At 73.6% G+C, this 55,405-nt stretch carries 55 protein-coding genes and 2 pseudogenes (2 of these 57 cut by a window edge); 37 read left to right on the top strand and 20 right to left on the bottom strand.

What is annotated here, in order from left to right; translation table 11 throughout:
• From ACWD3O_RS12395 to ACWD3O_RS12380, 4 genes are all read left to right on the top strand, one after another.
• On the top strand, positions 1–1,339 hold the 3' portion of the coding sequence (locus tag ACWD3O_RS12395; RefSeq protein ID WP_451415796.1) for a glycoside hydrolase family 15 protein. The gene continues 521 nt to the left of window position 1, outside the view; 1,339 of the gene's 1,860 nt are visible here — the last part of the coding sequence; its start codon lies beyond the left edge, outside the window; it ends in the stop codon at positions 1,337–1,339.
• On the top strand, positions 1,336–2,754 hold the full coding sequence (locus ACWD3O_RS12390) for a glucose-6-phosphate dehydrogenase (protein ID WP_451415795.1): 1,419 nt from the start codon (positions 1,336–1,338) through the stop codon (positions 2,752–2,754). The genes ACWD3O_RS12395 and ACWD3O_RS12390 overlap by 4 nt, the downstream gene beginning before the upstream one ends.
• A 62-nt stretch (positions 2,755–2,816) precedes the next feature.
• On the top strand, positions 2,817–3,317 hold the full coding sequence (locus tag ACWD3O_RS12385; RefSeq protein WP_451415794.1) for a gluconokinase: 501 nt from the start codon (positions 2,817–2,819) through the stop codon (positions 3,315–3,317).
• A 154-nt stretch (positions 3,318–3,471) separates the two neighbouring features.
• On the top strand, positions 3,472–3,885 hold the full coding sequence (locus ACWD3O_RS12380) for a DUF7144 family membrane protein (RefSeq protein WP_451411040.1): 414 nt from the start codon (positions 3,472–3,474) through the stop codon (positions 3,883–3,885).
• Positions 3,886–3,961: 76 nt separating this feature from the next.
• Here the strand turns inward: ACWD3O_RS12380 and ACWD3O_RS12375 are convergent, their stop codons facing one another.
• The gene (locus ACWD3O_RS12375) at positions 3,962–5,392 is read right to left on the bottom strand and encodes a DHA2 family efflux MFS transporter permease subunit (protein WP_451415793.1); all 1,431 of its coding nucleotides are present in this window, start codon (positions 5,390–5,392) and stop codon (positions 3,962–3,964) included.
• A gap of 166 nt (positions 5,393–5,558) precedes the next feature.
• On the opposite strand from ACWD3O_RS12375, the gene ACWD3O_RS12370 reads away from it, so the two are divergent.
• Positions 5,559–6,194 (top strand): MarR family winged helix-turn-helix transcriptional regulator, encoded by a 636-nt coding sequence (locus tag ACWD3O_RS12370; RefSeq protein WP_451415792.1) that lies wholly within the window; start codon positions 5,559–5,561, stop codon positions 6,192–6,194.
• A gap of 23 nt (positions 6,195–6,217) precedes the next feature.
• A complete protein-coding gene (locus ACWD3O_RS12365) occupies positions 6,218–6,577 on the top strand; it encodes a DoxX family protein (protein ID WP_451411037.1) in 360 nt (119 codons plus the stop codon).
• 30 nt (positions 6,578–6,607) lie between these two features.
• Here ACWD3O_RS12365 and ACWD3O_RS12360 read toward each other — a convergent pair whose 3' ends face one another.
• The gene (locus ACWD3O_RS12360) at positions 6,608–8,146 is read right to left on the bottom strand and encodes an MFS transporter (RefSeq protein ID WP_451411036.1); all 1,539 of its coding nucleotides are present in this window, start codon (positions 8,144–8,146) and stop codon (positions 6,608–6,610) included.
• Positions 8,143–8,697, bottom strand: coding sequence for a TetR/AcrR family transcriptional regulator (locus ACWD3O_RS12355; protein WP_451415791.1), 555 nt, complete (start codon positions 8,695–8,697; stop codon positions 8,143–8,145). The genes ACWD3O_RS12360 and ACWD3O_RS12355 overlap by 4 nt, the downstream gene beginning before the upstream one ends.
• Positions 8,698–8,811: 114 nt before the next feature.
• Here ACWD3O_RS12355 and ACWD3O_RS12350 point away from each other — a divergent pair, with 114 nt between their 5' ends.
• A complete protein-coding gene (locus ACWD3O_RS12350) occupies positions 8,812–9,465 on the top strand; it encodes a TetR/AcrR family transcriptional regulator (RefSeq protein ID WP_451415790.1) in 654 nt (217 codons plus the stop codon).
• The gene (locus ACWD3O_RS12345) at positions 9,462–10,448 is read left to right on the top strand and encodes a DMT family transporter (protein ID WP_451411034.1); all 987 of its coding nucleotides are present in this window, start codon (positions 9,462–9,464) and stop codon (positions 10,446–10,448) included. The genes ACWD3O_RS12350 and ACWD3O_RS12345 overlap by 4 nt, the downstream gene beginning before the upstream one ends.
• Positions 10,449–10,830: 382 nt before the next feature.
• On the opposite strand, the gene ACWD3O_RS12340 is transcribed toward ACWD3O_RS12345, so the two are convergent.
• Positions 10,831–11,244 carry an arsenate reductase ArsC gene (locus ACWD3O_RS12340; protein ID WP_451415789.1) on the bottom strand — a complete coding sequence of 138 codons (414 nt, stop codon included), beginning with the start codon at positions 11,242–11,244 and terminating at the stop codon, positions 10,831–10,833.
• A 95-nt stretch (positions 11,245–11,339) separates the two neighbouring features.
• Here ACWD3O_RS12340 and ACWD3O_RS12335 point away from each other — a divergent pair, with 95 nt between their 5' ends.
• From ACWD3O_RS12335 to ACWD3O_RS12315, 5 genes are all read left to right on the top strand, one after another.
• Entirely contained in the window at positions 11,340–11,648 is a 309-nt protein-coding gene (locus tag ACWD3O_RS12335; protein ID WP_451415788.1) for an ArsR/SmtB family transcription factor, read from the top strand.
• Positions 11,645–12,757: an ACR3 family arsenite efflux transporter gene (arsB, locus tag ACWD3O_RS12330; RefSeq protein WP_451415787.1), complete on the top strand. Its 1,113-nt coding sequence runs from the start codon at positions 11,645–11,647 to the stop codon at positions 12,755–12,757. Before ACWD3O_RS12335 ends, arsB begins: the two co-directional genes overlap by 4 nt.
• On the top strand, positions 12,754–13,821 hold the full coding sequence (locus tag ACWD3O_RS12325; protein WP_451415786.1) for an ArsO family NAD(P)H-dependent flavin-containing monooxygenase: 1,068 nt from the start codon (positions 12,754–12,756) through the stop codon (positions 13,819–13,821). The genes arsB and ACWD3O_RS12325 overlap by 4 nt, the downstream gene beginning before the upstream one ends.
• Positions 13,822–13,962: 141 nt before the next feature.
• The gene (locus ACWD3O_RS12320; protein ID WP_451415785.1) at positions 13,963–14,274 is read left to right on the top strand and encodes a trypco2 family protein; all 312 of its coding nucleotides are present in this window, start codon (positions 13,963–13,965) and stop codon (positions 14,272–14,274) included.
• Between the two features lie 46 nt (positions 14,275–14,320).
• Entirely contained in the window at positions 14,321–17,311 is a 2,991-nt protein-coding gene (locus ACWD3O_RS12315; RefSeq protein WP_451415784.1) for a trypsin-like peptidase domain-containing protein, read from the top strand.
• 26 nt (positions 17,312–17,337) lie between these two features.
• Here ACWD3O_RS12315 and ACWD3O_RS12310 read toward each other — a convergent pair whose 3' ends face one another.
• The 7 genes from ACWD3O_RS12310 to ACWD3O_RS12280 form a co-directional block, all read right to left on the bottom strand.
• Positions 17,338–18,354, bottom strand: coding sequence for a zinc-dependent alcohol dehydrogenase family protein (locus tag ACWD3O_RS12310; RefSeq protein ID WP_451415783.1), 1,017 nt, complete (start codon positions 18,352–18,354; stop codon positions 17,338–17,340).
• A 410-nt stretch (positions 18,355–18,764) separates the two neighbouring features.
• Entirely contained in the window at positions 18,765–21,308 is a 2,544-nt protein-coding gene (locus ACWD3O_RS12305) for a DUF4118 domain-containing protein (protein WP_451415782.1), read from the bottom strand.
• Positions 21,309–21,622: 314 nt separating this feature from the next.
• Positions 21,623–22,330 carry a potassium-transporting ATPase subunit C gene (locus tag ACWD3O_RS12300; protein WP_451411028.1) on the bottom strand — a complete coding sequence of 236 codons (708 nt, stop codon included), beginning with the start codon at positions 22,328–22,330 and terminating at the stop codon, positions 21,623–21,625.
• 17 nt (positions 22,331–22,347) lie between these two features.
• Positions 22,348–24,450, bottom strand: coding sequence for a potassium-transporting ATPase subunit KdpB (gene kdpB / locus ACWD3O_RS12295; protein WP_451415781.1), 2,103 nt, complete (start codon positions 24,448–24,450; stop codon positions 22,348–22,350).
• 77 nt (positions 24,451–24,527) lie between these two features.
• The gene (kdpA, locus tag ACWD3O_RS12290) at positions 24,528–26,189 is read right to left on the bottom strand and encodes a potassium-transporting ATPase subunit KdpA (protein WP_451415780.1); all 1,662 of its coding nucleotides are present in this window, start codon (positions 26,187–26,189) and stop codon (positions 24,528–24,530) included.
• Between the two features lie 8 nt (positions 26,190–26,197).
• Positions 26,198–26,287, bottom strand: coding sequence for a K(+)-transporting ATPase subunit F (gene kdpF, locus ACWD3O_RS12285; RefSeq protein ID WP_451411025.1), 90 nt, complete (start codon positions 26,285–26,287; stop codon positions 26,198–26,200).
• Positions 26,284–26,850, bottom strand: a complete 567-nt coding sequence (locus tag ACWD3O_RS12280; RefSeq protein WP_451415831.1) for an alpha/beta fold hydrolase — start codon at positions 26,848–26,850, stop codon at positions 26,284–26,286. The genes kdpF and ACWD3O_RS12280 overlap by 4 nt, the downstream gene beginning before the upstream one ends.
• Before the next feature lie 42 nt (positions 26,851–26,892).
• On the opposite strand from ACWD3O_RS12280, the pseudogene ACWD3O_RS12275 reads away from it, so the two are divergent.
• A pseudogene (locus tag ACWD3O_RS12275) lies at positions 26,893–27,079 on the top strand (alpha/beta hydrolase); the annotation flags it as partial.
• A 147-nt stretch (positions 27,080–27,226) separates the two neighbouring features.
• A complete protein-coding gene (locus tag ACWD3O_RS12270; protein ID WP_451415779.1) occupies positions 27,227–29,485 on the top strand; it encodes an ATP-binding protein in 2,259 nt (752 codons plus the stop codon).
• A gap of 479 nt (positions 29,486–29,964) precedes the next feature.
• Here the strand turns inward: ACWD3O_RS12270 and ACWD3O_RS12265 are convergent, their stop codons facing one another.
• The gene (locus ACWD3O_RS12265) at positions 29,965–30,825 is read right to left on the bottom strand and encodes a 3-hydroxybutyryl-CoA dehydrogenase (RefSeq protein WP_451411023.1); all 861 of its coding nucleotides are present in this window, start codon (positions 30,823–30,825) and stop codon (positions 29,965–29,967) included.
• Positions 30,826–31,171: 346 nt separating this feature from the next.
• Between ACWD3O_RS12265 and ACWD3O_RS12260 the strand changes: the two genes are divergently transcribed.
• Positions 31,172–32,416 carry a glycoside hydrolase family 10 protein gene (locus tag ACWD3O_RS12260; protein WP_451411022.1) on the top strand — a complete coding sequence of 415 codons (1,245 nt, stop codon included), beginning with the start codon at positions 31,172–31,174 and terminating at the stop codon, positions 32,414–32,416.
• Positions 32,417–32,513: 97 nt separating this feature from the next.
• Here ACWD3O_RS12260 and ACWD3O_RS12255 read toward each other — a convergent pair whose 3' ends face one another.
• Positions 32,514–32,738 (bottom strand): DUF1918 domain-containing protein, encoded by a 225-nt coding sequence (locus ACWD3O_RS12255; protein ID WP_451411021.1) that lies wholly within the window; start codon positions 32,736–32,738, stop codon positions 32,514–32,516.
• Between the two features lie 184 nt (positions 32,739–32,922).
• Between ACWD3O_RS12255 and ACWD3O_RS12250 the strand changes: the two genes are divergently transcribed.
• Together ACWD3O_RS12250 and ACWD3O_RS12245 are read left to right on the top strand one after the other, a co-directional pair.
• Entirely contained in the window at positions 32,923–33,375 is a 453-nt protein-coding gene (locus ACWD3O_RS12250) for a GNAT family N-acetyltransferase (protein ID WP_451415778.1), read from the top strand.
• 97 nt (positions 33,376–33,472) lie between these two features.
• Positions 33,473–34,066, top strand: coding sequence for a histidine phosphatase family protein (locus ACWD3O_RS12245; protein WP_451411019.1), 594 nt, complete (start codon positions 33,473–33,475; stop codon positions 34,064–34,066).
• On the opposite strand, the gene ACWD3O_RS12240 is transcribed toward ACWD3O_RS12245, so the two are convergent.
• Both ACWD3O_RS12240 and ACWD3O_RS12235 read right to left on the bottom strand, forming a co-directional pair.
• A complete protein-coding gene (locus tag ACWD3O_RS12240; protein WP_451411018.1) occupies positions 34,042–34,500 on the bottom strand; it encodes a DUF6314 family protein in 459 nt (152 codons plus the stop codon). The two genes, ACWD3O_RS12245 and ACWD3O_RS12240, sit on opposite strands and share 25 nt — an antisense overlap.
• A gap of 122 nt (positions 34,501–34,622) precedes the next feature.
• Positions 34,623–35,165 carry a sugar O-acetyltransferase gene (locus ACWD3O_RS12235; protein WP_451415777.1) on the bottom strand — a complete coding sequence of 181 codons (543 nt, stop codon included), beginning with the start codon at positions 35,163–35,165 and terminating at the stop codon, positions 34,623–34,625.
• Positions 35,166–35,346: 181 nt separating this feature from the next.
• Between ACWD3O_RS12235 and ACWD3O_RS12230 the strand changes: the two genes are divergently transcribed.
• The 3 genes and pseudogenes from ACWD3O_RS12230 to ACWD3O_RS12220 all read left to right on the top strand — a co-directional run bounded on the left by ACWD3O_RS12230 (position 35,347) and on the right by ACWD3O_RS12220 (position 38,215).
• Positions 35,347–36,369 (top strand): LLM class flavin-dependent oxidoreductase, encoded by a 1,023-nt coding sequence (locus tag ACWD3O_RS12230; protein ID WP_451415776.1) that lies wholly within the window; start codon positions 35,347–35,349, stop codon positions 36,367–36,369.
• A 92-nt stretch (positions 36,370–36,461) separates the two neighbouring features.
• Positions 36,462–37,424 (top strand): annotated as a pseudogene (locus ACWD3O_RS12225) (GlxA family transcriptional regulator); the annotation flags it as partial.
• Positions 37,425–37,564: 140 nt separating this feature from the next.
• Positions 37,565–38,215 carry a DJ-1/PfpI family protein gene (locus ACWD3O_RS12220; RefSeq protein WP_451411015.1) on the top strand — a complete coding sequence of 217 codons (651 nt, stop codon included), beginning with the start codon at positions 37,565–37,567 and terminating at the stop codon, positions 38,213–38,215.
• Between the two features lie 201 nt (positions 38,216–38,416).
• Here the strand turns inward: ACWD3O_RS12220 and ACWD3O_RS12215 are convergent, their stop codons facing one another.
• Entirely contained in the window at positions 38,417–39,271 is an 855-nt protein-coding gene (locus ACWD3O_RS12215; RefSeq protein WP_451415775.1) for a class I SAM-dependent methyltransferase, read from the bottom strand.
• A gap of 255 nt (positions 39,272–39,526) precedes the next feature.
• Between ACWD3O_RS12215 and ACWD3O_RS12210 the strand changes: the two genes are divergently transcribed.
• The 8 genes from ACWD3O_RS12210 (at position 39,527) to ACWD3O_RS12175 (ending at position 45,431) form a co-directional block, all read left to right on the top strand.
• Positions 39,527–39,997 (top strand): pyridoxamine 5'-phosphate oxidase family protein, encoded by a 471-nt coding sequence (locus ACWD3O_RS12210; RefSeq protein WP_451411013.1) that lies wholly within the window; start codon positions 39,527–39,529, stop codon positions 39,995–39,997.
• A gap of 82 nt (positions 39,998–40,079) precedes the next feature.
• Complete coding sequence (locus ACWD3O_RS12205; protein ID WP_451415774.1) at positions 40,080–40,625, top strand: MOSC domain-containing protein; 546 nt, start codon at positions 40,080–40,082, stop codon at positions 40,623–40,625.
• A gap of 123 nt (positions 40,626–40,748) precedes the next feature.
• Positions 40,749–41,183, top strand: a complete 435-nt coding sequence (locus tag ACWD3O_RS12200) for a hypothetical protein (RefSeq protein ID WP_451411011.1) — start codon at positions 40,749–40,751, stop codon at positions 41,181–41,183.
• A gap of 68 nt (positions 41,184–41,251) precedes the next feature.
• Positions 41,252–42,940 (top strand): hypothetical protein, encoded by a 1,689-nt coding sequence (locus ACWD3O_RS12195; protein WP_451415773.1) that lies wholly within the window; start codon positions 41,252–41,254, stop codon positions 42,938–42,940.
• A 69-nt stretch (positions 42,941–43,009) separates the two neighbouring features.
• Positions 43,010–43,699 carry a hypothetical protein gene (locus ACWD3O_RS12190; RefSeq protein WP_451415772.1) on the top strand — a complete coding sequence of 230 codons (690 nt, stop codon included), beginning with the start codon at positions 43,010–43,012 and terminating at the stop codon, positions 43,697–43,699.
• 86 nt (positions 43,700–43,785) lie between these two features.
• A complete protein-coding gene (locus ACWD3O_RS12185) occupies positions 43,786–44,259 on the top strand; it encodes a hypothetical protein (protein ID WP_451415771.1) in 474 nt (157 codons plus the stop codon).
• A gap of 25 nt (positions 44,260–44,284) precedes the next feature.
• Positions 44,285–44,449, top strand: coding sequence for a hypothetical protein (locus ACWD3O_RS12180; RefSeq protein ID WP_451415770.1), 165 nt, complete (start codon positions 44,285–44,287; stop codon positions 44,447–44,449).
• 4 nt (positions 44,450–44,453) lie between these two features.
• On the top strand, positions 44,454–45,431 hold the full coding sequence (locus ACWD3O_RS12175; RefSeq protein WP_451411006.1) for a phosphotriesterase family protein: 978 nt from the start codon (positions 44,454–44,456) through the stop codon (positions 45,429–45,431).
• Positions 45,432–45,474: 43 nt separating this feature from the next.
• Here the strand turns inward: ACWD3O_RS12175 and ACWD3O_RS12170 are convergent, their stop codons facing one another.
• Entirely contained in the window at positions 45,475–46,056 is a 582-nt protein-coding gene (locus ACWD3O_RS12170; protein ID WP_451415769.1) for a TetR/AcrR family transcriptional regulator, read from the bottom strand.
• Positions 46,057–46,152: 96 nt separating this feature from the next.
• Between ACWD3O_RS12170 and ACWD3O_RS12165 the strand changes: the two genes are divergently transcribed.
• Positions 46,153–46,614, top strand: coding sequence for a nuclear transport factor 2 family protein (locus ACWD3O_RS12165; protein WP_451415768.1), 462 nt, complete (start codon positions 46,153–46,155; stop codon positions 46,612–46,614).
• 214 nt (positions 46,615–46,828) lie between these two features.
• The gene (locus ACWD3O_RS12160; RefSeq protein WP_451415767.1) at positions 46,829–47,257 is read left to right on the top strand and encodes a hypothetical protein; all 429 of its coding nucleotides are present in this window, start codon (positions 46,829–46,831) and stop codon (positions 47,255–47,257) included.
• A gap of 64 nt (positions 47,258–47,321) precedes the next feature.
• Here ACWD3O_RS12160 and ACWD3O_RS12155 read toward each other — a convergent pair whose 3' ends face one another.
• On the bottom strand, positions 47,322–48,131 hold the full coding sequence (locus tag ACWD3O_RS12155; RefSeq protein ID WP_451415766.1) for a phosphotransferase: 810 nt from the start codon (positions 48,129–48,131) through the stop codon (positions 47,322–47,324).
• Positions 48,132–48,231: 100 nt separating this feature from the next.
• On the opposite strand from ACWD3O_RS12155, the gene argC reads away from it, so the two are divergent.
• From argC to ACWD3O_RS12130, 5 genes are all read left to right on the top strand, one after another.
• Positions 48,232–49,260, top strand: a complete 1,029-nt coding sequence (gene argC / locus ACWD3O_RS12150; RefSeq protein ID WP_451411001.1) for an N-acetyl-gamma-glutamyl-phosphate reductase — start codon at positions 48,232–48,234, stop codon at positions 49,258–49,260.
• 85 nt (positions 49,261–49,345) lie between these two features.
• Entirely contained in the window at positions 49,346–50,497 is a 1,152-nt protein-coding gene (gene argJ, locus ACWD3O_RS12145; protein ID WP_451415765.1) for a bifunctional glutamate N-acetyltransferase/amino-acid acetyltransferase ArgJ, read from the top strand.
• Positions 50,494–51,417 carry an acetylglutamate kinase gene (gene argB / locus ACWD3O_RS12140; protein ID WP_451410999.1) on the top strand — a complete coding sequence of 308 codons (924 nt, stop codon included), beginning with the start codon at positions 50,494–50,496 and terminating at the stop codon, positions 51,415–51,417. Before argJ ends, argB begins: the two co-directional genes overlap by 4 nt.
• Positions 51,414–52,601 (top strand): acetylornithine transaminase, encoded by a 1,188-nt coding sequence (locus ACWD3O_RS12135; RefSeq protein WP_451410998.1) that lies wholly within the window; start codon positions 51,414–51,416, stop codon positions 52,599–52,601. Before argB ends, ACWD3O_RS12135 begins: the two co-directional genes overlap by 4 nt.
• A 34-nt stretch (positions 52,602–52,635) precedes the next feature.
• Positions 52,636–53,187, top strand: a complete 552-nt coding sequence (locus ACWD3O_RS12130) for an arginine repressor (RefSeq protein ID WP_451410997.1) — start codon at positions 52,636–52,638, stop codon at positions 53,185–53,187.
• A gap of 7 nt (positions 53,188–53,194) precedes the next feature.
• Here the strand turns inward: ACWD3O_RS12130 and ACWD3O_RS12125 are convergent, their stop codons facing one another.
• Both ACWD3O_RS12125 and ACWD3O_RS12120 read right to left on the bottom strand, forming a co-directional pair.
• Positions 53,195–53,950: a L,D-transpeptidase family protein gene (locus ACWD3O_RS12125; protein WP_451415764.1), complete on the bottom strand. Its 756-nt coding sequence runs from the start codon at positions 53,948–53,950 to the stop codon at positions 53,195–53,197.
• Positions 53,951–53,960: 10 nt separating this feature from the next.
• Complete coding sequence (locus ACWD3O_RS12120) at positions 53,961–54,545, bottom strand: pyridoxamine 5'-phosphate oxidase family protein (protein ID WP_451410995.1); 585 nt, start codon at positions 54,543–54,545, stop codon at positions 53,961–53,963.
• Positions 54,546–54,774: 229 nt separating this feature from the next.
• Between ACWD3O_RS12120 and argH the strand changes: the two genes are divergently transcribed.
• A protein-coding gene (gene argH, locus ACWD3O_RS12115) for an argininosuccinate lyase (RefSeq protein ID WP_451410994.1) crosses the window boundary here: on the top strand, positions 54,775–55,405 show its beginning. The gene runs 800 nt beyond the window's last position; the window shows 631 of its 1,431 coding nt (coding positions 1–631); its start codon is at positions 54,775–54,777; its stop codon lies beyond the right edge, outside the window.

The raw sequence follows: 55,405 nt of genomic DNA, 5'->3' as shown, positions 1-55,405 counted from the left end.
CCGGCTGGACGGACCGCACACCACCCACCAGCTGCGCCGGGGCGACCGCCTCGACCTCGTGCTCTCCTGGGGCCGCTTCCACCGGCACCACCGCTTCGACGCGGAGACCGTACTGGAGGAGACCGCCGACGCCTGGCGGCGGTGGATGCGCTCCTTCACCTACGAGGGCCCCCAGGACGCGCTGGTGCGGCGCGCCGCCATCACCCTCAAGCTCTGCGACGACTGGGTCAACGGCTCGCTCGCCGCCGCGCCCACCTCCTCGCTGCCCGCCCCCGTCGGCGGCGTCCGCAACTGGGACTACCGCTACGCCTGGATCCGCGACGCCGCGTTCACCGTGTTCGCCATGCGCCGCATCGGCTTCCACGGCGAGGCCGACGCCTTCCTCGGCTGGGTCCTCGACGCGTTCGAGCACAGCCGCGTCCCGCGCATCATGTACACCCTCGACGGCGGGCCGGTGCCGGACGAGACGGAGGACGCCGGACTCGAGGGCTACCGCGGCTCCGCCCCCGTCCGCTGGGGCAACGGCGCGGCCGACCAGCGCCAGCACGACGTGTACGGCGAGATCCTGGACTGCGCCGACCAGTGGCTGCGCCGCGGCGGCGAACTACAGCCCGCCGTGTGGGCCAGCCTCGCCCGGCTCGCCGACGCCGCCGAGAACGCCTGGCACCAGCCCGACCAGGGCATCTGGGAGATCCGCAGCGAGGGCCGCCCCTTCACCTACTCCGCCGGGATGTGCCAGGTGGCCCTCGACCGGGCCGCGGGCATCGCCGAACGCTTCGGGCTGCCCGGCGACGTCGGCCGCTGGCGGACCGCCTCGGACCGGCTGCGCACCCTCGTCCTGGACGGGTCGTGGGACGAGCACGCGCAGACCCTGAGCGTGCACCTGAACGGCGGCGGCATCGTCGACGCCAGCCTGCTCAACCTTCCTCTGCGCAAGGTGGTGCCGGCCGGCCACCCCAGGATGGTGGCCACCACCCGCGCCGTCGCCGAACGCCTCTCCGCGGGCAACGGCCTGCTGTACCGCTACCTGCACGAGGACCACCCCGACGGACTGCCCGGCGACGAGGGCGCCTTCGTGCTCTGCAGCTTCTGGATGGTGGACAACCTGGCGGCCCAGGGGCGGCTGGAGGAGGCCGAGGACCTGTACGCGTCCCTGTGCGCGCGAGCCAGCCCGCTGGGGCTGCTCTCCGAGCAGATCGACCCGACCACGGGAGCATTCATGGGCAACTTCCCCCAGGCCTTCAGCCACATCGGGGTCATCGCGAGCGGCGTCAACCTGGCACGGGCGCGGGCGCAGTCGCGGGCGCGGGCCGGGAGCGCGGAAGGCGGCGGGCGATGACCGTCCGACGACTCGCCGTCTTCGGCGGCACCGGCGACCTGACCGGCCGTTACCTCCTCCCCGGACTGGCCGCCCTGTACGCGGGCGGGCACATCGACGACCGGTTCTCGATGATCGCCGCCAGCCGTGAGGAGCACGACGGCGAGCAGTACCGCCGATGGGCGGCCGACCAGCTCGAACGCCACGGGGCCGGCCTGCCCGCCGACGCCGTGCGCGCGGTCACCGCGGCCTGCGACTACCGCAAGGCCGACGTCACCGACCCCGCCGAGGTGGCGGCCGTCGTCGCCGGCGACGACCCGGTCGCCGTCTACCTCGCCCTGCCGCCCGCGCTGTTCGCCCCCACCGTCACCGCCCTGCACGACGCCGGACTGCCGCCCGGCAGCCGCATCGTGATGGAGAAACCGTTCGGCGAGAGCCTCGCCGACGCGCGGGAACTCAACCGGCTGCTGGCGGACGTGCTGCCCGAACAGGCCGTGTTCCGCGTCGACCACTTCCTCGCCATGACCACGGTGCAGAACCTGCTCGGCAGCAGGCTCGCCAACCGGGTCCTGGAACCCATCTGGAACGGCACCCACATCGCCGAGGTCGACGTCGTCTGGGACGAGACCCTCGCCCTGGAGGGCCGGGCCGGCTACTACGACCACGTCGGCGCGCTCAAGGACATGATCCAGAACCACCTCCTGCAGATCCTCTGCCTGGTCGCCATGGAACCCCCGCTCACCCTGGGCGAACGCGACCTGCGCGACCGCAAGGTGGACGTGCTGCGCTCGGTGCGCCGCCTGACCGACGCCGACGTGGTGCACCGCACCCGCCGGGCCCGCTACTCCGCCGGCCGCGCCGGCGACCACGACGTGCCCTCCTACACCGACGAGGAGGGCGTCGACCCGTCGCGGCGCACCGAGACCTTCGCCGAGGTCGAACTCGAACTGGACAGCTGGCGCTGGGCCGGCACCCGGTTCCGGCTGCGCACCGGCAAGGGGCTCGGCCGCGACCGCATGGAGGTCGCGGTGCGGTTCCGGCCCGTCCCGCACCTGCCGTTCGGCCACGACGGGGACGTCCGGGCCAACGTGCTGCGGTTCGGCCTCGACCCGGAGAGCCTCAGCATGGACATGAACGTCGTCGGATCGCAGGTGGAGAGTCTCACCCAGGTCTCCCTGAGCGCCCGGATGGACCCGCCCGAACTGCCCGCCTACGGCCGCCTGCTCCTCGACGTGCTGCGCGGAGACCCCGCCCTGTCCATCCGCGGCGACGAGGCCGAGGAGGCCTGGCGGGTCGTGGAGCCGGTGCTCTCGGCCTGGGAGCGGGGCCTGGTCCCGCTGGAGGAGTACCCGGCCGGCTCCGACGGCCCGGCCCGGAGGCACACCCCCGAGCGGCGGGAGGACCTCCTCCACCAGGACGCGGTCCTGCCGCCGTGACCCCGCCGCCCGTGCACCCCGCGGGCGGATCCGGCGGCGGAGGAAGCGGAGGACGCCCCTGTGTGGTCGTCCTCGGCGTCTCCGGCGCCGGGAAGTCCACGGTCGCCCGGCTCCTCGCCGACCGCCTCGGCGTGCCGTTCGCCGAGGCCGACGACTTCCACCCGCCCGGCAACATCCGCAGGATGTCCGCCGGCGTCCCCCTGGACGACGAGGACCGCCGGGAATGGCTGGCGACCGTCGGACGCCGGCTCGGCGACCAGGAGGCCACCGGCGGCGGGGGAGTGGTGGCCTGCTCCGCGCTGCGGCGCCGCTACCGCGACGTGCTGCGCTCCGCCTGCCCCTCCGCCCTCTTCGTCCACCTCACCGCCGGCCGCGACGTCCTCGCCGCCCGCCTGCACGACCGCACCGGCCACTTCATGCCCGAGTCCCTCCTCGACTCCCAGCTCGCCACGCTGGAACCCCTCCAGCCCGACGAACGGGGCGTCACCCTCGACGCCGCGCCGCCGCCGGAGACCGTCGCCGACCGCGCCGCCGAGGCCGTCGAGGCCGCCGCCGCTCCCTGACCGGCGGCGGCCGGCGAGGGGGGCCGGCGGCGGCCCGGCGAGGGCGGCGTCACCCGGACGGGCCGGTGCGGTCGCCGCCCGCACGCCACGGGACCACGCTGGCACCGTGGCGGAAAACGCCGCTGGTTCCGCACCCGGACGAAAGGTGACAGCCATGGCGGGCATCCCCGGTGAGGTGCGACACGACAGGACAGGCCCCGGCGGCGGACGGCCCTCCTCTCCCGGGCAGTTCGCCGGCATCGGCATGGTGCTCAGCGGTGTGCTGAGCATCCTCCAGGGCATCGCCGGCGTCGCCCGGGACCGCCTCTTCGGCACGCCGACGCACTACGAGTACCGCTTCGACCTCACGACCTGGGGCTGGATCCACCTCGTCATCGGCGCCGCCCTGCTGGTCGTCGGCATCGCCCTGCTGCGCCGCGTCCCGTGGAGCCGGTCCGCCGGGCTCGCGCTCGCCGCGATCAGCCTGGTCAGCCAGTTCATGTTCGTCCCGTACTACCCGGTGTGGTGCATCACCGTGATGGTCCTGGACCTCATGGTCCTGTGGACCCTCGCCCGGCTGGCCGACTGACACGGCCCGGCCCGCCCGTGGGCAGACCGGGCCGCGAGGCCGCGACCGCACGGTTCCCCCCGGAGCCGTGCGGGACTCAGGCGTCCACGGACTCCCGCACACCGGCGCCCCGCACCGACGCGGCGGCCCGGGCGGCCCGGTCCGGCATGGTGAACGCGAAGGCGGCGGCCACGGCGGCGACCGCGGCGAGCACCAGGTAGGCGTCCTGGAAGGCCGAGACCGGAGGCCGGGCCTCCGCGCCCGTGCCCACCGCGGACGCCGAGGCCAGCACCGCGATCGCCACGGCCGGGGCCGCCGCGCCGGCGGCCTGCCGGACCACGGTGTTCAGCGTGGAGGCGTGCGAGACGTCGGCCCTGCCGATGCCGGTGAACGAGGCCACCGTGGTCGGCATGAAGACCCCGCCCATCGCGGCGCCCAGCAGGAACATCAGGCCGCGGAAGGTCCAGAGCGAGGAGTCCGTGTCCAGCCGTGAGAACGCCACCAGCACCAGCGCCACGCCGAGCAGACCGTAGCCCGCGAGGCGGCGCGGACCTATCCGGGCGTACAGCGGCGTGACCAGCTGCATGGTGAGCAGCACGCCCAGGGCCTCGGCGAAGGTGCTGGAGCCCGACTCCCAGGCGCTCAGCCCCAGACCCTGCTGGAGGAAGAGCGGGCCGAGGAACATCGCTCCCATGAAGGCGAGGAAGCCGAGGAACGCGGTGACGTTGGTGTCGCGGAACAGCCGGTCGGCGAAGAGCCGGAACTTCAGCGCCGGTTCCGGCACCCGCAGCTCGACGGCCACCGCGGCGGTGAGCAGCAGCGCGCCGCCGACCAGCCCGAGCAGCACCGGGACGCTGCCCCAGCCGGCCTCCGCGCCCTCGCTGACGCCGAACATCAGCCCCGCGGTGCCGAAGGCCGTCAGCACCAGACCGGGCACGTCCAGCCGGCCGGGCACGTGGTCGCGGTGCTCCTCGAGGAAGATCAGGCCGAACACGAGCACGGCCACGCCGATCGGCACGTTGGCGTAGAACACCCAGCGCCAGGTCATGTTGTCGACCAGCCAGCCCGCGCCCATGGGCGCCAGGGCGGGCGCCACCTGCTGCGGGATGATCATGTAACGGGAGACCTTGACCTGCTCGGCCAGGCTGAAGGTGCGGTAGAGCAGGGCGCCGGTGACGGGCAGCAGGATGCCGGCGGCCAGACCCTGCAGGGCACGCCACAGGACGAGTTCGCCGAGCGAACCCGCCAGGCCGCAGAGCCCGGAGGCGGCCGTGAAGACGGCGAACGAGACGAGGACGGTGCGGCGTCCGCCGAAGCGGTCGCCGAGCCAGGCCGACACGGGGACGGCCAGGCCGACGCAGACCGGGTACACCACCACGACGGCGTCGAGGCCGGCGGTGGCCAGGCCGAAGTCGCGTCCGATGGAGGGCAGGGCGACGGTGGTGCCGGCTCCGTCCACGATGGACATGAACGCGGTGATCACACAGACGACGGGAACGACGATGCGTTGGTCGAGGCGAACGGGCATGTGCTGAGCATACTCAGTATGTGTAGGCTCAGCACATCCGCAGGGAGACGCGGGGAAGAGTTCGCGCCGGGTCCGAGCCGCCGCCCCGACCGCCGCACCGGGTGCGGTAGGAACAAGGGCAGGGACACAGGCGCGGCGGAAGCCGCACGGAGCACGGGAGCGACAGGTGAGGGACGTACCGGGGAGCAGTGACCCACTGGTCGACGAGTTGTTCGCGACCACCCACCGCCTGCGGCTCTTCGTCGACGGCAGACTGGCCGAAAAGGGCACCACGGTCGCCCGGTTGAGGGCCCTGCGGTTCCTCGCCCACGCCGCCGAGCCGATGCGGATGCGCGACCTCAGCGACATGCTCGGCGTCGCCGCCCGCACCGCGACCAGCCTGGTCGACGCCCTGGAACGGGACGGCCTGGTCGTCCGCCTCCCGCACCCCACCGACCGCCGCGCCCACCTGCTCGCCCTCACCGACGCGGGCCGCGCCTGCCACGAGGAGGCCGAGAACATGGACCAGGAGGCCCTGCGCACCGCCACCGGCGCCCTCACGGACGGGGACCGCGCCCTGCTGCGGACCCTGCTGGCCCGCATCCGCGACACCGTGGCGGTCGCGGACGGGAGCGTTGTCGGGGGGAGCGTCGCGGAGGGGGGCGTTGGGGGAGCGGGCGTCACGGACGGGAGCGTTGCGGGGGCGGGCGTCGCGGACAGGAGCGTCGCCGGTGGGAGCGTTGCGGGAGCGGGCGTCACGGACGGGAGCGTTGCGGAGAGGGGCGTCGCCGGCGGGGGCGTCGCCGGGGGTGCCGGGCGGTAGAGTCTGCGCGACGGAGGTGGCCGATGACCGCTCTGCCCGATCCCGTGTGGCCCGTGGCCGTGCTGGCCTTCATCCAGTTCGGCGACGGAATCCTCTGCCTCGGCCCCGTGCCCTTCGTGCGGCGGTGCTTCGAGGACGTGCGCTTCCCGCGGAAGTGGTGGTGGCTCACCCCGCCCGTGAAGTTCGCCGCGGCGCTGGGGCTGGTCGCGGGCATCTGGCTGCCGGTGCTGGGCGCGGTGACCGTGTGGGCGCTGGTGCTGTACTTCCTGGTGGCGATCGGATTCCACGTCCGCGCCCGGGACTTCGGCCGGAACCTGTTCCTCAACGCGACGGGGATGCTCCTGATCTGCGTGCTGGTCGCCGTGTACAGCTTCGGCCCGTAGCGCCCCCCCAGGCGCCCCCCCGCGCCCGGCTCAGTGCTCGACGGGCTCGTCGGTCAGTTCCTGACCGCGGAGCAGGCGCCAGGCCATGACGGAGGCCAGCAGGAGCAGGACGGAGCCGACGCCGGCGGCCAGGGCCACCCCGTCGACGAAGGACTCGCGCGCGGCCCGCAGCAGCTCGGCGGCCGCGTCACCGGGCATCTGCCCGGCGGCCACGACGGCTCCGGCGAGCGACTCGTGGGCCGCCTCCGGCGTGCCGGCCGGGCCGGTGAAGCCCTGGTAGACGTTGGTCACCACGGAGCCCAGCAGGGCGATGCCGAGGGCGGTGCCCAGCTCGTACGCCGTCTCCGAGACCGCGGAGGCGGCGCCCGCCTGCTCCTTGGGGACGGCGGTGAGGATGACGTCCGAGGTGACCGTGAAGGCCAGTCCCGCGCCGAAGCCGACGACCAGCAGGGCCGCGCCCAGCAGCGGATAGCCGGTGGTCCGGTCGAGCGCGGTCAGCGCGCCCAGGGTCAGGCCGATCAGGCCGACCCCGCCCGCGACGACCGCGCGCACCGAGTAGCGGCGCGCCGCCGTGCCGGCCAGCAGTCCCGCCGCCACCGAGCCGACGGCGGCCGGGAGTTCGGCCAGGCCGGCCTCCATCGGCGGCCTGCCCTGCACCAGTTGCAGGTACTGGGAGAGGAAGAACAGCAGCCCCGACAGCCCCAGGATGGTCAGCAGGTTCGCCACCACCGCGCCGCTGAAGCCGCGGTGGCGGAAGAGCCGGACGTCCACCAGCGGTACCGGAAGGCGGCGCTGGCGCCGGACGAACGCGTACAGGGCGACCGCGCCCAGCAGACCCGCCGCGAGGGCGGGCCAGGTGAACCCGTGGGAGGCGGCTTCCTTCATGGCGTAGACGACCCCGCCCATGCCGACCAGCGACAGCAGGACGCTCGGCAGGTCCCACGGCCCCGGCGAGGGGTCGCGCGACTCCGGCAGCAGCTTGGCGCCGACGACGACCAGCAGGGCCATGACCGGAAGGTTGATCAGGAAGACCGAACCCCACCAGAAGTGCTCCAGCAGGGCACCGCCCACGATCGGGCCGAGCGCCATGCCCGCCGACGCCGCGGCGCTCCAGATGCCGATGGCGAGGGAGCGCTCACGGGCGTCGTGGAAGACGTTGCGGATCAGGGCGAGGGTGGAGGGCATCAGCGTGGCGCCGGCGACGCCGAGCAGCGCCCGGGCGGCGATCATCATCTCGGGCGTCTGCGCGTAGGCGTTGAGCACCGAGACCAGTCCGAAGGCGGTCGCGCCGATCAGCAGCAGGCGTTTGCGGCCGATCCGGTCGCCCAGACCGCCCATGGATATCAGCAGGCCGGCGATGACGAACGAGTAGGCGTCGCCGATCCACAGCAACTGGGTGCCCGAGGGCTGGAGGTCCTCGCTCAGGAAGGGCGTGGCGAGGCCCAGCACGGTGGCGTCGACCGCCACCAGCAGCACCGCCAGGACCAGGACGCCGAGGGCGAGCCAGCGCCCGGGCCGCCCCAGCTCGCCGGTCTTCGACGGCTCGGCCGTCCGCAGTGCGTTCGTCATGACGCGTTCTCCTTCCTGACCGCACCGCCGAGCAGCAGCTCGACCACCATGCGGCCGGCGTCGTTGCGGGCCACCCGGCCGTCGGCGACGGCCCAGCTGCCCGCCGCCAGCAGGCCGTAGAGGGCCTCCGTGAGCCAGGCCGCGCTCAGGTCGATGCGGAACTCGCCGCTCTCCTGCCCCCGGCGGAACAGGCCGGTGAGGCGCTCCTCGACGCGGAGCCAGCCCGCGTTCAGCTCCTCGCCCTCGAAGAGCTGGTTCTCGCTGTAGAGGAAGGCGAGCAGGCCCGCGCAGGGCTGCATCTCGCGCACCAGGCGGCGCACCGCGTCCACGGCCGGCCCCTCCTCGGGGCGCGCCGCCTCCAGGGCCGCCTCGCACTCGGCGATGCCCAGCTCCTCCAGGGCGCGGACCAGGGCGTCGCGCCCGGCGAAGTGCCGGTGCAGTGTCGCCCTGCTGATCCCGGCGGCCCGGGCGACCTCCTCCATGGTCGCCGTGGAGCGCCGGGTGAGGAGCTCTGCGGCGGCGCGCAGTACTGGGTCACGATCGAAGCTCATGACTCAACCGTACCGCATATGAGACATCGACGTCTCACGCGCGGCGTGCGCGTATCGGTGGGTGGGGGTGGGGGTGGTCTAGGTAGACCGACCTACCTATAGTCGGCCGATGTGATGAATGGAAGCAGTGGCAGGGACGGCGGCGCGGGCAACGGCGGCCCGGGCAACGGCGGCGACGCGAGCGGGGTGGAGGGCGGGCGGCGACGGCCCGCCCGGGAGCGGCTGCTGGAGGCGGCCGCCCGGCGCTTCTACGCCGACGGCGTGGCGGCGACCGGGATCGACACGATCACGGCCGAGGCCGGCGTGGCCAAGATGAGCCTGTACAACAACTTCGCCTCCAAGGCCGACCTGGTCAGGGCCTACCTGGACGCACGCCACGCGGAGTGGCTCGGTCTCTACCTGGCACGGCTCGAGCGGGCCGCGGGCCCCCGCGAAGGAGTCCTCGCGGTCTTCGACGCGTACGCCGACCACGCGGCGTTCGCCTACGAGCGCGGCTTCCGCGGCTGCGGACTGCTCAACGCCGCGGCCGAACTCCCGGTCGGCGACCAGGGGCGGGCGGTGGTCCGCGCCCACAAGGAGGAGGTGGAGCGCCTGCTCGCCGGACACCTGGAGCGGTTGGCGCCGGACCGGCCCGACGAGGCGCGCGCGACGGCGGAGCACCTGTCCTTCCTCCTGGAGGGCGCGATGGCCCGGGCCGGCCTGGAGGGCGACGCCGGGCGCGTCCTGCGCGCCCGCGCGCTCGCCGCGGCCCTGCTGGACCGGCTGTGAGGGGCGCCGGCCGCGGCGGGTCCGCGGGCATCGGCGCGCTGTGCGTGCTCACCGCCTCCGTGCTGTGGGGGACCACCGGCACCGCCGCCACCTTCGCCCCGGGGGTCGGCTCCCTGGCGATCGGCGCCGTGGCCATGGGCCTCGGCGGGCTGCTCCAGGCCCTGGTCGCCGCCCGGCGGATCGCCCGGCACGCGCCGGCGCTGCGCGAGCACCGGGCCCTGGTGCTGCTCGGGGCCCTGTCCGTCGCCGTGTACCCCCTCGCCTTCTACACCTCCATGCGCCTGGCCGGCGTCGCCGTCGGCACCGTCGTCTCGCTGGGCATCGCGCCGCTGGCGTCGGCCCTGATCGAGCGCGTCCTGGACGGCCGCCGGCTGACCCCCCGCTGGACGGCCGCCGCCTCCCTCGGCCTGGCCGGCACCGTCCTGCTGTGCCTCGCCGAAGGCGGTGACCGGGGCGCGGGACGGACCTCCACGGCGGACACGCTGCTCGGCGTCGGCCTCGGGGTTGTCGCCGCTCTCACCTACGCCCTGTACTCCTGGGTCGCGCACCGCCTGATCACCCGCCGCATCCCCTCCCGTGCGGCGATGGGCGCGATCTTCGGCCTCGGCGGGCTGTTCCTCCTGCCCGTCCTGTTCGCCACGGGCGCGCCGCTGCTCGACTCCTGGGGCAACGCCGCGGTCGGCGTCTACATGGCGCTCGTGCCCATGTTCCTCGGCTACCTGCTCTTCGGCAGCGGCCTCGCCCGGGTGCCGGCCAGCACCGCCACCACCCTGTCGCTGCTGGAACCGGCGGTCGCGGCCGTCCTCGCCGTCCTGATCGTCGGGGAACGCCTTCCGGCCGCCGGGTGGACGGGCGTCGCCCTCGTGGTCGCCTGCCTGGTGGTCCTGACGGCGCCCACGGGCGGCGGCCGTCGTCCACGGGCCGCGGGCCGGGCCGCCGCCGCGGGGCGCGAGGAGGCCGCCGCCGCGGGCCGGGCCGACTGAGCGGCGTTGACCGGCCCGTCCTGGCCGCCCGTCCTGGCCGCCCGTCCCGGCCGCCCGTCGCGCGCAGCCCGGCGGGGTGGGCGGGCCCGGTGGGTGTCGGGCGGGAGGTTGGTTGGCGGCGCCGGGCGGGGTGCCGTCCACCTGGGGAGCGGACGGCTCCCGTCGGCCGCGCCGATGCCCGCCGCCGCGTGGGCGTCGCGGCAGAACCGGTCGGGAGTGCCGGCGGGCGTCTGTCGGCGCGGTGCGCCGGACGGGCCGCGGCGGCTGCTTGCCGTGCGGGCCGGGTGAGGTCCCCACGGCGGCGGCCTGCCGTGCGGCCGGGTCGAGGCATACCGCGGTCGGATCGAGGTCGGGTCGAGGCCTGCCGCGGTCGGGTCGAGGTCTACCGCGGGGCGTCCGGGGCGATCTCCGCGATCAGCCCCTCCACCAGCGTCCGGATCTCGTCGCGGATCGGGCGCACCGCCTCCACGCCCTGGCCCGCCGGGTCGTCCAGCTTCCAGTCCAGGTAGCGCTTGCCGGGGAAGACCGGGCAGGAGTCGCCGCAGCCCATCGTGACGCAGACGTCCGACGCGCGGACCGCGTCGGCGGTGAGCACCTTCGGCGTGGCCCGCGAGATGTCGACGCCGACCTCCGCCATCGCCTGCACGGCGGCCGGGTTGACGTGCGCGCCCGGCGCGGAGCCCGCGGACCGGACCTCCACCCGGTCCCCCGCCAGGTGGGCCAGCCACCCCGCGGCCATCTGGGAACGGCCGGCGTTGTGCACGCAGACGAACAGGACGGACGGCTTGTCGGCCATGGTGATCGTTCTCTCTCGCCGCACGACGGGACTCGGCCGCCGCTGACTTCAGCCCCCGCTGGTATCAGCGGACGGTGATGTGACAGTATCAGCGCATGCTGACTTCAGTCGATCCTGACGTGATCCGGGCGCTGGGTGATCCGCTGCGCCTGAGGATCGTGACCCTGCTGGCGCGCGAGACGCTCTGCACCACGCACCTCGTCGAGGAGACCGGAGCCCGGCAGACCAACCTGTCCAACCACCTGAAGGTCCTGCGCGAGGCCGGACTGGTGGAGACCGAGCCCTGCGGCCGCTTCACCTACTACCGGCTGAAGCCGGACGTCCTGACCGCGCTGTCCGGGCAGTTCGCCGCCCTGGCCGACTCGGCCCGCGGCGCCGCCGGGAACAAGAGGGCCTGCCCGTGACCTCCACCGGTCCCACCACGGCCACCGCCCCGGCTCCGGCCGCCGACGACTCGATCGCCGGCCGGCTCTCCGCCCTCGACCGCTACCTCGCGGTGTGGATCCTCCTTGCCATGGCCGTCGGCCTCGGCCTCGGCCGCCTGGTCCCCGGCCTGGGCGACGCCCTCGCCACGACCGAGATCGGCGGCGTCTCGCTGCCGATCGCGCTCGGCCTGCTGGTGATGATGTACCCGGTCCTCGCCAAGGTCCGCTACGACCGGCTCGACCGCGTCACGGCCGACCGCAGGCTGATGGCCGCCTCCCTCGTCGTCAACTGGATCGTCGGCCCGGCGGTGATGTTCGCGCTGGCGTGGATCTTCCTGCCCGACCTCCCCGAGTACCGCACCGGTCTGATCATCGTCGGCCTGGCCCGCTGCATCGCCATGGTGATCATCTGGAACGACCTCGCCTGCGGCGACCGCGAGGCCGCCGCCGTGCTGGTCGCGCTGAACTCCGTCTTCCAGGTGCTCGCCTTCGGCCTGCTGGGCTGGTTCTACCTCGAACTGCTGCCACGCTGGACGAACCTCGGCGACGGCCGGGGCCTGGACGTGTCGGCCGGACAGATCGCGCTGAACGTCGTCGTCTTCCTCGGCGTCCCGCTGCTGGCCGGCTTCCTCACCCGCCGCCTCGGCGAACGCCGGATGGGCCGCGACGGCTACGAGCGGACCTTCCTGCCGCGGATCGGACCGTGGGCCCTGTACGGGCTGCTCTTCACGATCGTCGTCCTCTTCGCCCTGCAGGGCAGGACCATCACCTCCCAGCCCTGGGACGTCGCCCGGATCGCGCTGCCGCTGCTGGTCTACTTCGCGGTGATGTTCTTCGGCTCCTTCCTCCTCGGCAAGGGCCTGGGCCTCGCCTACGACCGCACCGCCACCCTGGCGTTCACCGCGGCGGGCAACAACTTCGAGCTGGCCATCGCGGTCGCCATCGCCACCTTCGGCGTCACCTCCGGGCAGGCGCTGTCCGGCGTCGTCGGCCCGCTCATCGAGGTGCCCGTCCTCATCGGCCTGGTGTACGTGGCCCTCGCCTGGCGCCGCCGGTTCGCCCCGGACGCGGTGACGACGGCCCCGTGACGCGGCGGACGGACGTGGTGGTGGTCGGCGGCGGCCAGGCGGGACTCGCCGCCGGCTACCACCTGCGCCGCCAGGGCCTCGACTTCACCGTCCTCGACGCCGCCACGGCGCCGGGCGGGGCCTGGCGGCACGTGTGGGACTCGCTGCGCCTGTTCTCCCCGGCCGAGCACTCCTCGCTGCCCGGCCGCCCGATGCCCGCCCCGCCCGGCGGGACCCACCCGGACGCCGGCCACGTGGTCGCGTACCTCACCGACTACGAGAAGCGGTACGGCCTGCCCGTCCTCCGCGGCGCCCGGGTACGGGCCGTACGCCGCGACGGCGGACGGCTGCTGGTCGAGTCCGACGCCGGCGACTGGCGGGCCCGCGCGGTCGTCAGCGCGACCGGCACCTGGACGCGGCCCTTCCTGCCCGCCGTCCCGGGCCGCGCCGACTTCACCGGACGGCAGGCGCACACGGTGCAGTACCGCTCCCCGGCCGACTTCGCCGGTCAGCGCGTCGTGGTGGTCGGCGGCGGCAACTCCGGCGCCCAGATCGCCGCCGACCTCGCGCTGGACGGCCGCGTCCGGGTCACCTGGGCCACGCGGCGCCCACCGCGGTTCCTGCCCGACGAGGTCGACGGCCGCACCCTGTTCGACGTCGCCACCGCCCGCCGGCGCGCCCTCGAGGCGGGCCGCGCCGACACCGGCGGCGTCGCCTCCCTCGGCGACATCGTCGCCGTGCCCCCGGTCCGCGCCGCCCGCGCCGCCGGACTGCTGCGGGCCGTGCCGATGTTCTCCCGGCTCACCGCCGACGGCGTCGAGTGGGCCGACGGCAGCCGCGCCGGGGCGGACGCGGTCGTCTGGTGCACCGGCTTCCGCCCCGCCCTGGCCCACCTCGCCCCGCTGCGCCTGCGCGGCCGCCGCGGCCACCTCGCCACCACCGGCACCCGGGCCACCGGCGAGCCCCGCCTCCACCTCCTCGGCTACGGCGACTGGACCGGCCCCGCCTCCGCCACCCTCATCGGCGTCGGCCACCCCGCCCGCGACACCGCCCGCGCCGTCGCCCGCCTGCCGGGCGAGCACTGAGTCACCCGGGTCCCTTGCCGGGTGCCGCGCGGATCGATCCGGGTCGACAGGTGCCGGGAAGCCCAGTCGACGCAGGAGGCCCGCCCACCCGGGACCCGCGCCGGATATGCTCTGTGGCCGGACCGGGCGAGGGGGCGCAAGGTGGACGACGCAATCGAACTGACCCAGCTGATAAGGCAGTTGAGAAGCGAGCTGAGTCAGGCCATGGCCGACGGGGAGGGCGCCGACCTGCGCTTCGAAGCCGAGCAGGTCGAACTCGAGCTCACCGTCGGCGTGGAACGCAGCCGTGAGCCGGGCGCACAGCTGAAGTTCTGGGTCCTCGAGGTCGGAGCGGCCGCCCGGCAGGCAACGGCGGTCACCCAGCGCATCAACCTCACGCTCCGTCCCGTCCGCGGCGACCGCCCGGACCGGCCCGCGCTGATCGCGGGCGACGAACTCGCGGACGAGTACTGACCTGCATCTTCGAACCCGCCGGCAGGCGCGCGGAAGAGAGCCGACGATGACCACAGCAGAGCCCTCCACTGCGGGCATCGACCCGCGGCGCATCGCGGAGATCATCGTGGTGACCCGCGACGGCAGACGCCGGGGTTCGGGGTACCGCGTCACCCGCACCTCCGTCCTCACCGCCGCTCACGTCGTCTCCGACGCCACACAGGTGACGGTGCGCTGCGAGGCGGACCGGCCCGGGGAGTGGTCGGCCGTGGCCGCGACGGCCTGGACCGACCCCGCGACGGACCTTGCCGTCCTCACCGTCGAGGCACCGGCCACCGCCGCCGACGTGGAGCCCGCCGCCTTCGCCCGGATCCCGGAGGAACGGCACGCCGTCGTTCCCGTCCACGCAGCAGGCTTCCCCCTGTGGAAGCAGCGCAGGAGGCCGGGAGGAGGCATCTTCCGGGAACTCCACCAGGCCGACGGAACCGTCGCCGCCCTCTCCAACCTCCGTACCGGAACGCTCGAGATCACCGTCGCTCCCGCAGGCGCGGACCCCGACCCCAAGGCCTCGCCCTGGGCGGGCATGTCGGGGGCCGCCCTCTGGGCCGGCGACCGGATCGTCGGCGTGGTGGCCGAACACCACCGCTGGGAAGGATCCGGGCGACTCACCGCAGTCCGTATCGACACGGCCCTCCGCCAGGCGGACGACGCCTCGGCCACCGCCTTGGCCGGTCTGCTCGGTGTGCCGTCGGCGACCGACCTGCCCCTGGTCGGCACCGAGGCCAGGACGCGCGCGCCCGCCGACGACGACCTCGGCACACGCGCGTCCCGCCCCCTGAAGAGAGTCATCGGACTCCCCGTGACCCACGGCATCGAACTCTTCAAGAACCGGACCGAGGAGCTCGACCGGGTCGGCTGGCACCTCGCGGACCCGACCGTCCGCATGGTCTCGGTCGTCGGACGCCGAGGCATGGGCAAGAGCGCACTCGCGGCCAAACTGATGGAACAGCTGGACCACGGCCTGTGGCCCGGACGTACCCAGATCCCCGTCGTCTCCGGACTGGTCAACCTCAGTACCCGCACGTCCGGAATCTCGCTGGAACGCCTCTACTTCGACTGCGCCCGTCTGCTCCCCGTCCACCTCCGCACCCACCTGGAGAGGGTCTGGGCGGACAACCTTCCGGTCGCCGACCGGATCCAGGAACTGTTCGACGCCCTCGGTGACCGGCTGGTCGTCGTCCTGATGGACAACTTCGAGGACCTCCTGACCGACGAGGGCGAGGTCGCCGACGAAGAGATCGCGGTCTTCCTGGACTGCCTGTTCCGCACCGAGGCGGCACCCCGCCTGCTCGTCACCACGCAGATCCCCCTGCGGTTCAGGCCGGAGCTGCGCAGGTTCGCCGTGCAGGTCGAGCTGACCGAAGGACTCGGGGCGGACGAGGCCGTCGAACTACTGCGGGAGCTGGACCGCGACGGCGCCCTGGGCCTGGCCGAACTCTCCGACGAGGAACTGCTCAGTGCCTCGGTCCACGTCCACGGAGTGCCCCGCGCCCTCGAACTCATGGTGGGAGCCCTGGCCGAGGACAGCGCCGAACTCCCCACCCTCCACGAGATTCTCGAGGACTTCGTCCAACGCGAGAACGTGGTCGAAGCCCTGGCCCATGACCGCTATCGCCGCCTCGACAGCGGGAGCCGCACCGTGATCCAGGTGCTCGCCGCCCTGCGGACACCGGCATCCCGCGGCACCCTCGAGGAGATCGTCTCCCGCGTCGACCCCGAGGTGGACCTCGGCCTGGCGCTCAGCAAGCTGCTCCAGGTGCGCCTCGTGTCGGCCGACCGCACCACCCGGACCTTCTCCCTGCACCCGATGGACGCCGACCTGGCCTACGCCGACATGTCCCGGCACAGTCCCGCGGGACGCCGCGCCATCGAGCGGAGGATCGCCGACCGGTACGCCAACGCCGCCACGCCCAAGCCCGCATGGCGCACCCTGGACGACCTCGAACCGCTGCGGCGGCAGTTCTTCCACCTGGTCCGCGCAGGCGACCACGACGACGCAGCCATGGTCCTCGGCGAGATCAGCGAGTGGATGGTCTGGAAGGGATCCGTCCTCACCGCCCTCTCCTTCCACGCCGTGATCGACGACCTGGTGCGCGACGACCGCGCCCGTCTCGCCCACCTGGTCCCCTACGGCCATGCGCGTCTCAGTGGCGGACCCCTCGATCAGGCCCTGGACCTCTTCCGGCAGGGAGCCGAACTCGCCGCACGTCTGGGTGACCCCGTGGCCCTGCAGAGCGCCGTCTTCGGCCTGGGCGACACCTACCGGCAGATGGGCAGGCCGGAGGACTCCATCGAGCCGCTGACCAGGGCAGGCGAACTGGCCAGGGAGAACGGCGACACGGAGAACGAGATCCACTCCCTGCTCTCCCTCAGCCTGACGCTCAGCTATCTGGGCAGAGGCGAGCAGGCACTGGCCGCCGCCGAGAAGCTGCGGGCCCTCGCCGCGCAGACGGGCGACCCGCTCACCGAGGCACGGGCCTGGAACGCCCGCACCATCTCCCTGCTCACGCTGGGCCGCTGGGAGGAGACGGTGGTCTCCGGGGCGCGCGCCGCCCAGGCGTACCGCACGGCGGGAAGCCAGGAGGCGATCGCCTACGCGCTCAACGCCCAGGGCATCGCCCTCCTCGCCCTGGACCGCACCGACGAGGCGTTGTACGCCCTGGAGGACGCCCTGCGGGAGGCCTCCCTGATGCAGAACCCCCGCGCCGAGGGCGTCTGCCTCTGCAACCTTGCCTGGGCCCACTGGAGGTCCGGCCGATGGGACCAGGCCGCCGCATGCGCCGAGCGGGCCGAAGCCGCCCTGCAGATCGCCGGCGCGACGGAATGCTCCGCCGCCGCGGGCCTCGCGTCGGCGGCCCGCGCGATGGCCAGGTCCGAGCCCGCGTCCGCTGCAGCGGCTCTGACCGGAGCGGCCGGCGCCCTCACCGGCAACGCCGAGGTGATCTCCGCGTCCTGGCTCCTGCGACAGGCCGAGCAGCTCGGAGCCTCTGGCACGTAACGGCCGGCAACGGCCGGTCTCCTCGGTCAGGGCCGGAGCAGGGCCTTGACGGCGCGCCGCTCGTCCATCGCCCGGTAGCCCTCGGCGACCTGGTCCAGCGGCAGGGTGAGGTCGAAGACCCTGCCCGGCTCGATGCGGCCGGACAGGACGAGGCCGACGAGGTCCGGCAGGTAGCGGCGCACCGGCGCCGGGCCGCCGCGCAGGCCGACGTGGGAGTGGAACAGTTCCTCGCCGTCCACCGCGACCTCGTGCGGGACGCCGACGAAGCCGACGGTGCCGCCCGGCCGCGCGGAAAGCAGCGCCTGCCGCATGGCCTGCGCGGTGCCGACGCACTCCAGCACGCTGTCGGCGCCGATGCCGCCGGTCAGGTCCTTGATCCGGGCGACGCCCTCGTCGCCGCGTTCGGTGACGATGTCGGTGGCGCCGAACGCCCGCGCCAGCCGTCCGCGCGGCTCGTGCCGGCTCATCACGACGATCCGTTCCGCGCCCTTCTCCCTGGCCGCGATGACGGCGCACAGGCCGACCGCGCCGTCGCCGACCACCACGGCGGTGGAGCCGGGCCGCACCTCGGCGGCGTCGGCGGCCCACCAGCCGGTGCCCATCACGTCGGAGACGGCCAGCAGGCCCGGCCACAGCTCCTCGTCCGGCACCTCGTCGGTGGCGACCAGGGTGCCCTGGGCGTTGGGGATGCGGACGTACTCGGCCTGGCAGGTGCTCATGAACTCCCGGCGCAGGCAGTGCGACGGGAAGCCGTTGCGGCAGTTCGCACAGGTGTTGTCCGAGGTCGCGAACGAGCCGACGACGAACTGCCCCGGGCGGACGGAGGTGACCTCGCCGCCCACCTCCTCGACGAAGCCGACGTACTCGTGCCCCATCGGGTGCGGGTCGCCGATCGGTTCCAGGCCCCGCCAGGCCCACAGGTCGGAGCCGCACACACAGGTGACGGCCGTGCGGATGATCGCGTCGGTGGGGTGGAGGATCCTCGGGTCGTCCAGCGTCTCGAAACGGATGTCACCGGGGGCGTGGATCACTGCGCCGCGCATGAGGAAACCCTTCGGGGACCGTGGCACGCGGTACGGGGTGTAGCGGGTGTGTACCGGGTGCCGTGTGCGGATGGGAGCCCGGCGCGGGCGATCGGGTCACCGCCCGCGCTCCGGCCGCGGGTCTCCCGCCACGGTCGGCGAGGTCGGCACGTCGCCGTGGTCGGCACGGGCGGACGGGGAGGCCCACGTCTCCAGCAAACAACGCCGCAGGGCCGCGGGCGAGTCGTGGTGGAGCCGGGCCGCCCCACCGGGCCCGGCACGGGCGCGGTCTCCGCGGCCACGGGACCGGCCCCGGAGCGAGACGCGCCGAACCGCGGGTCCACCGTGACGGGGCGCGGGTCCACCGTGACGGCGGCGGCGTCGAGCGGCGCGGGCGGGTCGTGCGGGGTGGCGGCCGGCCGGGTGCCCCGTCACGCACCGGGCGCGGTCGGCGGCCCCGGCCGTTCCGTGGTCCGGCGTGGGGCCGTGGGCACGGCGAGCACCATGGTGAGGCCGCCGCCCGGGGTGTCCTCGGCGTCGAGCGTGCCGCCGACGGCCTCGACGAAGCCGCGGGCGACGGCGAGGCCCAGGCCGACGCCGACGCCCCGCGGCGCGTCCCCGTACCGCTGGAAGGGCTCGAAGATGCGGGCCTTGGCGTCGTCCGGCACCCCGGGCCCGCGGTCGACGACCCGGACCTCGACCCGGTCGGCGAGGGCGCTCGCGGACACCAGCACCCTCGCCTCCGGCGGGCTGTACTTCACGGCGTTCTCGACGACGTTGGCGACGGCCCGCTCCAGCAGGCCCCGGTCGACGTGGATCATGGGCAGGGTCTCGGGGATGTCCAGCTGCACGCTGTCCCCGGGCACCCCGCCGAGTGCCTTGGGCACCACCTCGTCGAGGTCGGTCTCCCGCATGAGGGGGGTCACCGTGCCGGTCTGCAGCCGGGACATGTCGAGCAGGTTCCCGACCAGGTGGTCGAGGCGGTCGGCGCCGTCCTCGATGGCCTCCAGGAGGTCCGCCCGGTCCTCCTCGGACCATTCGACGTCGTCGGCGCGCAGCGAGCTCACGGAGGCCTTGATCCCCGCGAGCGGGGTGCGCAGGTCATGGCTGACCGCGGCGAGCAGCGCGGTCCTGATGCGGTTGCCCTCGGAGAGCTCCTGGGCCCGGTCGGCCTCGTGCTGCAGGCGGGAGCGCTCCAGGACGACGGCCGCCTGCGCGGCGAACGCGGCCAGCACCCGGCGGTCGGAGGCGGGCAGCACCCGGCCGGAGAGGGTGAGGGCCGTGTCGGCGCCGGCCGGGACGTCGACGTCCGCCTCCTCGGGCGTCGCGGCGGGCCGCTCGCCCACACTGCCGACGCAGGTCCACGGGGCCGTCTCGCCGGACCGCTCGAGCAGCGCCGCCGACTCCATGCCGAACGTCTCCCGCACCCGTTCCAGCAGCGCCTCGAGCGTCGTCTCCCCCCGCAGGACGCTGCCGGCGAGGAAGGACAGGATCTCCGACTCCGCGCGCAGCCGCGCCGCCTGGTGGGTACGCCGGGCCGCCAGGTCCACCACGGAGGCCACGGACACGGCGACCCCGACGAAGACGAGGAGGGCGACGATGTTCTTCGGGTCGGCGATGGTCAGGGTGTGGACCGGCGGGGAGAAGAACCAGTTCAGCAGCAGGGAACCCGCCACCGCCGACGCCAGCGCGGGCACCAGCCCGCCCACCAGGGCCGCCGCGACCGTCAGCGCCAGGAAGAGCAGCATGTCGTTGGCGAGACCCACCGACGGCACGGCGCCGATGAGCAGCCACGTCAGCAGGACGGGACCGAGGACGCCGACCACCCAGCCCCACACCACCCGGGCCCGCCCCAGCCGTCCTCCGCGCGCCACCGGCAGCCCGCGGCCCTTGCCCGCCTCGGCGTGGGTGACGAAGTGGACGTCGAGGTCGGGCCCCGACTCGCGGGCGACCGTGGCGCCCACCCCCGGCCCGAAGACGTACTGCCAGGTCGGGCGGCGGGAGACACCGACCACGACCTGCGTGGCGTTGACCCCCCGGGCGAAGTCGAGCAGGGCGACGGGGACGTCGTCGCCGACGACCTGGTGGAACGTTCCGCCGAGGTCCTCGACCAGCGCGCGCTGGACGGCCAGCTCCTTCGGCGAGGCGGTGCTCAGGCCGTCGCTGCGGGAGACGTACACGGCCAGGACCTCGCCGCCGGCCCCCTTCTCGGCGAGCCGGGCGGCCCGGCGGATCAGGGTCCGGCCCTCCGGCCCACCGGTCACGCCGACGACGATCCGCTCCCGCGACCCCCAGATGGCCGAGACGCGGTGCGCGCTGCGGTACTCGGTGAGGTACTCGTCGACCCGGTCGGCCACCCACAGCAGCGCCAGCTCCCGCAGGGCCGTCAGGTTCCCCGGCCGGAAGTAGTTGGACAGCGCCGCGTCCACCTTGTCCGGCTTGTAGATGTTGCCGTGCGCCATACGGCGGCGCAGCGCCGGCGGGGACATGTCGACCAGCTCGATCTGGTCGGCCCGCCGCACGACCTCGTCGGGCACGGTCTCGCGCTGCCGCACCCCGGTGATCGACTCCACGACGTCGCCCAGGGACTCCAGGTGCTGGATGTTGACGGTGGAGACGACGTCGATGCCGGCGTCGAGCAGTTCCTCGACGTCCTGCCAGCGCTTGGCGTTGCGGGAGCCGGGGACGTTGGTGTGGGCGAGCTCGTCGACCAGGGCGACGGCGGGCGCCCGCCGCAGAACGGCGTCGACGTCCATCTCGGTGAAGACGGCGCCCCGGTACTCGATCTCCTGGCGCGGCACGGTCTCCAGGCCGTGCAGCATCACCTCCGTGCGGGGCCGGTCGTGGTGCTCCACGAAGCCGACCACGCAGTCGGTGCCCCGCTCGATCCTGCGGTGCGCCTCCGACAGCATCGCGTAGGTCTTGCCCACGCCGGGTGCCGCGCCGAGATAGATCCTGAGCTTGCCGCGTGCCATGTCATTCCTCGAAGCGACGGCCCGAACCGGGCCGGGGGGTCGGACGGCGGGGGAGAGTCGGGGCTGGGGGCCGGGGGGCTGCCCTCCAGTGTGCGGCGCGGCCGGGGCGCGCACACGCGCGGGTGCGGGGATCACGCCCGGTGCCCGCCCGGTGCCCTGGCGGCGGTCCGGACGGCCCCGGACGGCGCCCCGACGGCCCCGCCCGGCGGCCGCACGGCAGCGCGTCGGGGCGGCAGGGCGTCGGGGCGTCGGGGCCGGCGGACCCGGGAGGCTCCCCAAGTCCGCCGGCCCCGGACGCCGCGGGCCGCCGGCGGTCAGCGGCTCGCCACGAGGCGCTCGAGCGCGACGTTGAGCTCCAGGACGTTCACCCGCGGCTCCCCGAGGAAGCCGAGGGAACGGCCTTCCGTGTGGTCCTCGACCAGCTCCTCCACCCGGGTGACGGGCAGGCCGTTGCGCTCGGCGACCCGGTGGGCCTGCAGGTGCGCGTAGGCCGGCGAGATGTGCGGGTCCAGGCCCGAGCCGGAGGAGGTCACCGCGTCCGGGGGAACGTCCGACGGGTCGACCTCGTGACCCGGCACCGAGTTGTCCTCGACGACGGCGGCCCTGGCGGCCAGGACCTGGGCGCAGAGCGAGCCCTCCGCCGACTCGGCGGTGCACCGTCCGCCGACGGCCCCGCTGTCGGCCGCGAGGTTGGTGGCTCCCGACAGGACGAGCCGGTACCGGGTGTTGAGGCTGTTGACGCCGAGCCCGTTGGCGGGGCGGCCCTGGAACCACCGCAGGTCCGGGTCCGGGGTCTCCTGGCCCTCCTTCAGCGGCAGGGTGTACGACTGCCCGATCAGGGACGAGCCGACGACCTCGCCCCCGGAGGTGATCTCCGAGCCGTTCGCCCTGCCGGGGAAGAGCCCCTGGGCGACGCCGGTGACGACGAGCGGGTAGACGACGCCGGTCACCAGCGTCAGCAGGAGCAGGGCCCGCAGCCCCGCCCCGAGCGAACGGGCGGTGTTGACGAGGGAGTTGTTCATGGCAGCACGCTTTCCAGTCACAGCCCGGGGGCGACCGAGACGAGCAGGTCGATGATCTTGATGCCGACGAAGGGGGCGACCAGGCCGCCGAGGCCGTAGATCCCGAGGTTGCGCCGGAGCATCCGGTCCGCGCCCATCGGCCGGTACCGCACGCCCCGCAGGGACAGCGGCACCAGGGCGACGATGATCAGCGCGTTGAAGACGACGGCGGACAGGATCGCGGAGTCGGGCGAGGACAGCCGCATGATGTTGAGCGTGTCGAGCCCGGGGTACACCGAGGCGAACAGCGCCGGGATGATCGCGAAGTACTTGGCGACGTCGTTGGCGATGGAGAAGGTGGTCAACGCGCCCCGGGTGATCAGCAGTTGCTTGCCGATCTCGACGATCTCGATGAGCTTGGTCGGGTTGGAGTCGAGGTCGACCATGTTGCCGGCCTCCTTGGCGGCCGACGTGCCGGTGTTCATGGCCACGCCGACGTCGGCCTGGGCGAGCGCCGGGGCGTCGTTGGTGCCGTCGCCGGTCATCGCGACCAGCTTGCCGCCCGCCTGCTCCCGCTTGATGAGGGCCATCTTGTCCTCGGGGGTGGCCTCGGCGAGGAAGTCGTCGACGCCCGCCTCCTCGGCGATGGCCCGGGCGGTCAGCGGGTTGTCGCCGGTGATCATGACGGTCCGGATGCCCATCCGGCGCAGCTCCTCGAACCGCTCCCGCATGCCCGTCTTGACGACGTCCTTCAGGTGGATCACCCCCAGGACCCGGGCCCCGCGCCCGTCGTCCACGGCGACCAGGAGCGGGGTGCCGCCGGCCTCGGAGATCCGGTCGGCGACGGCGTCGGTCTCCGCGGCCACCGTGCCGCCCCGTTCCCGGACCCAGGCGACGACCGAGCCGGCCGCGCCCTTGCGCACCCGGCGTCCGCCGACGTCCACACCCGACATGCGGGTCTGGGCGGTGAACGTGATCCACTCGGCGCCGACCAGTTCCCCCTGGTGGCGCTCGCGCAGCCCGTACCGTTCCTTCGCCAGGACGACGACGGAACGACCCTCCGGGGTCTCGTCGGCGAGGGAGGACAGCTGGGCCGCGTCGGCGAGTTCGGCGGCGGTGGTCCCGCGTACGGGCACGAACTCGGCGGCCTGCCGGTTGCCGAGGGTGATGGTGCCGGTCTTGTCGAGCAGGAGCGTGGAGACGTCGCCCGCGGCCTCGACCGCGCGCCCCGACATGGCCAGCACGTTGCGCTGGACCAGGCGGTCCATGCCCGCGATGCCGATGGCGGAGAGCAGGGCGCCGATCGTGGTCGGGATCAGGCAGACCAGCAGGGCGACCAGGACCACCAGCTCCAGCTCGGTGCCCGCGTACCGGGCGAACGGCGGCAGCGTGGCACAGGCGAGGAGGAAGACGACCGTCAGCGACGCCAGCAGGATGTTGAGCGCGATCTCGTTCGGCGTCTTCTGCCGGGCGGCGCCCTCGACCAGGCCGATCATCCGGTCGATGAAGGTCTTGCCGGGTTCGGTGGTGATCCTGACGACGATCCGGTCGGACAGCACCCTGGTGCCGCCGGTGACGGCGCTGCGGTCGCCGCCGGACTCGCGGATGACGGGGGCCGACTCACCGGTGATGGCCGACTCGTCGACCGAGGCGACGCCCTCGACGACGTCGCCGTCACCGGGGATGACGTCGCCCGCCTCGCAGACCACCAGGTCACCGACGCGCAGGCCGGTACCCGGGACCTCTTCCTCGGTCCCGAGGTCCGCGCGGAGACGGCGGGCCACCGTGTCGGTCTTCGCCTTGCGCAGGGTGTCCGCCTGGGCCTTGCCGCGGCCCTCGGCGACCGCCTCGGCCAGATTGGCGAAGACGACGGTCAGCCACAGCCAGCCGCTGATCACCCAGCCGAACAGGTCGGACGGGTCCGTGAAGGAGAACACCGTGGTCAGGGCCGCGCCGATCCACACCACGAACATCACGGGCGACTTCACCATCACCCGCGGGTCCAGCTTGCGGAAGGCGTTCGGCAGGGACCGGAGCAGCTGCCGGGGGTCGAAGAGGCCGGCGCCGACGCGCCCCTGGTCGGGAGCGTGCCCGGTGGGGACGTCGCCGTGCGGCGCCCGGGTGGGAGTGACTGTGGCCATGGGGTCCTCCGACTCCGACGGTCGAACGGATTTCCTGAGGTGGGTGGGGTGGGTGGGGCGGGTGGGGCGGGTGGTCATCACGCGAGCCCTTCGGCCAGGGGACCGAGCGCCAGGGCCGGGAAGTAGGTCAGACCGGTGACGATCAGGATCGCGCCGACCAGGAGGCCCGTGAACAGCGGCTTCTCGGTGCGCAGGGTGCCGACGGTCACCGGGACCGGCCTCTGCCCGGCGAGCGAACCGGCCAGGGCCAGGACGAACACCATGGGCAGGAAGCGGCCGAGGAGCATCGCGAGCCCGGTCGTGGTGTTGAACCAGTCCGTGTTCACGTTCAGGCCGGCGAAGGCCGAGCCGTTGTTGTTCGCGGCCGAGGTGAAGGCGTACAGGACCTCGGAGAAGCCGTGCGCGCCGGAGTTGAGCATCGAGTTCGCGGGGGTCGGCAGCGCCATCGACACGGCGGTGAAGACGAGCACCAGCGTCGGGGTGACCAGGATGTAGAGGGCCGCCAGCTTGATCTCGCGCGAGCCGATCTTCTTGCCCAGGTACTCGGGCGTCCGGCCGACCATCAGGCCGGCGAGGAACACGGCGACGACCGCCATGACGAGCATGCCGTAGAGGCCGGAACCGACGCCGCCGGGCGCGATCTCGCCCAGCATCATGCCGAGCATGGTGATGCCGCCGCCGAGGCCGGTGTAGGAGGAGTGGAAGGAGTTCACCGCGCCGGTCGACGTCAGCGTCGTGGACACCGCGAAGAGGGACGAGCCGGCGATCCCCAGGCGGGTCTCCTTGCCCTCCATCGCCCCGCCCGCCGCCTGCAGCGCCGCGCCCTGGTGGGCGAACTCCGTCCACAGCATCAGGGCGGCGAAGGCCACCCAGATGACCGCCATCGTGGCGAGGATCGCGTAGCCCTGCCGCACCGAGCCGGCCATCACGCCGAAGGTGCGGGTCAGCGAGACCGGGATCAGCAGGATCAGGAAGATCTCGAACAGGTTGGAGAACGCCGTCGGGTTCTCGAAGGGGTGGGCGGAGTTGGCGTTGAAGTAGCCGCCGCCGTTGGTGCCCAGCTCCTTGATGGCCTCCTGGGAGGCGACCGCGCCGCCGTTCCACTGCTGGGGGCCGCCGGTGAACTGGCCGACCTCGTGGATGCCGGCGAAGTTCTGGATCACGCCGCAGGCCACCAGGACCACGGCCGCGACGGCCGCGAGCGGCACCAGGACGCGGACCGTGCCGCGCACCAGGTCGGCCCAGAAGTTGCCCAGCTCACCCGAGCGGGACCCGGCGAAGCCGCGTACCAGCGCCACGGCGACGGCCATGCCGACGGCGGCGGACACGAAGTTCTGCACGGCCAGACCGGCGGTCTGCACGACGTGCCCCATGGTCTGCTCGCCGTAGTACGACTGCCAGTTGGTGTTGGTCACGAAGGACACGGCCGTGTTGAACGCCTGCGCCGGGCCGACCGGGGCGAAGCCGAGCGACCCCGGCAGGACGCCCTGGAGCCGCTGCAGCAGGTAGAGGAGGAGAAGACCGGCCAGCGAGAAGGCCAGCACGCCGCGCAGGTACGCGGGCCAGCGCATTTGGATCTCCGGATCGGCGCCGATCCCCCGGTAGATCCACCTCTCGACCCGCAGGTGCTTGCCGGAGGTGTAGACGCGGGCCATGTACGTGCCCAGCGGAACATGGACGAGCGCCAGGACGGCCATCAGGGCCAGCATCTGGAGCACGCCCGCGGTGACAGGACTCATGACGGGACTCAGAACCTCTCCGGATGGATCACGGCGAGGACGAGGTAGCCCACCAGGGCGACGGCGACGACCAGGCCGACGATGTTCTCGACGGTCACAGCTTCGCCACCCCCTTGGCGACGAGTGCCACCAGCGCGATACCCGCGATCATGGTGACGAGGAAGGCCGGATCGGCCATCACGAACTCCTGGAAGAGAGCTGCGGTGAGTAGGGACGCCTCGAGCGAAGCACCCCCGTGGCCCGATCGAGCCGCCCGTTGACAGCTCCCATACGCCGGAGTGACCAGCCTTGACGGATCTCTTACAGCACCTGATCGCGAGCGAGCGGGCGATCCCTCGATCGGGAAGGGGGTGTGGACGAGCGCGGCGGCGAGGTCGGAATCCGGGAAGCCGCCCTGCAGCTCGCCGGGGCTCTCGCCCTCCTCCAGCGCGTAGCCGGCCAGGTAGACCAGCGCTTCGACGTTGTCCTCCGCGCCGGCCACGGTGATGACGGCGCCGCCGTAGGAGTGTCCGACCAGGACGACCGGTCCGGGGATCTGGCGGACGACCGAGGCGATGTGGGCGGAGTCACCGAGCAGGCTGCGGTTGGGTACCGCCGGGGCCACCACCTTCAGGCCGCGGGCGGTCAGTGCGGGGCGTACTGCAGCGACCTCTTCACGGATTTCTGCAACCTCGACGAGAACCTCGGCACGCGGATCAGGAACACCGACTTCCGGTCCGACACCCCGGCCGTCGACGTGCCGGCCCCGATCCTGCACGGCACGGCACGGCACGGCCGACACCGCATCCTGCCCGCCGAGGGAACCGCGCGGCCCTTCCAAGGGCCCTTCCGTCCGCCGACCACGTGGAGACCACGGCACGCCGCACGGTCCGCTGCGGACGCCCGGCTGAGCGGGGGAACGGACGCCGCACCGCCGCGTCCCTCCCGCGCGGCCGGCCGCTGGTCGGACGCGCAGCTCGCGACGCCTGCCCGCGGCGGCCGCGTGCGGTGCCCCGCGCGGCCGCCGTATTCTTCCCGGAGAGGAGGAGGGGCTGGTCTTGTCCGGGAAGAAGTCGTTCGGGGGCGTGCTACGGGGTCTGCGGCAGCAGGCTGGTCTCACGATGGAGGAGCTGGCCGAATCCTCGGGTGTGAGCGTCCGGGCGATCGGCGACATGGAGCGGGGGCGCAGCCGGGTTCCGCAGCGGCGCACGGTGGTCGCGTTGGCGGAGGGCCTCTATCTCCCGGAGACGGAGCGGGACGCGCTGCTGACGGCGGCCCGGGCGGGACATGTGCCGCGTGCGGTCACGGCGACAGGCATGACGACGCCGCCGCGGTCGGTGGGTGACTTCACGGGCCGCGACCGTGAGCTGGCGCGGCTGCGGGAGACCGCCGCACGGGCAGGCGCCGGTGCGCGGATGTCGGTTTCGGTGGTCTCGGGTCCGCCGGGCTGCGGAAAGACGACGCTGGCGCTGAAGGCCGCAGCGGACCTGGCCGAACACTTCCCCGACGGGTGCTTCGTGGTGGACCTCCACGGGGTGGAGGGCCCTGTGGACCCGGACGACGCGCTGCTGAGGCTGCTCAGGTCCCTGGGGGTGTCGGACCGCCTGTTGGGGCAGGAGGACGAGGCAGGGCGTGCGGGGCTGCTGCGCGCCCTGTTGGGCGAGCGCCGGTGCCTGGTGGTGCTGGACAACGCCCGGGACGAGAGCCAGGTCCGCCCGCTGCTGCCCTCCGCCGGGCGGAGTCTGGTGCTGGTCACCAGCCGACGGCCGCTGACCGGCCTGGAGGACGTCGACCGGCTGACGCTCGCGGAGATGACGCGGGACGAGGCGGTCGAGCTGCTGCGCCGGATCGTCGGCGCGGAGCGGGCGGACGCGGAAGCGGAGTCGGTCGCGCGGGTGGTGGAACTGTGCGGACGCCTGCCGTTGGCCTTGCGGGTGGCGGCGAACTGGCTGGCGGTCCGCTCGGGATGGAGCGTCGAGCACCTCGTCCGACGCCTGACGGACGAGGAACGCAGACTGGGCGCCCTGACCGCCGGCGACGTGCGGGTGGAGGCGGCGTTCGAGCTGTCCTACCGGCAACTGTCCGGTCCGGCGGCGCGGATGCTGCGGCTGCTGAGCCTGGTTCCGGCGCCGGACATGACCGCCGCCTACGGCGCCGCGTTGACCGGGACCGGCGTGGTCGAGGCCGAGGAGGTGATGGAGGAGCTGGTGGAGGCCGGGCTGCTCCAGGCCGCCTTCACCGGCCGCTACCAACTGCACGACCTGCTGCGGTTGTTCGCCCGGGGCCGGCTCGCACGCGAGGAGGGGCCCGACGAGCGGGAGGCGGCAGAGGACCGGCTGCGGACCTGGCTGCTGGACACCGCCGTCGTCGCCGGCCGCTGGTACGAGCCCGGATACGGAGCGCCGCCGCCCTCCTGGCAGGGCCTGGTTCCCCTGGACAGCGCCGAGCAGGCCCGTGCCTGGCTCCAGGACGAAGCCCCTGCCTGGCTCACCGCGCTGCGTGGCGCGGCCGGGCGGAGCGAGCACGCCAGGGTGGTGGAGACGGCCGATGCCCTGGACTGGTTCGCGAGCCTGTCGCTCTACTGGGGACACTGGCTCGAGGTCTTCCGCCTGTCGAGCGAGGCCGCCGCCGCACTCGACGACCCGTACCTGCAGGCCGTCCACCTCAACTACTACGCCCAGGTACTGGGCCCCCGCGAGCACAGGTACCGCGAGAGCATCGAACGGGCGGACGAGGCGCTGGAGCACGCCCGCACCGCCCAGGACACCGCTCAGCAGGGCTGGGCACTGCTCAACGCGGTGTATCCCCACCGGCAGCTCGGCGAGATCCAGAAGGGCTACGACAAGGCCCGCGCCGCCGTCGACCTGCTGGAAGCGGCCGGCGACCACGAAGGCTGGATCGACGCCATCGGCGCACACGGGGCCACCCTGCGCGACCTGGGCCGGGCGGAGGAGGCCGCGACCCAGCACCGGCGCATCATCACCTTCCTCAACGCCCCGGACTGCCCCGTGACTGGGTGGACCGCCGACACCTACCGTGCCGTCGCGACCGAGGCTCTCGGCAGGGACTACGCCCTCCTGGGGCGGTGGCGCGAGGCCGCCGAGGAATACCGCGACGCCGTGGACCAGTTCGGCCGCATCGGCGTGCACCACAGGGAGGCGGAGGGGCTGCTCCATCTGGGAGAGGCCCTGCTCGAAATGGGAGAGACCGAGGAAGCCCGCTCCTGCCTCCGACAGGCCCTCGCGATCGGCGAAGCGGCCGACAGCGAAGACATGAGAACCGCACAGGAGCTCCTGGACTCGCTCCCCGCCGAGTGAGCGGTACGCCCGGCCGACGGCGAGGGCGGATGACGCGGGTCAGCGGTGTGTCCCCCGGCCCGGACGGAGCCGTTCCCGGGTCGTCCGACCGGGCGGCCCGCGATGGCGACTGGGCCGTCGCTACGCGCAGGCGGCGAACCGGACGGTGAGGAGGTCGGGATCCTGGTCGGTGAAGTAGGCACCGTTCGCGACGTAGACCTTGGTCCCCCTCACGGCCGGCGAGGTCGGGTTCTCCAGCCCCTCGGAACGAGGCCGGTGGCCCGGGTCTCGACGCGCCCGGCGGTGCCCTGACGGGTGAGCGGAGTTACCGCTCGCACCGGGCGGGACGCACGGCGGATCACGTGCGCAAGGCCGTCACCCCATGGCTGAGTGACGCCGAAGAAGGACTGGCCGATGAAGCAGCGCGCCGCCCCCGCGTCCGCCACGGAACCCTGTGGGCCTGACCCGAGAACCACCGGGACAGGCCCACCAGACCGCCGTCAGCCGTAGGTGTAGAAGCCCGAGCCCGTCTTGCGGCCCAGCCGCCCCGCGTCGACCATCCGCTGCAGCAGCGGGGGAGCGGCGTACAGGGGCTCCTTGTACTCCTCGTACATCGAGTACGCGACCGAGGCCACCGTGTCGAGGCCGATCAGGTCGGAGAGCTTGAGGGGGCCCATCGGGTGGGCGCAGCCCATCTCCATGCCGTTGTCGATGTCCTCGCGGCTGGCGATCCCCGACTCGAACATCCGGATGGCGGAGAGGAGGTACGGGATCAGCAGCGCGTTGACCACGAAACCGGAACGGTCCTGGGCGCGGATGGAGTGCTTGCCGAGGGCCTTCTCGGCGAACAGCTGCGCACGGCTGAGGGTGCCCTCGGAGGTGGTCAGCGCGGGGATCAGCTCCACGAGCTGCTGCACCGGCGCCGGGTTGAAGAAGTGGATGCCCACCACCTGGTCGGGCCGCGACGTGGCGACGGCCAGCTTCACCAGCGGGATGGACGAGGTGTTGGAGGCCAGGATGGCGTCCGGACGGGTGACCACCTGGTCCAGGACCTGGAAGATCTCCGTCTTGACCAGCTCGTTCTCGACCACGGCCTCGATCACCAGGTCGCGGTCGTGGAACTCGCCGAGGTCGGTGGTGAAGTCCAGGCGCGCCTCGGTGGCCGCGCGCTCCTCCTCGGTGAGCTTGCCGCGCTCCACCGCCCGCTGGAGCGAGGTGAAGACCCGGGTGCGCCCGATCTCCAGTGCCTCGCCGGTGGCCTCGGCGACCTTCACGTCCAGACCGGCGCGGGCGCAGACCTCGGCGATACCGGCTCCCATCTGGCCGGAGCCCACCACTCCCACGCGTTCGATGTCGCTCACATCGTCCCTTTCGTGATCATCATCGGGTCGGACAGGGTGCCGTCGGTCGGCGCCTGCTCCGATCGAGCACGTTACCTTCGCGGCTCCGACGATCGATCGTTCGGGTGGGGCATGCTGGGTGACCGCTGCCCCAGCGGTACTGCCCGTGCCCGGGTGGCCGCGAAACGTGAGGGACGCGGCGGGGCGTGGCGGTACGCGACAGGAGGCGGCGCCCCGGAGCGTGAGCCGACGACGCGCGACCCGACGATGTGCGGCCGACCCATGTGTGACCGACGACGTGTGACCCGACGATGTGCGGCCGACCGATGTGTGACCGACGCCGCGTGACCCGATGGAGGTACGGCCGATGACCGGGCTTTCCCGCAGGACGTTCGCCGCGACCGCGCTGGCCGCCCTTCCGGCGCTGCTGGCCACCGGCGCGGCCGGGCCCGCCGCCGCCCGGCCGGCGCCGGGGACGGGTGCCCCGGCCGGCGGTGGCCGGGCCCCCGCCGGCGCGATGCGCGGGATGTGGCTGGCCACCGTGGGCAACCGCGACTGGCCCTCACGGCCGGGACTGAGCGCCGCCGGCCAGCGCGACGAGCTGCTGAGGTACCTGGACGCCGCGGTGAAACGGCGGCTGAACACCGTGATCTTCCAGGTCAGGCCCACCGCGGACGCCCTGTGGCCGTCCCCGCACGAGCCGTGGTCCGCCTACCTCACCGGCACCCAGGGCCGCGCCCCCGGCTGGGACCCGCTGGGCACCGCCGTGGCGGAGGCGCACGCCCGGGGCCTGGAGCTCCACGCCTGGTTCAACCCCTACCGGGTGGCCGCGCACACCGACCCGTCCCGCCTGGTGGCGGGGCACCCGGCCCGCAGGAACCCGGACTGGGTCGTGCCGTACGGCGGCAAGCTGTACTACAACCCGGGTCTGCCCCAGGTCCGCGCCTTCGTCGAGGACGCGATCCTCGACGCCGTCGAGCGCTACCCGGTGGACGCCGTCCACTTCGACGACTACTTCTACCCGTACCCGGTGGCCGGCCAGGCCTTCGCCGACGGGGACGCGTTCGCGGCGTACGGGGACGCCTTCGCCACGCGCGCCGCCTGGCGGCGCGACAACATCGACCGGCTGGTGCGCGAGACGGCGGCACGGATCCGCGCCACCCGGCCGGGAACCCGGTTCGGCATCAGCCCGTTCGGCGTCTGGCGCAACGCCTCCACCGACGCGCGCGGCTCCCGGACCCGTGGCGGCGTCCAGACGTACGACGACCTGTACGCGGACACCCGCACGTGGGTGCGGGAGGGCTGGATCGACTACGTGGTGCCGCAGCTCTACTGGCACATCGGGCAGAGCGCGGCGGACTACGCCGTACTGGCCGAGTGGTGGGCGGAGACGGCACGCGGCACCGGGACGGCGCTGTACCTCGGCGAGGCGCTCTACAAGGCGGGTGACCCGGCCCAGGCCGCGGCGTGGCAGGACGTGCGCGAACTCTCCCGCCACCTGGAACTGGCGGCGGCGCTGCCCGAGGTGGGGGGCCACGTCTTCTTCTCGGCGAAGGAGGTCGCGGCCGACCCGTCCGGCGCCCTGGCGCGGGTGGTCGCCGACCACTACTGACGCCACCGCCGCCACCCTGCGGCGCGACGGGCGCGACGGGGGGTGCGGCCCGGACGGCGCGTGCCGTGGCCGTCCGGGCCACGCCCCGTCAGCGGGTCTACAGCCGGTGGCTGCCGCTGCCGGTGACTCCGGGGCCGGTCGTCAGGTGCTTGACCTCGGTGTCCGGGCCCGGCCACAGCATCGCCTCGCTGCCGTCCTCGAACCGGACCCGGTAGGGCGGGCTGCCACCGGGGCCGAGCACCTCGGTCACCTCGGCGGTCCGGTCGCCCGCGCCGACCACCCTGCCGTGCGTCACCAGCCGGTCGCCCACGTGTGCGTACATGGCGGGCCTCCTCGTCTCGTCGTCAAGCGATCCGTTCCGGGAGCTCCCCCTCCGTTTTCGAGTCTACGAGCGGGGCGCGGGTCCGGCAGGGGCTGCGATCCGGGCCCGGAACCGCGATCCCAACCCGCCGCGGCCGCGGAAATCGCCTTGCGACGCCCGAGCGGGCCGTGGAAGCGTCCCGGCCATGACCGTGACGCCTGCCGCCACCGTCCCGCCCCCGCTGCCCGACGGCCACGAGTTCTCCGCCGACCCCGCCCGGGTGGACGTCGCACGGGTCCACCGGTGGCTCTCCACCGACGCCTACTGGGCACTGGGCCGCGACCTCGCCCAGCAGGAGGCCGCCATGGCCGGCTCCCTGAACTTCGGGGTGTACGACGCCGTCGGCGCCCAGGTCGCCTACGCGCGCGTGGTCACCGACCGCGCCACCTTCGCCTGGCTCTGCGACGTCTACGTGGACCCCGCGGCCCGTGGCAAGGGGCTGGGCACCGCCCTGGTGGCGCGCGTGCGGGAGGAGCTGCGCCCCTTCGGGCTCCGCCGGATCCTGCTCGCCACCCACGACGCCCACGACGTCTACGCCCGCCTCGGCTTCGCGCCGCTCGCCCGTCCGGAGCACTTCATGGCGCTCCAGCCGGTGTGAGCGGCGCTCCAGCCCGTGTGCACGGCCGCGCGTCCCCCTGACGATCGGCGGGCCACGCCCCCTTGACCCGCCCCTCCGACAGGTCGAACATCACCGCATGCATGTTCGGGTCACCTTCGTTGCAGCCGCGAGCAGCACCCGCCCGATCGCCGAGCGCTTCGACGACGACAGCCCTCTGGACCGGGAGTCCTGGGAGGGCATCCAGCGTGCCGTGCCGGGCCTGGCGCCCTTGGCCGCCGCCGACCTGCGCTACTGCTCGCCCACCCCGCGCAGCCGGGCCACGGGCGAGCTGCTCGGCTACGTCCCGCTGGTCCAGCCAGCCCTTCGCGACTGCGACATGGGCCGGTGGCGCGGCATGACGCTGGGCGAGGCGATGACCCACGAGCCGCACGCGGTCGACGCCTGGCTCGCCGACCCGCGCTCCGCGCCGCACGGCGGGGAGTCGCTGTACTCCTTCATCGCGCGGGTCGGCGGCTGGCTCGACACCCGGCCCTCGGACGACGGGGCCACCATGGTCGCCGTCGCCGAGTCCGGGGTGATCCGGGCCGCGCTCACCTACGCCCTGAAGGCGCCGCCCTCGGTGTACTGGAACGTCGACGTCCGGCCGCTCGCCGCGGTCACCGTCCTGGGCCGGCCCGGCCGCTGGAGCCTGCGCCTGGACGTGCCCTACGCCCCGCCCGTGCGGGCGTAGTCCGTGGTCAGCACCAAATCCTTCGCCGGACCGCGCACCCGCCACACCGTGCGCCACCGGTCGGCGTCCAGCACCGTGAACTCGCCCTCGTAGAGGTCGGCCGCGCACGGGTGAACGGCCGTGAACCGGCCCGCGGAGAGGTCCAGGGCGTGGAACTCCCGGCCGTCGGAGAACCGCACGTCCGCCTCACCGGGGGCGGCGCCGGGCAGCAGGCGCAGAGTGCGCCCGGCGGGGCGGGAGACGCCCTGCCACAGGAAGTCGCCGTCCTCCCGCTGCAGCAACCCGTCCTCCGGTGCCGGCAGCGGCCCGAAGACGGTGGTCCCGGTGAACCGCCCCTCGTCACCGGAGGCCAGGTCACGGACGGTGCGCTCGGTGCGCCAGCTCCCGGGCAGATAGGCCCACAGGTCCGGCACCCGGTGGAACTCCTCCGGCATCACTTCCCACGCTCCCTCGGGCTGTCGTCCCTCGGACCGCCGTCCCCGGTCCCTGGCCCCTTGTCCCCGGTCCCTCGTCCCTATTCCTTCCGGCCGCGGTCGAACGCGGTCCCGCTCCGCCGTCACCACTGCCGGTGCACGGTCGCCTTGCCGCCGGTCACCAGACTCGCCGGCGGAACGTCGTCGGCCACGACCGCACCCGCGGCGACCACGGCGTCACGGCCGATGCTGACGCCGGGCAGGATCGTGGCGCCGGCACCGATCCACACGTTCTCCGCCACATCGATGGGCGCGCCGGTGAGGTACAGCCGCCGCTCCCCGGGGTCGACCGGGTGGCCGCTGGTGATGAACGTGACCTTCGGTCCGATCATCACGCGCTCGCCGATACGGATTCCGGCGTAGTCCAGGAACGTGCAGTTCTGATTGATGAAGACGCGTTCGGCGAGGTCGAGGTTCAGGCCGTGGTCCGTGAAGAAGGGCGGATAGATCGTGACCCTCGGCGGCAACGGCTTGCCGAGAATCTGTTCCAGCAGTTCCGCCTTGCGCGCTTCGTCGTCGAACGGCAGGACGTTCAGGCGGGAGGTCAGCTCGGTGACCCGCAGGACCCGCTCGGCCATGGCCTGGAACTCGGGGCTGTGGATGCGCATGAGGCGGTCGCTGGACATGCCGCGATCCTTTCTGCGTACCGGTGACGGGGCGGACCTTCCCCCTGTGGCGAACGGCCTGGACCCTCTCGCGACGGCACTCTATGTGACGACCTGCGGTCCGCTGCGGGCGTCCCCCGCACCGGCCGCCGCGCGACCTTTCCGGGCGGAATGAACCACGATCCGATGTGTTGAAGAACATATGAAGAAGATCGGCTTTCTCTCCTTCGGGCACTGGTCGGACACCCCGCACTCGCAGACACGGACCGCCTCCGACGCCCTCCTGCAGGCCGTCGACCTCGCCGTGGCCGCCGAGGAGCTGGGAGTGGACGGCGCGTACTTCCGCGTCCACCACTTCGCGCGGCAGTACGCCTCCCCGTTCCCCCTGCTCGCGGCGATCGGAGCCCGCACCGAACGGATCGAGATCGGCACCGGCGTCATCGACATGCGGTACGAGAACCCCATGTACATGGCGGAGGACGCCGGCGCCGCCGACCTGATCGCCGGCGGCCGGCTCCAGCTCGGCATCAGCCGCGGTTCACCGGAACAGGTGATCGACGGCTGGCGCTACTTCGGCTACCGCCCGTCGGAAGGCGAGAGCGACGCCGACATGGCGCGCAAGCACACCGAAGTGCTGCTGGAGGTGCTGAAGGGCGAGGGCTTCGCCCAGCCGAACCCGCGCCCCATGTTCCCCAACCCGCCGGGGCTGCTGCGCGTCGAACCGCACTCCGAGGGCCTGCGGGAACGCATCTGGTGGGGCTCCGGCTCCAACTCCACCGCCGTGTGGGCCGCCCAGCTGGGCATGAACCTGCAGAGCTCCACGCTCAAGGACGACGAGAGCGGCGAGCCCCTCCACGTCCAGCAGCGCAAGCAGATCGAGGCCTACCGCGAGGCCTGGCGGGAGGCGGGACACGAGCGTGAGCCGCGGGTCTCGGTCAGCCGGTCCGTCTTCACCCTGGTCGACGCCCGGGACCGTGCCTACTTCGGCCGCGAGACCGACTCCCAGGACCACTTCGGCAACATCGACGCCCACACCCGCGCCGTCTTCGGCCGCTCCTACGCCGCCGAACCCGACGTCCTCGTCGACCAGCTCGCCAAGGACGAGGCGATCGCCGCCGCCGACACCCTGCTCCTGACGGTCCCCAACCAGCTCGGCGTCGACTACAACGCCCACGTGTTGGAGGCCATCCTCACCCACGTCGCCCCGGCCCTCGGCTGGCGCTGACCCGGCCACCCGTCCAGGGTCACCACCGCATGGCAGGAAAGGTGGGAAGCCCGTCATTGCGGCCATGACGGCCCGCTGCCAGGCTCGACGACATGAAGGAACGGAGCGTGCTCCTCGTCCTGTACGAGGGGGTGCAGAGCCTCGACGTCACGGGGCCCCTGGAGGTGTTCGCCGGGGCCGCCGGGGCGGCGGGGCGGCCCGGCGGCTACCGGGTGACGACCGCCTCGCCCGGTGGCGGACCCGTCGGCGCGTCCAGCGGGCTCCGCATCATGCCGGACGCCGACCTGGCCGACGTCGCGCCGCCGCACACGCTGCTGGTGCCCGGCGGCGCGGGCACCGCCGAGCCGGACCCGGTGGTGGTACGGCGGATCCGCGAGCTGGCGGTCGGGGCCGAACGGGTGGTGTCGGTCTGCACGGGCGCGTTCCTGCTCGCCGAGGCGGGACTCCTGGCGGGCCGGCGTGCCACCACCCACTGGGCGTACTGCGACACGCTTGCCCGGCGCTTCCCGGAGACCGAGGTGGCCGCCGAGCCGATCTACGTGCGGGACGGCGCGATCGCCACCTCCGCGGGGGTCACCGCGGGCATCGACCTCGCCCTGGCGCTGGTCGAGGAGGACCTCGGCAGGGACGTCGCGCTCCGCCTCGCCCGGCACCTGGTGGTGTTCCTCCGGAGGCCCGGCGACCAGGCGCAGTTCAGCACCCAGCTCGCCGCGCAGCTCGCGGAACGGCACCCGCTGCGCCAGGTGCAGAGCTGGATCGCCGAGCACCCCGACGACGACCTGTCGGTCGAGGCTCTGGCCCGCCGGGCCTCCCTCTCCCCGCGCCACTTCGCCCGCGCCTTCACCGCCGAGGTCGGGACGACCCCGGGACGGTACGTGGACTCGGTGCGGCTGGAGGCGGCGCGCCGTCGCCTGGAGGACACCGAGGACGGCGTCGCGGAGGTCGCCCGCGCCTGCGGCTACGGCACGGCGGAGGCCATGCGGCGGGCCTTCGTCCGCGCGCTGTCCGTGCCCCCGGCCGAGTACCGGCGCCGGTTCCGGCCGGCCGCCGCCCCCGCCGTCGCCGTCGCGCCCAGGACCGTGACCGCCACCACCGGCACCACTGTCACTACCGGCACTGCCCGCACTGCTGTCAGCGCCGGCACCACCGGCACCGCGGACACCGCGGCCGCCGCCGACCGAGAGGACCGACGACCATGAAGATCGCCTTCCTGATCTACGAGAACTTCACCGCGCTGGACGTGGTGGGGCCGTACGAAGTGCTCTCCCGGGTCCCCGGCGCGGAGGTCGTCTTCACCGCGGCCCGCAGGGGCCCGGTCCGCACCGACATGGGCAGCCTCGCCCTCACCGCCGACGCGGCGTACTCCGAGGTGACCGACCCGGACGTCCTCGTCGTCTCCGGCGGCCCGGGGACCGAGGCCCTGGTCGGTGACGGTCCGACGCTGGACTGGATCCGGGCCGTCGACGCGAACACCACCTGGACCACGTCCGTCTGCTCGGGTTCCCTCCTGCTCGCCGCCGCCGGTCTCCTCACCGGACGCCGGGCCACCTCGCACTGGATCTGCCTGGAGCTCCTGGGCATGTTCGGCGCGACACCCGTCGACGACGAACGGATCGTCGTCGACGGGAAGTACACCACCGCGGCGGGCGTGTCGGCCGGGATCGACCTCGCGCTCCACCTCGCGGGCCGCGCGGCGGGCGACCGGGTCGCCGAGGCGATCCAGCTGGTCACCGAGTACGCGCCCGAACCGCCCTACCGCACCGGCTCCACCGCCACGGCCCCGGCCGAGCTGGTGGAGGCGCTGCGGGCCAGCAACCTGGCCGTCGGTCCCGCGATCGCGGGTTGACCGGCCGTCCCGTCCCCGGCGCCGCCGTTGCCACGGGGTTCGCCGCGCGGTACCTGAGGACCCTCGCCGTCATGTACGCCCGCGGCGTCCGCGGCGCGGATGCGGTCCGCCGCTCCTACCGCTTCGCCTTCGGCTGGGGGAAGTGGGTCGACCCGACCTCGCGCCCCCTCATGACCCCACGCCTCACCGGTGGCAGGCGCGTCAGCCGGCCCGAGTGGCCGTCACCATCAGGTACTCCCACTCCATGACCACGCCCTCGCTGTCGCCGCCCCGGTCGTGCTCCCGTGCGAGGTCGGCCAGGGCGCGGTCGAGCTCCGCGGCCCGGTCCGGGTCGTCACCGATCGCGCGGTAGGCGGCGATCGTCGGGCCGTAGCGCAGCTTGAAGTAGTCCCGGAACGCCTCCGGCGTCGGGAAGGCGGTGACCGTCAGCGTGCGGCGCTCGGCGGTCAGCCCGCTCACCCGGTCGCCGAGCAGGTCGCGGACGTGCCGCTCGGAACCCCACAGCGGCGGCGGCTGCGCGCCCGGCGGCAGCGGAGGCAGGAACGGTTTCATCACGGCGAGCATCCGGCCCAGGAACCCCTCCTGCGTCCAGGCGATCAGGCCGATGGTGCCGCCCGGCCGACAGACGCGGACCAACTCGTCGGCCGCGACCTGGTGATGCGGGGCGAACATGATGCCGACCACGGAGAGCACGACGTCGAACTCCCCGTCCCCGAACGGCAGTCGCTCCGCGTCGACCTCACGCCACTCCAGCTCCGCGCCCCGCTCTTCCGCCAACCGCCGCCCCACCTCCAGCAGTTCCGGGGTCAGGTCGCTCGCCACCACCTGCGCGCCGGTCAGCGCCGCCGGGATCGCCGCGTTGCCGGTGCCCGCGGCCACGTCCAGCACCCGCCGCCCGGCGCGCACCCCGCACGCCTCGACCAGCAGGGGCCCCAGCTCCGCGATCAGATCGGCGGCGATCGCCGGATAGTCGCCCTGCGCCCACATCGCGCGGTGCCTGGCCTTCAGCGCGTGGTCCGCGGCGTCCGCGTCACCGGCGGCGTTCGGGTTCGTCATGCCGTTCCTCCACCCTCCTGGACGGCTCCGGTAGCCGTGGCACCACGATGAGGACCGCCCCGGCCGAGGCCCCCGCAGCCGCGCCGCGCCGGGGCACGGCGTCACCGGGATGGTCGCCGGGGAGGGGTGGGGCCGGCCCGCGGTCTCTGCCCTGAGGACCGCGACACCGTGGAGCGACGCCCCCCGCACCCCTCCGCACCACCCGTGGGGGGGCCGGGCCGAAATAGGTTCCGTGTCAACGGTGTTGGGACCGACATGCCTCAGGGACCCGCACCGCGCCCACTGTCCGACGCCGCCCTCTCCCGACTGCTCGCCCAGCAGCGGTTCGGCACGCTCGCCACCGTCAAGAAGAGCGGCCACCCGCACCTGACCACCATGCTCTACCACTGGGACCCCGAAGCCCGCGTGGTGCGGTTCTCGACGACCGCGGACCGGGTCAAACTGCGGCACCTGCGCCGCGAGCCGCGAGCCGCACTGCACGTACAGGGCGGCGACCCCTGGTCGTTCGCCGTCGCCGAGGGCGAGGCCGAGGTCTCCGACGTCACGACGACGCCCGGCGACGCGGTCGGGAGGGAACTGCTCGCCGTCGTCCCGGAGGAGGCCCGGCCCGCCACCCCGGAGGACGAGGACGCGTTCCTCGCACAGCTCGTCGCCGAACGCCGCGTGGTCGTCCGGCTGAAGGCCGACCGGCTGTACGGCACGGCGCTGGACGTCGACGGCGGATGAACCACCGGCCCCCACCCGCACGCGGCTCGACGCACCGCCCCTAGGATCGGCCACCCGGACCCGACACGTGGGGGAGTGCGTCATGGCAGGCCAGGTCGCGGCGGTGAGCCGTAACGCGGAGTACTCGTTCAGCAAGCCCACCCGTGCGTCCGTCACCCTCCTCGCCGGTCTCGGCGTCGAAGGGGACGTCCACGCCGGCCCGACCATCCGCCACCAGTTCCGCATGACCTACGAGCCCGACCTGCCGAACCTCCGCCAGGTCCACCTCATGCACGAGGAACTCTTCACGGAGCTCGCGCACAAGGGGTTCGACGTCACCGCCGGCCAGCTCGGCGAGAACGTCACCACCCGTGACGTGGACCTCCTCGGCCTCCCCACCGGCACGCTGCTGCGCCTGGGGGAGCAGGCCGTGGTGGAGGTGACGGGACTGCGCAACCCGTGCTCCAAGATCAACGACTTCCGCCAGGGGCTGCTGGCCGAGGTCTTCGCCCTCGACCCCGCGTCCGGCGACTTCACCTTCAAGTCCGGCGTCATGGCGGTGGTGCGCCACGGAGGGACCGTCCGCCCCGGCGACCCGATCGAGATCGAACTCCCGCCCCCGCCGCACCGCCCGCTGGAGCGCGTGTAGAGGCCGCGCCGCGCGGGGCCGCGAGGCCTCCGCGCACGTGCCGAGTGCCCCGCACGCGGTCGACTGTCAGTGCCCCGAGCCATGATGGCCACAGACCGCATCCGCGCACCCCGGGGAGTTGCCTTGAGCTGGGACGTCCTGTTGCTCCGCCTGCCGCACGGCACCGCTTCGCTCACCGAGCTGCCGCCCGAGGGCCCGCCGCCCCTCGGCCTCCGCGACGATCTCCACGCGCGGATACGCGGCGCGTTCCCCGACGTGAACCTCACCGACCCCAGCTGGGGCGAACTCGGCGGCGACGGATGGTCCATGGAACTGAACATCGGTGACAAGGACCTGACGGACACGATCATGCTCCACATACGCGGCGGCGGGGACGACGCGGTCTCCGCCGTGCTGCGCCTGGCCGCGGCCCTGGACTGCCACGCCTACGACACCGCCTCCGACGACCTGATGCGGCCCGGCGGCCCGAACGGCTGGCAGGCGTTCCAGACGTACCGGGACGGCATCCTCGGAACCCCCGGCCCGTCGGCGGCGGACACGGGCCCCCTGCCCGGCTGATCCCTCCCGCTGGCGGGTGGGCCGAAAAACCCTGGTGGGAGGGGTGGTCGACGGAGTTACAGTCCCGCATGACCACGTACGGCCTCGGCCCCACCAAGCTCTACGCCCGCTCCGAGCGACTGCTGCACGGCAAGGGCATGGAGTCCGCGATCGGTCGCGGTGAGGCCGAGGACTGGATCGGCCTCGACAGCGAGGTCAAGTGGGTGACCTACAAGGCGCTCCACCCCAGCGGGCGGTCGACCTCCTGGACCCGGGTCGGATTTCTCGCGGTCCCGCAGCAGGAGATCGCCGACTGGGAGCGGGCACCCTCCTGGCAGGAGGACGGGACCGGCGCCGGGGCCCCGTCCTGGAGCCTGCCGCCCACCGAGTCCGAGATCGCCCTGTGCCTCAGTCACGCGGACCCCCGCCTCCGCGCGGCCGCGCTCACCCTCGACGCGCGGGGAGCGCTGCCCGACTCCGTCATGCCCCTCGTCCTGATCCGCAGCGCGGACACCGACGAGCGCGTCCGGACCCTCGCCCGCGCCGTCCTCGACCACCTCCTCGCCGACGCGGACGACACCCAGCTGCGCCGACTCGCGCCCCTCGCGGCCCTGGTGGGCGAGGCACGGCGGTACCGGGACTGGGCGCGGCGCAACGTCCTCGACCGCATCGGTGGACTGCCCGACGAGGCACTCGCCCACCTCCTGACCAGCCACCGCCGGGAGTCCCGACGCTGCGCCCTCGACGCGGCGGGCGCGTACGGGAACCTCGCCCCGGCACGGATCTGGGCGCTGGCCGAACAGGACCCCGACGAGGCCGTGCGGGGACTGGCCGTGGCGACCGCCCTCCGTCTCGCCCTCGACTCCGGACAGCAGACGGCCGTCGACGACGCCCGCTCCCGGTTCCTCGCCCACCTCGACGACGAGCGCGCCTACGGCCTGCGCCTCCGTACCTTCGCCACCGCCGTCGCATCGGACTTCCTCCGCATCGACGACCTGGCCACCCTCGCCACCACCCACCGCTACCGGAAGATCCGGTGGCACGCCTGCTCGGCCGTCCTCGCCCACCCGCGGGGGGACACCGTCCTCGACCGCCTGCTCACCGCCCGCGACACGCGCGTCCGTGCCGCCGCCGTGGACCGGCTGCGGCTCGCCGGCCGGGGCGACGAGCTGCCCCGGTACCTGACCGACCTCTCCGGCCGCGTCCGCGCGGCGGCGTGCCGCGAAGTCCGGGCCGCGGGCGGCGACCCCCACGCCCACTACCTCGCGCTGTGCGGCGACCCGGCCACCGTCGTCCCCACGGCGGTCCTCGGCCTCGCGGAACAGGGCCGCCCGGAGGACACCGCCCTGCTGCGCCCCCTCCTCCGCCACCCGCACGCCGGCGTCCGGGACCGCGCCCTCTCCGCGCTGCGGATGCTCGACGCCCTCCCCGACGACGCCCTCCCGCCCTTCGCCGACGACCCCGACCCCGGCGTACGCGGCACCGCCCTCAGCGCCCTCGGCCGCACCCCCTGCCTCCTGCGCGAGCTGCGCGACAGCCCACGGGAGGACGTGCGGGCGCACGTGGAGATCCTCCTGGAGTACAACCAGACGTACCGCCGGGGCGCCTGCCGCTGCTGCCCGCCCCCTCCGCCACCGAGGAGATCCAGGCTGACGCGCATCCTGTCAGGCCCCCGCCCCGAACCGTGGCAGCCCTCCATGACCCGCCCGGCTTCCTACGACGCCGCCCGTCCGGGCACCGGAGCTTCCCTGCCCGCGTGGGCACGGCCGCCGCGATGAGCGGTTGTCACCCAGCCTGGGGCGCAGACACAGTTGACCGGCGGGCTGGTGACGTTGTCCGCTGGGAGCATGCGAACTCTGCCCCAGAGCCAGTGGGAGGACGTTCTCCTGCGCCTCCTGGACGACGTGTACACCTTCGCGGCTACCGGCCCGAGAACCCCTGCCGCCTGGCACAAGGACGCGGTGGCGGTGATGAACCGGCAGGCCGAAGATCCGCGTGGATGGCTCACCCTGGACTGGGACAAGGACAACGACGAGGAGCGAACCAAGAACCCACCTGGCTTCCCGTTCGTCCCACTGTCCGCGGCACGGCTGCAGAAAGGGCTGTACCCCGTCACGGTCGGTACAGCGGTGCGCCTGCTGGCCGAGATGCCCAAGGAATGGGGACCGAGCGGTACGGAAGAACAGACCGCGGCGGCCCTCGCCGACGCACGCATCGTTCTCGACCGGTACGGCGACCGCGTCTCCTGCTACAGCAACATCACCGAGGCGCGGAGCACCCCGTCACCGGATCTCACGAACGGGTCAAGGGCTGGAGGCCCCTCACCGAGTACATCGGCGACTTCGGATGCGTCGTTGTGTCGCCCGAAGAGGTCGGAGTCTTCTGGGCGTTCGATGCCAGGTGAGAACACGGTGGTCCCGCAGCTAGCCAGGGGGCACGACAGTGACGATCGACCGACCGGTTGCGACGGGCGGGTGGCGCAGCCGAACAGCGCATGCGCCAGGCGCCGCTCTCTGAGCCGACACACGTGGTCCTGACGTGATCTCATGTCGCAAACAACGGTGCGTGTGGGGAGGGGGCGTCGTACATGAGTGGCGCGCGATCGGCCGGGAGCATCTGGCGGATGGACGAGGACGACGGCGGCCACCTCGCAGGGCGCTGGTGGCAGTGGGCGCTGTCCGCGCCGGAGGACCGCAGCCCCGTGCGGGACACCACGGGGGAGCACGCCGGGTGGGACCAGCCGGCGGACGTCTGGTTCCTGGCCGGCACCTACGGCGGCCGGGTGGAGCGGCGTTGCGCGATACCCGCGGGGCGGCCCGTGTTCTTCCCGGTGCTCAACGTCCAGCACACCTGGGAGTACTCGCAGGACCACCTGTGCATGCGGTTCGAGCGCGCCGACGCCTCGCTCAACGGCGTGCGGCTGTCGCTGCGGGAGTTCCGCGGCGGGTTCCGGCACGGCGGTGAGCGGCACCTGACCTGGGGCGTCTGGGGCGGCTTCGAGCCGCTGGCGGCCGGGCAGTACGTGCTCGAGATCAACGGCCGCGCGGGCGACTTCGTCGTGGACACCACGTACCACCTGACCGTCACGGACCACTGAACGCCGAGCCGAGGGGCGGCCGGACATGGACCTGGTGCTGGACCCGCCGCGCCGTGTCGCGCCGCTGCGGATCGGGATGACCCTCGACGGGGCGCTCGCCGCGGTCGCCGGGTGGACGGACCTCTTCACCGCCCGCACGGTCGCCCGGTACGGTGCGCCGAGCCGTACGCGGCGACGAAGGGAGTCGTGAAGAGATGGGCCCCGTCCCGACCGTTCGCGGAGAGATCGACGCCGGTGCGCTCGGCCGCACCTACATGCACGAGCACATCTTCATCCGCACCGCCGACGTCCAGCGCAGCCGCCCCGGCGAGTGGGGCGACGACGAGACGCGGATCGCCGACGCGGTGACCCGGCTGCGGGCGCTGGCGGCGCAGGGCGTGCGGACGATCGTGGACCCCACCGTGCTCGGCATGGGTCGCGATGTGGCGCTGGTGCGGCGGGTGGCCGAGCAGGTTCCCGAGCTCAACATCGTGGTGGCCACCGGCATCTACACCTACGACAGCGTGCCGTTCTACTTCCGGCACCGGGGCCCCGGGCTCGCGCCCGGCACGCCGGACCCGATGGACGAGCTGTTCGTCGACGAGATCACCGACGGCATCGCCGGCAGCGGCGGCGTGCGGGCCGGGATGCTCAAGTGCGCCATCGACGCGGACGGGTTGACGCCCGGTGTGGAGCGGGTGATGCGGGCCGTGGCCCGGGCCCACCACCGCACCGGCGTGCCCGTCACCGTGCACACCCACCCCGGCAACCGCACCGCCGGAGAGGTGAAGCGGGTGCTGTGCGACGAGGAGCAGGTGGACCCCTCGCGGATCGTGCTCGGGCACAGCGGCGACTCCACCGACTGCGACTACCTAGCCGAGCTCGCCGACGAGGGCTTCGTGCTGGGGATGGACCGGTTCGGCCTCCACCTGGACGTCACCTTCGAGCAACGGGCCGCGACGCTGGTCGAGATGTGCCGCCGCGGATACGCCGGGAGCATGGTGCTCTCGCAGGACGCGTCCTGCTACATCGACTGGATCGACCCTGCGGCCCTGCCGCTGCTGCCGCAGTGGCACTACCTGCACCTCGGTGACGAAGTCCTCCCGTACGCACGGGAGTCGGGGGTCACGGAGGAGCAGATCAGGACCATGCTGGAGGACGTCCCGCGCCGCCTGCTCGACGGCAAGGGCTGACCCGGGGCGCCGACGGGGCACGCGGCGTCGGCAGTCCTCCGGGTCACGCGGCCGCGGTGCCGTCCAGCAACGCGGTGACGGCCGCGCGGGCGTGGCGGGCCGGCGCCGGGTCGCCGGTGACGCCCGCGGTCACGATGGCCCCCTCCGCCAGCAGGTGGACCGGCTCGGCGACGGGCGCCCCCGCCCCGGTGGCACGGACCCACCGCGCGATCTGGTCGCGGAACTCCCGCTTGTGGGAACGGACTTCGGCCAGCACCGCCTCGGACACCGGGCCGAGCTCACCGTGCGCGTTGATCCACAGGCAGCCGCGGAACCCGGGCTCGGCGAACCAGTCGGCCAGCCAGTCGAAGACGGCGAGGACGCGTTCCCGGGGATCCGCGACCCGCTCCACGTAACCGGTCAGGCTCTCCCGCCACCGCAGGTCGCGGCGCCGGAGCACCGCCACCACCAGGTCCTCCTTGGTCGGGAAGAGCCGGTAGATCCGCTTCAGGGGCAGCCCGGCCGCCACGCGGACCTCGTCCATGCCCACCGCCTGGATGCCGCGGTCGTAGAACAACCGCTCCGCCGCGTCCAGGAGCGCCTCCCGCGCCCGGCGGTTCTGCTCCTCGGTGAGGGGGGCGGGCATCGGGGCTCCTTGCGTCGAGAGCGTTCGTTCTCTACCTTAGCGGGAGCAGGTGGAGAACGGACGTTCTCCACCGCTCCGACCCGCCGGGAGGCAGCCGTGACGGACGATCGACCGCCCCTTCCGCCGTTCACCAGGGAGACCGCCCTGCGGAAGGTCCAGGCCGCCGAGGACGCGTGGAACACCCGCGACCCCGAGCGGGTGGCCGCGGCCTACACGTACGACTCGGTGTGGCGGAACCGGGACGAGTTCGTCCACGGCCGCGAGGAGATCGTCGCCTTCCTGACGCGCAAGTGGGAGCGCGAGCGGGAGTACGCGCTGCGCAAGAGCCTGTGGGCGTTCCACGAGAACCGGATCGCCGTGCGCTTCCAGTACGAGTGGCGCGACGCGGACGGCCGGTGGTGGCGCAGCTACGGCAACGAGCAGTGGGAGTTCGACGAGCGCGGCCTCATGCGGCGCCGCGAGGCGAGCATCAACGACGTGCCGATCCGGGCGGCCGACCGCCGCATCCACGGCCCCCGGCCGGACCGCGAGCGAGGGCTCGACATCCCGCTCGAGTGATGCGCTCTCGCCCGCGCCCGCCGGGCTCCGGGGTCCGGGCTCGGGCTCCGCGCTCCGGGCCGGCGGTCACAGGTGCCCGCAGGTCCTGCACCGGATCCTCGCCGGACCTGAACCGGGTCTCGGCCGGTTCGCCCTCCTTCTGCTGAACGATGCGGTGCCGGGACATTCGCTCGACGCAGACGAAGGCGCCGTGACCGCGCCGATGGAGACCACCATGAGTGACTACAGGCCCCTCCCGCCGGAGCAGCACGGATACGGCCACGACCCGTACCGGCCGGCCCAGGCGTACCCGCCGCCGTCGACCCCGCGCCTCACCGTCGCCCCGCCCCCGGTGGCCGGGCCACGCGGGAGAGGTCGCGGGGAGGGCACCGGGCAACTGCGGGCGGCGCTGGTGGTGCACACCATCGCGGACATCGCCGCCGCGTTCCTCGCCCTGTGGATCGTGCTGTACCTGTTCGACGCCAACCAGGGCAACGTCTTCGTCGACTTCGTGAAGGGCGTCGCCGACGGCCTGGCCTGGTGGTCGCAGGACATCTTCACCATGGAGGCGGAGCCCTTCCGGGTCTTCCTCAACCACGCGCTGCCCGCCGGGGTCTACCTGCTGCTCGGCCACGGCGCCGCGGCCTGGCTCCGGCGCTTCTGAACCCGCGGCCGCGGCACCCCTGAACCCGAACCCGAGCCGGAACCCGCGGCCGCGGGGGGCGGGCTCAGCCCGTGAGCTCCCACAGCACGCGGTAGTACCGGATCCGCTCCGCGTCGGGCGCCACGCCGTACGCGTCGAGCAGCGTCTCCTCCCAGCCCGGGCCGTAGTTCCACACCGTGCTCCACGTGGCCGCGGCCAGATCGGCCCAGCGGTCGGCGACGCCGAGCGAGCCGAGGTCCACGTGGCCGGTGGGGGCGCCGTCGTCGCCCAGCAGCGTGTTGGGCGCGCAGGCGTCGCCGTGGCAGACGACGAGGCGGTCGCCCGGCGGCGGATCCTCCAGCAGCCGCAGCGCGCCCTCGACGGTGCCGAGGTCGCGCAGTTCCTCCGGCCAGGCGGCGGGGTCGACGGCGCCGGCCGCCACCCGGGCCCGCACCCGCGCCAGCCGCCGCTCGAGCGACCAGTCGAACGGGCACTCGGCGACCGGCAGCGCGTCGTGCAGCGCGCGCAGCCCCGCCCCCACCGCGCGGGCGGCCGTGCGGGGGTCCGCCTTCCACCGCTCGTCCACGGCGGAGGTGCCGGGAAGCCCCCGGGTGAGCAGCCAGGCGCCCGACGCGTCCCCGCCCTCCGCCAGCACCGGCGGCACGGGCGTGTACCGGGACGCCCACCGCAGCCGCACCGCCTCCGCCGCCAGGTCGAGCCCGCTGCCGGCGGGCGCCCACTTGGCGAACCGCGGGCCGTCCTCCGCGTCGATCCGGAAGGTCAGCCCGCCCACCTGGTTGAGCCAGACGGCACGCATCGGACGGCCGCCGGCCAGTTCCAGGACGGCGGGCGGCGTCTCCACGGGCTCCTGGGGCGCTGCGGCGATCGGAAGCATTCCCCCATGGTGACCCACGCGGAACCGCGGTCCGCCCCACCCACCTCATTGCATAAAAATGCGGGGCACCGTATAGTCGTGCCATCGATAGGGAGGACCCATGACGGTACGAGCGGCGGTTGCCGGAGCGAGTGGATACGCGGGCGGGGAGCTGCTGCGGCTGCTGCTGGCGCACCCCGAGGTGGAGATCGGCGCGCTGACCGGGAACTCCAACGCCGGACAGCGACTGGGCGCGCTGCAGCCGCACCTGCTGCCGCTGGCCGACCGGGTGCTGGAGGCCACGACGGCGGAGACCCTCGCCGGGCACGACGTCGTGTTCCTCGCACTGCCGCACGGCCAGTCCGCCGCCGTGGCCGAGCAGCTCGGCCCCGACGTGCTGGTCGTCGACATGGGGGCCGACTTCCGCCTGCGGGACGCCGCCGACTGGGAGGCCTTCTACGGCTCCCCGCACGCCGGCACCTGGCCCTACGGACTGCCCGAACTGCCGGGCGCCCGCGCCGCGTTGGAGGGGTCCAAGCGCGTCGCGGTGCCCGGTTGCTACCCGACCGCCGTGTCGCTGGCGCTGTTCCCGGCCTACGCCGCCGACCTCGCCGAACCGGAGGCCGTGGTGGTCGCCGCCTCCGGCACCTCCGGAGCCGGCAAGGCCGCCAAGCCGCACCTGCTGGGCAGCGAGGTCATGGGCTCCATGTCGCCCTACGGCGTCGGCGGCGGCCACCGGCACACGCCGGAGATGATCCAGAACCTCAGCGCCGCCGCGGGGGAGCGGGTGAGCGTGTCGTTCACGCCGATGCTCGCGCCCATGCCGCGCGGCATCCTCGCCACCTGCAGCGCCAGGGCGAAGCCGGGCGTCACCGCGGAGACCGTGCGGGAGGCGTACGTGAAGGCGTACGCGGACGAGCCCTTCGTCCACCTGCTCCCCGAGGGGCAGTGGCCGGCCACCGGCTCGGTCGTCGGCTCGAACGCCGTGCAGGTGCAGGTGGCGTACGACGCGGCCGCGGGCCGCGTGGTGGTCGTCACCGCCGTCGACAACCTCACCAAGGGCACCGCCGGCGGCGCCGTGCAGAGCATGAACATCGCCCTGGGTCTGGACGAGACCACCGGGCTTTCCACCGTCGGAGTCGCACCGTGAGCGACCCCCGGGCGGCCGCCGGGCCGCTGAAGAGCATGGCCGCACCGACGCACCGCGCGGTCGGAGAAGCGAACGAGGAGATGCAGTGAGCGTCACGGCAGCCAAGGGATTCACGGCGGCGGGCATCGCCGCCGGGATCAAGGAGAACGGCAACCCCGACCTCGCCCTGGTCGTCAACAACGGCCCCCGCCGGGCCGCCGCCGGCGTCTTCACCTCCAACCGCGTCAAGGCCGCGCCGGTCCTCTGGTCCGAGCAGGTCCTCAAGGGCGGCGAGGTGTCCGCCGTGGTCCTCAACTCCGGTGGCGCCAACGCCTGCACCGGCCCCCGGGGCTTCCAGGACACCCACGCCACCGCGGAGAAGGCCGCCGAGGTCCTCGGCCTGAACGCCGCCCAGGTCGCGGTCGCCTCGACCGGGCTGATCGGCGTGCTGCTGCCCATGGACAAGCTGCTGCCGGGCATCGGCACGGCCGCCGCGCAGCTTTCCGAGCACGGCGGCGAGAAGGCGGCCATCGCCATCAAGACCACCGACACCGTGCACAAGACGTCGGTCGTCACCCAGGACGGCTGGACCGTCGGCGGCATGGCCAAGGGCGCGGGCATGCTCGCCCCGGGCCTGGCCACCATGCTGGTCGTGATCACCACCGACGCCGACCTGGACGCCGCCGCCCTGGACACCGCGCTGCGCGACGCCACCCGCGTCACCTTCGACCGGGTCGACTCCGACGGCTGCATGTCCACCAACGACACCGTGCTGCTCCTCGCCTCCGGCGCCTCCGGGACCACCCCGGACCAGCAGGAGTTCGCGGCGGCCGTCCGCGCGGTCTGCGACGACCTCGGGCAGCAGCTCATCCGCGACGCCGAGGGCGCCAGCAAGGACATCAAGGTGGAGGTGGTCAACGCCGCCTCCGAGGCCGACGCCGTCGAGGTGGGCCGTTCGATCGCCCGCAACAACCTCCTCAAGTGCGCCATCCACGGCGAGGACCCCAACTGGGGCCGCGTGCTGTCCGCGATCGGCACCACCGGCGCCGCCTTCGAGCCGGACCGGCTGAACGTCGCCATCAACGGCGTGTGGGTCTGCAAGGGCGGCAGCGTCGGCGAGGACCGCGAGCTCGTCGACATGCGCTACCGCGAGGTGCACATCGTCGCCGACCTGGCCGCGGGCTCCGAGACCGCCACCATCTGGACCAACGACCTCACCGCCGACTACGTCCACGAGAACAGCGCGTACTCCTCATGAGCAACCGCACCCGGCGGCACACCGCCCTCCCCAAGGCCCAGATCCTCATCGAGGCGCTGCCCTGGCTCACCCGCCACCGCGGCAGGACCGTCGTCATCAAGTTCGGCGGCAACGCCATGGTCGACGAGCAGCTCAAGGCCGCGTTCGCGCAGGACGTCGTCTTCCTGCACCACGCCGGACTCAGGCCGGTCGTGGTGCACGGCGGCGGGCCGCAGATCAGCGCCGCGCTGGACCGGCACGGCATCGTCAGCGAGTTCAAGGCCGGCCTCCGCGTCACCACCGAGGAGGCCATGGACGTGGTCCGCATGGTCCTCGCCGGGCAGGTGCAGCGCGAGCTGGTCGGCCTGCTCAACCAGCACGGCCCGCTCGCCGTCGGCCTCACCGGCGAGGACGCCCACACCCTGACCGCGACCAAGCACCTGGCCGAGATCGACGGCGAACTCGTCGACATCGGCCGGGTCGGCGAGATCACCGCGATCGACACCGGCGCCGTCGAGGCGCTCCTCGCGGACGGCCGGATCCCGGTCGTCTCCTCGATCGCCCGTTCCCAGGACGACGGACATGTCTACAACGTCAATGCTGATACGGCGGCTGCGGCACTCGCTGCGGCGCTCGGCGCGGAAACGCTCATGGTCCTCACCGACGTCGAGGGCCTCTACGAGGACTGGCCCCACAGCGACGAGGTGATCAGCCGCCTCACCGCGAGCGAACTCGAGAAACTCCTGCCGGAGCTGTCGGCCGGCATGGTGCCGAAGATGGAGGGCTGCCTGCACGCCGTGCGCAACGGCGTCGGCAACGCCCGCGTCATCGACGGCCGGGTCCAGCACTCGATCCTGCTGGAGATCTTCACCGACGAGGGCATCGGCACGATGGTCGTGCCGGACGAGCCCGCCGTCGCCGACCAGGAGGGGCAGTCGTGAGCAACGCCGAACTGAAGGAGCGCTGGAACGGCGCCCTGATGAACAACTACGGCACGCCCCGGATCCCGCTGGTCCGCGGCGAGGGCGCCAAGCTGTGGGACGCCGACGGCAAGGAGTACCTCGACCTCGTCGGCGGCATCGCCGTCAACGCCCTGGGCCACGCCCACCCGGCGGTCGTGGAGGCGGTCTCCCGCCAGATCGCCTCGCTCGGCCACGTCTCCAACCTCTTCGTCGCCGAACCGACCGTGGCGCTCGCCGAACGGCTGCTGGAGCTGTTCGGGCGGGACGGCAAGGTCTTCTTCTGCAACTCCGGCGCCGAGGCCAACGAGGCCGCGTTCAAGCTCGGCCGGCTGACCGGCCGCCGCCACGTCGTGGCCACCGAGGGCGGCTTCCACGGCCGCACCATGGGCGCGCTCGCCCTCACCGGCCAGCCCGGCAAGCAGGAACCGTTCCTCCCGCTGCCCGGCGACGTCACCCACGTCCCCTACGGCGACGCCCAGGCCCTGGCCGCCGCGGTCACCGAGGAGACCGCCCTGGTGATCATCGAGCCGGTGCAGGGCGAGAACGGCGTGGTGGTGCCCCCGGCCGGCTACCTCAAGGCCGCCCGCGCCATCACCGCCGCCGCCGGCGCGCTGCTGGTCCTCGACGAGGTGCAGACCGGCATCGGCCGCACCGGCCACTGGTTCGCCTACCAGGCCCACGAGGGCGTGCTGCCCGACGTGGTCACCCTGGCCAAGGGCATCGGCGGCGGCCTGCCGCTCGGCGCCACCGTCGCCTTCGGCCGCGCCGCCCAGCTGTTCCGGCCGGGCCACCACGGCACCACGTTCGGCGGCAACCCGGTCGCCTGCGCCGCCGGCCTGGCCGTGCTCGACACCGTCGCCGACGAGGGCCTGCTCGACAACGTCAAGCGGCAGAGCGAGCGCCTCGTCACCGGCATCGAGGCGCTGGACAGCCCGTTGATCTCCCACGTCCGGGGCGAAGGGCTGCTGCTGGGTATCGTGCTCACCGGGCCGCTCGCAGCGCAGGCGCAGCAGGCGGCCCAGGAGGCCGGGTTCCTGGTGAACGCGCCCGCCCCCGACGTCGTCCGGCTGATGCCTCCGCTGAACCTGGCCGACGCGGAGACGGACGCCTTCCTCCAGGCGCTCCCCGGCATCCTCGACGCGGCCGATGCCACAGCCCGCTGAGGCGGACGACCGGATCCGGAGACGAAGGAACACGATGAGTCAGGCGCAGGACCACGAGCAGCACGGCGGGCCGGCCGTGCCGCAGACCCGCACCGCCCGGCACCGCCGGATCGTCGACATCCTCAACCGGCAACCGGTGCGCTCCCAGAGCCAGCTCGCCAAGCTCCTCGCCGACGACGGGCTGAGCGTCACCCAGGCGACGCTCTCCCGCGACCTCGACGAGCTGAACGCGGTGAAGATCCGCAACACCGACGGCGAGCTGATCTACGCGGTGCCCAGCGAGGGCGGCTTCCGCACGCCCCGCGCACCGCTGGGGGAGTCCGCCAAGGAGGAGCGGATGCGGCGGCTCTCCGGCGAGCTGCTGATCTCGGCCGAGGCGTCCGCCAACCTCGTGGTCCTGCGCACCCCGCCCGGGGCCGCGCAGTTCCTCGCCTCCGCCATCGACCAGGCGGAGCTGCACGACATCCTGGGCACCATCGCCGGCGACGACACCCTGCTGCTGATCAGCCGGGAGCCGACCGGCGGCCAGGCGCTCGCCGACCACCTGCTGGCGCTGGCCCAGAACAGCCGCCGCGCCAACCCGTGACGCCCGGTCAGTAACGGGTGATCGCCGTCGGCCCGTCCGTGGTGCCGACGGCGATGTGGGGCGCGCGGGACGGGTCGGCCCAGCGCAGGAGGCGGCGCATCGCGTCGGCCGGCACGGACACGCAGCCGGCCGTCGCGCCGCCGCCGTGCACGTGCAGGAAGATGCCCGCGCCGCGACCCCGCACGGGCTGCCGGTAGTTGAAGCCGATGACGAGCGCGTACGCGTACTGCTCCGGGTAGGTGACGAGGTGTTCGGCCTCGGCCGGGGCGCAGTCCGCGGCCAGCGGCTCGCTCCAGCGGTTGTAGGCGCGGGAGCCGTTGTCCTGGCACCACCACGCGTCGGGACCCACCCGGCGGTACGGGTGGCGGGTGCCCTCGGGGGCGGGCTCGATGCCGAAGGCGAACGGCAGGTCGTAGAGCCCGGTGGGCGTGGTGCCGGTGCCCTGGCGGCGGGTGGCGCCCTCCGCCAGGCCGTTCGCGCCGAACCGCGCGGGCGCCGAGCCGGCCTCCTCCCAGCGGCCGCCGGTCCCGGAGCGCTGCCACCAGGTCACGGTGCCGGTGGTGCTGCCCGTCGTCGCCGCCTCGGCGGTGATCAGCTGCGAGCCGCCACCGGTGTCCGCCATCCGCTCGGGCAGCGGCCGCTCGGCACCCGACGAGGCGTCCGGCTGGACACCCGGCTCGGCACCCGGCGGGACACCCGGCACGGACCAGGCGCCGAGCAGCGGCAGACACAGGACAGCGGCGACGGCTACGGCTTGGCGCATGCGCCCATCGTCACGGAGCCACCGGGGGCAACGGCAACGGCACGCCGGGCAGGCCGTCGATGCTGGTGGCGATGGTCCGCTTGGCGAAGTAGGCGCTCAGGGACTCGTCGTCGTCCCGGGAGAACCGCTTGGCGTGCAGCTCCCGGTCGCTCTCGTACGCCATGTAGGGGACGGCGAACCCGCAGGCGTCCCGGACCGTCCTCGCCGTGACCACGATGATCGCGCGCAGCCCGTGGTCGCCCGGATCGATGTCCGGGAAGCGCGCCAGCAGCTCCGGGAACCGGGGGTCGTCACGGAAGACGGCCTCCCCGGTGCCGTGCACGCGCAGCACGGTCGGCGGGCCCTGGAACGCGCACCACATCAGGGTGATCCGGCCGTTCTCCCGCAGGTGCGCCACCGTCTCGGCGTTGGACCCGGCGAAGTCCAGGTAGGCCACCGTGTGGTCGTCCAGTACCGCGAGGGAGCCCTTGAGGCCCTTGGGGGAGAGGTTCACCGTGCCGTCCGCGGCGAGCGGGGCGGTGGCGGTGAAGAAGACGGGTTGTTCCTCGATGAACGCGCGGAGCCGGTCGTCGATCCGGTCGTATGACTTGCCCATGGGGCCATCCTCGCCTCAACTCCGGCCCCGCGCGCCCTGTTCAGCGGCAGCATCTCGAAGGGCGGACTCAGGTGGGGCGCCCGGCCGAATGCCACGAGAGCCGCCACGAGGACCGGCGCAGAATTGACGATTCATGCGGAGCACTGCATAATCATGCACAGCGATGATGTGTGGCGGTTGCCGCACGGGGTCGCACCCTTTCGGCCTTCGGCAACGAGGAGCACAGCACGTGAGCAGCAACAGCGGTGACGTCCGCCTCTGGGGCGGCCGGTTCGCCGACGGGCCCGCCGAGGCACTGGCGAAGCTGTCGGCATCGGTCCACTTCGACTGGCGACTGGCCCCCTACGACATCGCGGGCTCCCGCGCCCACGCCCGGGTGCTGCACCAGGCCGGTCTCCTCACCGCCGACGAACTGGACCGGATGATCGCCGGCCTCGACCGGCTCGAGCAGGACGTCGCCTCCGGCGCCTTCGTGGGCACCATCGCCGACGAGGACGTGCACACAGCCCTCGAGCGGGGCCTCCTGGAGCGGCTCGGCCCCGACCTCGGCGGCAAGCTCCGGGCCGGCCGGTCCCGCAACGACCAGGTCGCCACGCTCTTCCGGATGTACCTGCGGGACCACGCCCGGATCGTCGGCGGCCTGATCGCCGACCTCCAGGACGCCCTGATCGGCCTCGCCGAGGCCCACCCGGACGTCGCCATGCCCGGCCGCACCCACCTCCAGCACGCCCAGCCGGTGCTCTTCGCCCACCACGTGCTCGCCCACGTCCAGGCCCTGTCCCGGGACGCCGAGCGGCTGCGCCAGTGGGACGAGCGGACCGCCGTCTCGCCCTACGGCTCCGGCGCGCTGGCCGGCTCCT

Source organism: Streptomyces sp. NPDC002640 (assembly GCF_053592575.1).
Note: the sequence above shows the minus strand (reverse complement) of the source record. Positions and strands in the feature narration are given on the sequence as shown.

Coding starts and splice junctions, on each gene's coding strand:
- ACWD3O_RS12245 (WP_451411019.1), top strand. CDS start 33,473: ATGCATGTTCGGGTCACCTTCGTTGCAGCCGCGAGCAGCACCCGCCCG.
- ACWD3O_RS12175 (WP_451411006.1), top strand. CDS start 44,454: ATGGGCCCCGTCCCGACCGTTCGCGGAGAGATCGACGCCGGTGCGCTC.
- ACWD3O_RS12350 (WP_451415790.1), top strand. CDS start 8,812: ATGAATGGAAGCAGTGGCAGGGACGGCGGCGCGGGCAACGGCGGCCCG.
- ACWD3O_RS12120 (WP_451410995.1), bottom strand. CDS start 54,545: ATGGGCAAGTCATACGACCGGATCGACGACCGGCTCCGCGCGTTCATC.
- ACWD3O_RS12130 (WP_451410997.1), top strand. CDS start 52,636: ATGAGTCAGGCGCAGGACCACGAGCAGCACGGCGGGCCGGCCGTGCCG.
- ACWD3O_RS12220 (WP_451411015.1), top strand. CDS start 37,565: ATGAAGATCGCCTTCCTGATCTACGAGAACTTCACCGCGCTGGACGTG.
- ACWD3O_RS12160 (WP_451415767.1), top strand. CDS start 46,829: ATGAGTGACTACAGGCCCCTCCCGCCGGAGCAGCACGGATACGGCCAC.
- ACWD3O_RS12210 (WP_451411013.1), top strand. CDS start 39,527: ATGCCTCAGGGACCCGCACCGCGCCCACTGTCCGACGCCGCCCTCTCC.
- ACWD3O_RS12335 (WP_451415788.1), top strand. CDS start 11,340: ATGCTGACTTCAGTCGATCCTGACGTGATCCGGGCGCTGGGTGATCCG.
- ACWD3O_RS12170 (WP_451415769.1), bottom strand. CDS start 46,056: ATGCCCGCCCCCCTCACCGAGGAGCAGAACCGCCGGGCGCGGGAGGCG.
- ACWD3O_RS12260 (WP_451411022.1), top strand. CDS start 31,172: ATGACCGGGCTTTCCCGCAGGACGTTCGCCGCGACCGCGCTGGCCGCC.
- ACWD3O_RS12190 (WP_451415772.1), top strand. CDS start 43,010: ATGCGAACTCTGCCCCAGAGCCAGTGGGAGGACGTTCTCCTGCGCCTC.
- argC (WP_451411001.1), top strand. CDS start 48,232: ATGACGGTACGAGCGGCGGTTGCCGGAGCGAGTGGATACGCGGGCGGG.
- ACWD3O_RS12300 (WP_451411028.1), bottom strand. CDS start 22,330: ATGAACAACTCCCTCGTCAACACCGCCCGTTCGCTCGGGGCGGGGCTG.
- ACWD3O_RS12390 (WP_451415795.1), top strand. CDS start 1,336: ATGACCGTCCGACGACTCGCCGTCTTCGGCGGCACCGGCGACCTGACC.
- ACWD3O_RS12235 (WP_451415777.1), bottom strand. CDS start 35,165: ATGTCCAGCGACCGCCTCATGCGCATCCACAGCCCCGAGTTCCAGGCC.
- ACWD3O_RS12185 (WP_451415771.1), top strand. CDS start 43,786: ATGGACGAGGACGACGGCGGCCACCTCGCAGGGCGCTGGTGGCAGTGG.
- ACWD3O_RS12180 (WP_451415770.1), top strand. CDS start 44,285: ATGGACCTGGTGCTGGACCCGCCGCGCCGTGTCGCGCCGCTGCGGATC.
- ACWD3O_RS12310 (WP_451415783.1), bottom strand. CDS start 18,354: ATGCGCGGCGCAGTGATCCACGCCCCCGGTGACATCCGTTTCGAGACG.
- ACWD3O_RS12315 (WP_451415784.1), top strand. CDS start 14,321: ATGACCACAGCAGAGCCCTCCACTGCGGGCATCGACCCGCGGCGCATC.
- ACWD3O_RS12125 (WP_451415764.1), bottom strand. CDS start 53,950: ATGCGCCAAGCCGTAGCCGTCGCCGCTGTCCTGTGTCTGCCGCTGCTC.
- ACWD3O_RS12360 (WP_451411036.1), bottom strand. CDS start 8,146: ATGACGAACGCACTGCGGACGGCCGAGCCGTCGAAGACCGGCGAGCTG.
- ACWD3O_RS12365 (WP_451411037.1), top strand. CDS start 6,218: ATGACCGCTCTGCCCGATCCCGTGTGGCCCGTGGCCGTGCTGGCCTTC.
- kdpB (WP_451415781.1), bottom strand. CDS start 24,450: ATGGCCACAGTCACTCCCACCCGGGCGCCGCACGGCGACGTCCCCACC.
- ACWD3O_RS12215 (WP_451415775.1), bottom strand. CDS start 39,271: ATGACGAACCCGAACGCCGCCGGTGACGCGGACGCCGCGGACCACGCG.
- kdpA (WP_451415780.1), bottom strand. CDS start 26,189: ATGAGTCCTGTCACCGCGGGCGTGCTCCAGATGCTGGCCCTGATGGCC.
- ACWD3O_RS12380 (WP_451411040.1), top strand. CDS start 3,472: ATGGCGGGCATCCCCGGTGAGGTGCGACACGACAGGACAGGCCCCGGC.
- ACWD3O_RS12305 (WP_451415782.1), bottom strand. CDS start 21,308: ATGGCACGCGGCAAGCTCAGGATCTATCTCGGCGCGGCACCCGGCGTG.
- ACWD3O_RS12230 (WP_451415776.1), top strand. CDS start 35,347: ATGAAGAAGATCGGCTTTCTCTCCTTCGGGCACTGGTCGGACACCCCG.
- ACWD3O_RS12375 (WP_451415793.1), bottom strand. CDS start 5,392: ATGCCCGTTCGCCTCGACCAACGCATCGTCGTTCCCGTCGTCTGTGTG.
- ACWD3O_RS12355 (WP_451415791.1), bottom strand. CDS start 8,697: ATGAGCTTCGATCGTGACCCAGTACTGCGCGCCGCCGCAGAGCTCCTC.
- ACWD3O_RS12155 (WP_451415766.1), bottom strand. CDS start 48,131: ATGCTTCCGATCGCCGCAGCGCCCCAGGAGCCCGTGGAGACGCCGCCC.
- ACWD3O_RS12250 (WP_451415778.1), top strand. CDS start 32,923: ATGACCGTGACGCCTGCCGCCACCGTCCCGCCCCCGCTGCCCGACGGC.
- ACWD3O_RS12240 (WP_451411018.1), bottom strand. CDS start 34,500: ATGCCGGAGGAGTTCCACCGGGTGCCGGACCTGTGGGCCTATCTGCCC.
- ACWD3O_RS12205 (WP_451415774.1), top strand. CDS start 40,080: ATGGCAGGCCAGGTCGCGGCGGTGAGCCGTAACGCGGAGTACTCGTTC.
- argB (WP_451410999.1), top strand. CDS start 50,494: ATGAGCAACCGCACCCGGCGGCACACCGCCCTCCCCAAGGCCCAGATC.
- ACWD3O_RS12195 (WP_451415773.1), top strand. CDS start 41,252: ATGACCACGTACGGCCTCGGCCCCACCAAGCTCTACGCCCGCTCCGAG.
- ACWD3O_RS12340 (WP_451415789.1), bottom strand. CDS start 11,244: ATGGCCGACAAGCCGTCCGTCCTGTTCGTCTGCGTGCACAACGCCGGC.
- ACWD3O_RS12255 (WP_451411021.1), bottom strand. CDS start 32,738: ATGTACGCACACGTGGGCGACCGGCTGGTGACGCACGGCAGGGTGGTC.